This window comes from Spirosoma luteum DSM 19990, assembly GCF_000374065.1.
In the GTDB taxonomy this organism is placed as follows: Bacteria; Bacteroidota; Bacteroidia; order Cytophagales; family Spirosomataceae; genus Spirosoma; species Spirosoma luteum.
This window is the reverse complement of the sequence record NZ_KB893258.1, coordinates 57,672-107,179: the sequence shown is the minus strand read 5'-3', so window position 1 is coordinate 107,179 and position 49,508 is coordinate 57,672. Positions and strand designations below refer to the sequence as shown.

Annotated in this window: 43 protein-coding genes (1 of these 43 only partly in view); 17 read left to right on the top strand and 26 right to left on the bottom strand. The window is 52.6% G+C overall.

Annotated elements, in window-relative coordinates:
* The 3 genes from B156_RS0114685 to B156_RS0114675 all read right to left on the bottom strand — a co-directional run.
* Positions 1 to 692 (bottom strand): IS982 family transposase (locus B156_RS0114685; RefSeq protein ID WP_018620501.1); only part of this gene is annotated, 692 nt, incomplete at its 3' end.
* 281 nt (positions 693 to 973) lie between these two features.
* Entirely contained in the window at positions 974 to 1,678 is a 705-nt protein-coding gene (locus tag B156_RS0114680; protein WP_018620500.1) for a hypothetical protein, read from the bottom strand.
* Positions 1,679 to 1,781: 103 nt separating this feature from the next.
* Positions 1,782 to 2,366, bottom strand: coding sequence for a Crp/Fnr family transcriptional regulator (locus tag B156_RS0114675; protein ID WP_018620499.1), 585 nt, complete (start codon positions 2,364 to 2,366; stop codon positions 1,782 to 1,784).
* An 84-nt stretch (positions 2,367 to 2,450) separates the two neighbouring features.
* Here B156_RS0114675 and B156_RS29225 point away from each other — a divergent pair, with 84 nt between their 5' ends.
* The 6 genes from B156_RS29225 to B156_RS0114645 all read left to right on the top strand — a co-directional run bounded on the left by B156_RS29225 (position 2,451) and on the right by B156_RS0114645 (position 10,603).
* Complete coding sequence (locus tag B156_RS29225) at positions 2,451 to 2,756, top strand: Uma2 family endonuclease (protein WP_018620498.1); 306 nt, start codon at positions 2,451 to 2,453, stop codon at positions 2,754 to 2,756.
* Between the two features lie 77 nt (positions 2,757 to 2,833).
* Complete coding sequence (locus tag B156_RS0114665; RefSeq protein ID WP_018620497.1) at positions 2,834 to 3,835, top strand: GSCFA domain-containing protein; 1,002 nt, start codon at positions 2,834 to 2,836, stop codon at positions 3,833 to 3,835.
* A gap of 62 nt (positions 3,836 to 3,897) precedes the next feature.
* Positions 3,898 to 5,001 (top strand): Mrp/NBP35 family ATP-binding protein, encoded by a 1,104-nt coding sequence (locus B156_RS0114660; RefSeq protein ID WP_018620496.1) that lies wholly within the window; start codon positions 3,898 to 3,900, stop codon positions 4,999 to 5,001.
* 40 nt (positions 5,002 to 5,041) lie between these two features.
* Positions 5,042 to 5,308: a NifU family protein gene (locus tag B156_RS0114655; RefSeq protein WP_018620495.1), complete on the top strand. Its 267-nt coding sequence runs from the start codon at positions 5,042 to 5,044 to the stop codon at positions 5,306 to 5,308.
* A gap of 178 nt (positions 5,309 to 5,486) precedes the next feature.
* Complete coding sequence (porU2, locus tag B156_RS0114650) at positions 5,487 to 9,539, top strand: putative type IX secretion system sortase PorU2 (RefSeq protein ID WP_018620494.1); 4,053 nt, start codon at positions 5,487 to 5,489, stop codon at positions 9,537 to 9,539.
* Positions 9,539 to 10,603 carry an acyltransferase family protein gene (locus B156_RS0114645; protein ID WP_018620493.1) on the top strand — a complete coding sequence of 355 codons (1,065 nt, stop codon included), beginning with the start codon at positions 9,539 to 9,541 and terminating at the stop codon, positions 10,601 to 10,603. The genes porU2 and B156_RS0114645 overlap by 1 nt, the downstream gene beginning before the upstream one ends.
* A 251-nt stretch (positions 10,604 to 10,854) precedes the next feature.
* On the opposite strand, the gene B156_RS0114640 is transcribed toward B156_RS0114645, so the two are convergent.
* Together B156_RS0114640 and B156_RS0114635 are read right to left on the bottom strand one after the other, a co-directional pair.
* Entirely contained in the window at positions 10,855 to 13,188 is a 2,334-nt protein-coding gene (locus B156_RS0114640; RefSeq protein ID WP_245563746.1) for a T9SS type A sorting domain-containing protein, read from the bottom strand.
* Between the two features lie 168 nt (positions 13,189 to 13,356).
* Positions 13,357 to 13,851 carry a hypothetical protein gene (locus B156_RS0114635; RefSeq protein ID WP_018620491.1) on the bottom strand — a complete coding sequence of 165 codons (495 nt, stop codon included), beginning with the start codon at positions 13,849 to 13,851 and terminating at the stop codon, positions 13,357 to 13,359.
* A gap of 436 nt (positions 13,852 to 14,287) precedes the next feature.
* Between B156_RS0114635 and B156_RS0114630 the strand changes: the two genes are divergently transcribed.
* The 4 genes from B156_RS0114630 (at position 14,288) to B156_RS0114615 (ending at position 18,193) form a co-directional block, all read left to right on the top strand.
* A complete protein-coding gene (locus tag B156_RS0114630; RefSeq protein WP_018620490.1) occupies positions 14,288 to 15,025 on the top strand; it encodes a proteasome-type protease in 738 nt (245 codons plus the stop codon).
* A 64-nt stretch (positions 15,026 to 15,089) separates the two neighbouring features.
* Positions 15,090 to 15,920, top strand: coding sequence for a transglutaminase family protein (locus B156_RS0114625; RefSeq protein WP_018620489.1), 831 nt, complete (start codon positions 15,090 to 15,092; stop codon positions 15,918 to 15,920).
* A gap of 246 nt (positions 15,921 to 16,166) precedes the next feature.
* Complete coding sequence (glmM, locus tag B156_RS0114620) at positions 16,167 to 17,579, top strand: phosphoglucosamine mutase (protein ID WP_018620488.1); 1,413 nt, start codon at positions 16,167 to 16,169, stop codon at positions 17,577 to 17,579.
* A 251-nt stretch (positions 17,580 to 17,830) separates the two neighbouring features.
* Positions 17,831 to 18,193 (top strand): YtxH domain-containing protein, encoded by a 363-nt coding sequence (locus B156_RS0114615; protein ID WP_018620487.1) that lies wholly within the window; start codon positions 17,831 to 17,833, stop codon positions 18,191 to 18,193.
* 237 nt (positions 18,194 to 18,430) lie between these two features.
* On the opposite strand, the gene B156_RS0114610 is transcribed toward B156_RS0114615, so the two are convergent.
* A complete protein-coding gene (locus tag B156_RS0114610) occupies positions 18,431 to 18,949 on the bottom strand; it encodes a heme-degrading domain-containing protein (RefSeq protein WP_018620486.1) in 519 nt (172 codons plus the stop codon).
* Positions 18,950 to 19,018: 69 nt separating this feature from the next.
* The gene (locus B156_RS0114605; protein ID WP_018620485.1) at positions 19,019 to 20,029 is read right to left on the bottom strand and encodes a phytanoyl-CoA dioxygenase family protein; all 1,011 of its coding nucleotides are present in this window, start codon (positions 20,027 to 20,029) and stop codon (positions 19,019 to 19,021) included.
* A gap of 153 nt (positions 20,030 to 20,182) precedes the next feature.
* Between B156_RS0114605 and B156_RS0114600 the strand changes: the two genes are divergently transcribed.
* Together B156_RS0114600 and B156_RS0114595 are read left to right on the top strand one after the other, a co-directional pair.
* Positions 20,183 to 21,028 carry an AraC family transcriptional regulator gene (locus tag B156_RS0114600; protein WP_018620484.1) on the top strand — a complete coding sequence of 282 codons (846 nt, stop codon included), beginning with the start codon at positions 20,183 to 20,185 and terminating at the stop codon, positions 21,026 to 21,028.
* Between the two features lie 26 nt (positions 21,029 to 21,054).
* Positions 21,055 to 21,366 carry a hypothetical protein gene (locus B156_RS0114595; protein WP_018620483.1) on the top strand — a complete coding sequence of 104 codons (312 nt, stop codon included), beginning with the start codon at positions 21,055 to 21,057 and terminating at the stop codon, positions 21,364 to 21,366.
* A 58-nt stretch (positions 21,367 to 21,424) separates the two neighbouring features.
* On the opposite strand, the gene B156_RS0114590 is transcribed toward B156_RS0114595, so the two are convergent.
* The gene (locus tag B156_RS0114590) at positions 21,425 to 22,438 is read right to left on the bottom strand and encodes a zinc-binding alcohol dehydrogenase family protein (protein WP_018620482.1); all 1,014 of its coding nucleotides are present in this window, start codon (positions 22,436 to 22,438) and stop codon (positions 21,425 to 21,427) included.
* A gap of 249 nt (positions 22,439 to 22,687) precedes the next feature.
* Positions 22,688 to 24,049: a hypothetical protein gene (locus B156_RS0114580; RefSeq protein ID WP_018620480.1), complete on the bottom strand. Its 1,362-nt coding sequence runs from the start codon at positions 24,047 to 24,049 to the stop codon at positions 22,688 to 22,690.
* A gap of 277 nt (positions 24,050 to 24,326) precedes the next feature.
* Here B156_RS0114580 and B156_RS0114575 point away from each other — a divergent pair, with 277 nt between their 5' ends.
* Positions 24,327 to 24,557, top strand: a complete 231-nt coding sequence (locus B156_RS0114575; RefSeq protein WP_018620479.1) for a hypothetical protein — start codon at positions 24,327 to 24,329, stop codon at positions 24,555 to 24,557.
* Positions 24,558 to 24,670: 113 nt separating this feature from the next.
* Entirely contained in the window at positions 24,671 to 24,994 is a 324-nt protein-coding gene (locus B156_RS0114570) for a type II toxin-antitoxin system VapC family toxin (RefSeq protein WP_018620478.1), read from the top strand.
* Between the two features lie 43 nt (positions 24,995 to 25,037).
* Here the strand turns inward: B156_RS0114570 and B156_RS0114565 are convergent, their stop codons facing one another.
* Positions 25,038 to 26,936: an AAA domain-containing protein gene (locus tag B156_RS0114565; RefSeq protein WP_018620477.1), complete on the bottom strand. Its 1,899-nt coding sequence runs from the start codon at positions 26,934 to 26,936 to the stop codon at positions 25,038 to 25,040.
* 84 nt (positions 26,937 to 27,020) lie between these two features.
* Complete coding sequence (locus B156_RS0114560; RefSeq protein ID WP_018620476.1) at positions 27,021 to 27,482, bottom strand: VOC family protein; 462 nt, start codon at positions 27,480 to 27,482, stop codon at positions 27,021 to 27,023.
* Positions 27,483 to 27,767: 285 nt separating this feature from the next.
* Between B156_RS0114560 and B156_RS0114555 the strand changes: the two genes are divergently transcribed.
* Positions 27,768 to 29,513 (top strand): PQQ-dependent sugar dehydrogenase, encoded by a 1,746-nt coding sequence (locus B156_RS0114555; RefSeq protein ID WP_018620475.1) that lies wholly within the window; start codon positions 27,768 to 27,770, stop codon positions 29,511 to 29,513.
* A 180-nt stretch (positions 29,514 to 29,693) separates the two neighbouring features.
* On the opposite strand, the gene B156_RS0114550 is transcribed toward B156_RS0114555, so the two are convergent.
* From B156_RS0114550 to B156_RS0114490, 13 genes are all read right to left on the bottom strand, one after another.
* Entirely contained in the window at positions 29,694 to 31,133 is a 1,440-nt protein-coding gene (locus B156_RS0114550; protein ID WP_018620474.1) for a family 43 glycosylhydrolase, read from the bottom strand.
* A gap of 138 nt (positions 31,134 to 31,271) precedes the next feature.
* The gene (locus B156_RS0114545) at positions 31,272 to 32,036 is read right to left on the bottom strand and encodes a hypothetical protein (protein ID WP_018620473.1); all 765 of its coding nucleotides are present in this window, start codon (positions 32,034 to 32,036) and stop codon (positions 31,272 to 31,274) included.
* A 270-nt stretch (positions 32,037 to 32,306) separates the two neighbouring features.
* Entirely contained in the window at positions 32,307 to 33,191 is an 885-nt protein-coding gene (locus B156_RS0114540; protein ID WP_018620472.1) for a winged helix-turn-helix domain-containing protein, read from the bottom strand.
* Positions 33,192 to 33,212: 21 nt separating this feature from the next.
* Entirely contained in the window at positions 33,213 to 33,683 is a 471-nt protein-coding gene (locus B156_RS0114535) for a hypothetical protein (RefSeq protein WP_018620471.1), read from the bottom strand.
* A gap of 375 nt (positions 33,684 to 34,058) precedes the next feature.
* A complete protein-coding gene (locus tag B156_RS0114530) occupies positions 34,059 to 34,592 on the bottom strand; it encodes a VanZ family protein (RefSeq protein WP_018620470.1) in 534 nt (177 codons plus the stop codon).
* Between the two features lie 105 nt (positions 34,593 to 34,697).
* A complete protein-coding gene (locus B156_RS0114525; protein ID WP_018620469.1) occupies positions 34,698 to 35,477 on the bottom strand; it encodes a heme ABC transporter ATP-binding protein in 780 nt (259 codons plus the stop codon).
* Positions 35,470 to 36,537, bottom strand: a complete 1,068-nt coding sequence (locus B156_RS0114520) for a FecCD family ABC transporter permease (protein ID WP_018620468.1) — start codon at positions 36,535 to 36,537, stop codon at positions 35,470 to 35,472. The genes B156_RS0114525 and B156_RS0114520 overlap by 8 nt, the downstream gene beginning before the upstream one ends.
* A 36-nt stretch (positions 36,538 to 36,573) precedes the next feature.
* Positions 36,574 to 37,047, bottom strand: a complete 474-nt coding sequence (locus tag B156_RS0114515) for an RES family NAD+ phosphorylase (RefSeq protein ID WP_018620467.1) — start codon at positions 37,045 to 37,047, stop codon at positions 36,574 to 36,576.
* Positions 37,047 to 37,448, bottom strand: a complete 402-nt coding sequence (locus B156_RS0114510; RefSeq protein ID WP_018620466.1) for an antitoxin Xre/MbcA/ParS toxin-binding domain-containing protein — start codon at positions 37,446 to 37,448, stop codon at positions 37,047 to 37,049. Before B156_RS0114510 ends, B156_RS0114515 begins: the two co-directional genes overlap by 1 nt.
* 176 nt (positions 37,449 to 37,624) lie before the next feature.
* Positions 37,625 to 38,482 carry a heme/hemin ABC transporter substrate-binding protein gene (locus B156_RS0114505; RefSeq protein ID WP_018620465.1) on the bottom strand — a complete coding sequence of 286 codons (858 nt, stop codon included), beginning with the start codon at positions 38,480 to 38,482 and terminating at the stop codon, positions 37,625 to 37,627.
* Positions 38,483 to 38,642: 160 nt separating this feature from the next.
* Positions 38,643 to 40,979, bottom strand: a complete 2,337-nt coding sequence (locus tag B156_RS0114500; RefSeq protein ID WP_018620464.1) for a TonB-dependent receptor — start codon at positions 40,977 to 40,979, stop codon at positions 38,643 to 38,645.
* A gap of 133 nt (positions 40,980 to 41,112) precedes the next feature.
* Entirely contained in the window at positions 41,113 to 41,619 is a 507-nt protein-coding gene (locus tag B156_RS0114495) for a hypothetical protein (protein ID WP_018620463.1), read from the bottom strand.
* A gap of 200 nt (positions 41,620 to 41,819) precedes the next feature.
* Positions 41,820 to 45,062 (bottom strand): WD40/YVTN/BNR-like repeat-containing protein, encoded by a 3,243-nt coding sequence (locus B156_RS0114490; RefSeq protein WP_018620462.1) that lies wholly within the window; start codon positions 45,060 to 45,062, stop codon positions 41,820 to 41,822.
* A 95-nt stretch (positions 45,063 to 45,157) separates the two neighbouring features.
* On the opposite strand from B156_RS0114490, the gene B156_RS0114485 reads away from it, so the two are divergent.
* On the top strand, positions 45,158 to 45,361 hold the full coding sequence (locus B156_RS0114485; protein ID WP_157627045.1) for a hypothetical protein: 204 nt from the start codon (positions 45,158 to 45,160) through the stop codon (positions 45,359 to 45,361).
* Between the two features lie 54 nt (positions 45,362 to 45,415).
* On the top strand, positions 45,416 to 45,679 hold the full coding sequence (locus B156_RS0114480) for a hypothetical protein (RefSeq protein WP_018620460.1): 264 nt from the start codon (positions 45,416 to 45,418) through the stop codon (positions 45,677 to 45,679).
* Positions 45,680 to 45,737: 58 nt separating this feature from the next.
* On the opposite strand, the gene B156_RS0114475 is transcribed toward B156_RS0114480, so the two are convergent.
* Both B156_RS0114475 and B156_RS0114470 read right to left on the bottom strand, forming a co-directional pair.
* Positions 45,738 to 48,803, bottom strand: coding sequence for a VPS10 domain-containing protein (locus tag B156_RS0114475; protein ID WP_018620459.1), 3,066 nt, complete (start codon positions 48,801 to 48,803; stop codon positions 45,738 to 45,740).
* A 61-nt stretch (positions 48,804 to 48,864) separates the two neighbouring features.
* Positions 48,865 to 49,508: the 3' portion of a hypothetical protein gene (locus tag B156_RS0114470; protein ID WP_018620458.1), read on the bottom strand. 46 nt of this gene lie beyond the right edge of the window; 644 of the gene's 690 nt are visible here — the last part of the coding sequence; its start codon lies beyond the right edge, outside the window — the gene reads right to left on this strand; its stop codon occupies positions 48,865 to 48,867.

Below are 49,508 nucleotides of genomic sequence, written 5' to 3'. Positions count from 1 at the left end.
ATCACCGAATTCTTCATGTTTTTGCGGATTTTAGTAATGATATGAAGTCCCTGCTGATAAAACTGCTCGAAGAGTTTACTGATGTAGCCTTTGTCAGCATAGCATTTGCCGGTTAGGCTTCCCAAGAGCCGACCCAAGACTGTTTCGTTATTGTCGGAGACGCTGGCAGGCGTAAGGAGAAAATTCATAACCTGACCTAACTGATTGATAACCAAGTGTAATTTGAGACCGTAAAACCAGCCTGTTGATGATTTGCCCCGGCTAGCGATGTCTTTGAAGACCCGATGGAAATGAATACGGCGGTTGTCACAGACGGGCAGTTTCTTGCTATCGGCGAAATAGCAACCGGTCCGTTTGCTAAGCAGACATAGGTATTTGGTCAGCACATGGATGGTGGCTACCTGCCGGGGTAGCAAGTCGATAAATCGCTGATAAGTAACAAGCCGGGGGAAGTAGGTAGGCATTTGAGTTTGAACTAACCGCTGATAATAGTATTGAAAGTTTTTGTAGCCTGAGTGATGATAATAGACCAGGATAGTGATGATTTCGCTGTTGCTTAACTCAGGCTGTCGGGTTGGCTGGCGAGTGGGGGCTAAAGCCCGACTGGCCAGCCATTGATCAAATAGATTGACAAAATCATCGACTGCAATGAAGAGTTCAATGAGTTTTTCTTCGGAAATTTGCGACTGCATAGGGGCGAGGAGTTTGATTTGTTGGCTTAGACACCACAAATTTAGCTCTACTGCCCCTATTGCGCTTTCAGCGTCTTGAATCTAATCCAGTATTCACGTTAAGCTAAGGTGACTTCAAGTCTTTGGTTGTACTAATGTAATACGACGACAGAAACGCTGCTTCATACTGCCTGTTCAGGTTCTTAACCGTTCGTATTTTCGCTGGTAATTTAAGTGAGTTAGGGATTAAAAGAAGAACCTGACGGGCCACAACTAGACTCAACTTAATCCCCGGGCTGCGTTCATTTCAACAGTTGCCGAATCGACACCAGATGCCCTAACAGGACGACTGGCACGACAAACGTAGGTAACCAGCTAAAGGGCAAGTTTAAAATAGCTATGTTCGGTTGATCGAAAGCAAATTTTTGTAACGGCGAAGGGGCCGATAAAAAAGCATATACCACAACGTTTATCAGCAGGGCCAGACAAATCAGGTTCCAGCCCAAAACCAACTGTCGGCTCAGTTTATGTTTTGTGAGGCCGACGTACGCTACCAGTGGCGCTGTCAGGCCGGAGAATACATCAAAATTTCGCCCCTCAAACGTTATTAGTTCCGGCACAACTTTGTTGAGAAAAAGCCAATACAGTACCAGTTCAACTACTACCCGGACGGTATTCAGCCAGGTGATATTTGCCAGTGGTAAACTGTCGGCAAACCGTCGGCCTGCCGGTGTAACGAATACCGAAATAATGGTCAGCATAGCGGGTAGAATGCCAAACAGCAAAATCCTGGGTGGCCCCGAAACCGGGACTGATTTATAGACACCGTTGAGCGACAGAACGCCCTGAATAATCAGCCAGCCAATCAGACCAGACAAAATAAGGGTTTCCTTTTTTCGGGTTTCCTGTGTACTGGCCTGCGCGACGGCCCGGTAAAAAAGTAGCAGCGTGGCCAGCACGGTCAGGCCGAAGGTGACGGGGATGTAAGTGGGCAGGTTGGGAATCATGGTTTTTCGCGTTAGTTAACCATGCAAAGGAAGACCCGTTGACGATACTGGCACTTGCCAATTGACAAGAACGCATTTACCATTTGTCAAGAAATTACGAGGATCAGTGCTTTTTAGCAAATTCGCGCCGAATGCGGCTCAACGATGTGTCTGTTACACCCAGATAGGACGCGATGTGTTTGAGCTGGGCGTATTGAAACACTTCTTTGTTGGTATTGATCAAATTTTCGTAGCGTTCTTCAGCACTTTTGTTGATTAACTCCAGGGTTCGCTGTTTGAAAGCCGCAAAGGCTTTTACGAGCATCATGCGACCAAATTCCCGGAATTCAGGGGAGGAATGAAACAGCCTGTTCAGCTGCTCGAACGTAATCGAGTAGCCCCTACAATCAGTCAAGGCCTGTATGCTTTCGGTTGAGCTGGTTCGCATAAAAAGCGACGATACCTCAAATACGTACCTGCCTTTCGAGTAGAAATAAGTGGTTACTTCATCGCCATTGGTGTCATGTGTAAAGGCCCGCAGGCATCCTTCTTCCAGAAATAGATATTCGTCGCTTACTCGTCCAGCTTTGAGAAAATATTCATTCTTTGATAGAAACCGTTCCTGAAAATTATCGGCGATATCAACTACGGCCGCGCTTGAACCTGGTGTGTTGCTTTGAATAAAATTGATCAGCGTTTCCCTGGCCATTTCGTTTCTGGTACATGTAGGCAACTAAGTTACTAATAACTCAGCTATCGATGTAACGACCTTGTTTCTTACTTACCCGACCAGATGAAATTGCCGACCCACGATTTGGTGATCAAGGTATTATCAAAAGGCACTGCCAAACGTGACCCTGGGGTCAGATTTACCGATTATGCGGCCAATGGAATAGCCGGATACTGGATCATTCGTCCAGGCAAAAAGACAGTAGAGCAGTATGAATTAGATCCAGACTTAGAAGAGTATACGGCTTTGGGTACGTTTAGTCAGCAGGAAGAAATCGAGTCAAAACAGGTAGCCGGTTATCGAATTTCCGTTCTGGCTTTATTTGACGAAGAAGCTATTATGAAAGCGCACAGAAGTCTATTTCTTTAGCTCATAATCAATAGGTTACGCGAAGAAATCTTTTCACGGAAACGGACCCAAATGGTCCGTTTTTTTGTTTGTTTAGTATGCAGTTTCATACCGAATTTTCACCCGAAGCACTTCCCTCCCGAATCGGCCTGAAGAGCCGAATTGTGACCCTTGGCTCCTGCTTTGCCGAGGTGATGGGACAACGGCTAGTCGACCATAAACTGACCGTTTTGAATAACCCATTCGGCACCATTTTTAACCCGGTCTCTATCGCCAAACTATTAACGATGGCCCTACAGGGAACGATGCCGGATGAAAACCGATACCTTGAACGCGACGGAGTCTGGTTTCACTACGACTTTCATTCGTCGGTGTGGGCAAACAGTCAGGGCGAACTTCGTGATAAACTGAAAGCCACCCTGGCCACAACGGCCAGCACTATTCGGCAGGCAGACTTTTTACTGCTGACCCTCGGCTCGGCGGTGGTGTACCGGCACATTGAAACGGGCAAGGTGGTAGCCAATTGTCACAAAATGCCGGGCACCCTGTTTGAGAAATACCTGTACCATATCGACCATCTCCGCGATGATATGACCAGGCTGCTGAAAACCCTGCACAAAGCCAATCCCAGCCTGAAGGTACTGTTAACGGTTAGCCCCGTTCGGCATACGCGCGATACGCTTCCGCTCAACAGCGTGAGCAAATCAACGTTGCGCGTCATTGCGCACGAGCTTACCATCTGGAACAACTGGGTTCACTACTTCCCGGCTTACGAACTGATGATGGACGATTTGCGCGACTACCGGTTTTATGAAGCGGATATGATTCATCCCAATACCCAGGCGAACGACTATATTTTCAGTAAGTTTGCGGAAAGCGCGTTTGATACCGACCTTCGCAGTTTCATTACCGAATGGGCGCAAATCCGTAAGGCACTGGCACACCGCCCGCTGTACGGTGATGACAGTCCGGCGCACCGGTTATTTCTGTCCAGACTCCTTACGCAACTGGAAACACTAGCGAAACGGGTAAACGTTTCGGCGGAACTGGCAGCTGTTGGGGGGCGTTTAAATCAATATCTAATGAAGAGTGTAGAATGAAGAGCACAGCCGGTGCTCCAGCGAAAAAACACACCATTTTTCACTCCTCACGTTTAATTCCTATGTCTGATTATCAGTTATCAAAAGAAGCCGTACTTCGGGCGCTGAGCACCGTTGAAGAACCCGACCTGAAGCGTGACCTCGTTTCCCTCAATATGGTGAAGGATGTTACGCTGGGCATTAGTTCCGTACGCTTTACGGTGGTGCTAACCACACCAGCCTGTCCGCTCAAAGAGGTTATCCGTAAACGCTGCGAAGATGCCATTCACACTCATATCGGGGCCAATATCCAGGTTACGATTGATATGACGTCGGACGTGACCTCAACCCGGACCAACGCCCCCACGTTGCCGGGCGTGAAAAATATCATTGCCGTTTCATCGGGAAAGGGTGGGGTTGGTAAATCAACCGTCACGGCTAATCTGGCGATTGCTCTGCACAAATCGGGGGCTAAAGTAGGTATCATCGATGCAGATATTTACGGACCTTCTATGCCAACCATGTTTGGTGCGGAGAACATTCAGCCCCGCATTTTCCAGCAGGATGGGCAAACGCGTATGGAGCCGGTCATGCAGTTTGGCATAAAAATACTGTCGATGGGTTTTCTCGTAGCACCCGGTCAGGCTATCATCTGGCGGGGCACTATGGCGGGTCGGGCCTTGCAGCAGTTCTTCTCCGATGCCGACTGGGGTGAGCTTGATTACCTGCTCATTGACCTCCCTCCCGGCACGGGCGACATTCACCTGACGCTGGTGCAGACTGTTCCGGTTACGGGCGCTATTATCGTTACTACGCCCCAGAAAGTAGCACTGGCTGATGCAACCAAAGGGTTATCCATGTTCCGGCAACCACAAATCAACGTACCCGTGCTCGGTGTCATAGAGAACATGTCCTTCTTTACGCCTGCCGAACTTCCCGATCATAAGTACTACCTTTTTGGCAAGGGCGGTGGTCAACTGCTGGCCGACAAGTTTGAGGTGCCCCTGCTGGGCCAGATTCCACTCGTGCAGAGCATTCGCGAAGCGGGTGACGAAGGTCGTCCGGCTATCAGTGCTGGAGAACCCGTTGCCAGTGAAGCCTTCCGGGCCACGGCGGAAGCGCTGGCGCAGCAGGTTGCTATCCGCAATGCAACCGTTGAGCGTACTGAGCGGGTTGAGGTTGCATAAATCACATAAAACGTATAAATTTACCGTAAATCAATTTGTAATGGAAACGGTAGTTACCAACGATCAACTAATCACCAGGATTGAGAAAGCCCTCGACAGTATGCGGCCTTATTTGGCGGCCGATGGCGGGAACGTAAAAATCCTGGAAGTGACGGATGAAAAAGTAGTGCGGCTCGAACTGATGGGGTCGTGTGGTACGTGTCCTATGTCGGCAATGACGTTTAAAGGGGGGCTGGAAGAGGCTATTCTGAAAGCAGTCCCTGAAATAATGAAGGTAGAAGCGGTAAATATCACCCCCGCGTTTTGATACCTCTAAAATAAGCGCATCCCTTTTCCCCCAACCGGTTAATGGGTAGCTGTTTTTCAGGAAAACGCTGGTATCGCACTGCCAGCGGAATGAATGTAGCCTGGGTTGCCTAAACCGTAATTCAGGTTTGTGAGGTAGCTCTTTTGCTAAAGTTGTTTACACGCAAACATCCATTCCATTGGCAATCAGCAACCTCCCGCCCACGGCTATTACCGGAGCTGCTGTCTGTCTTACAGCCTTGCTGTTGATCGTGGCTGCTACCCGGACAGAAGCCCAACCCAGTCCAACTGACCCCGACCCTACGCGCTGGATAAACTACGCACAGTCCTACTACAAAATACCAGTAGCCGAAAACGGGATTTATCGCCTGACTGCAACCGAACTACAACGGGCAGGGGTACCGGTTCAGCAGATTAGGCCCAGTGCCATACAGCTTTTCCACCGGGGTGTGGAGCAGGCCATTTACGTGGATGGTGAGGCCGACGGCCGTTTTGATGCGGCTGACTTCCTGGAATTTTACGGACAGCGTAATGATGGGGTACCCGATTCGCTGCTGTACCAACCCTACACGGCCCAGCCTCATCCCTATTACAGCCTCTTCAGCGACACTACTGCTTATTTCCTGACGTGGTCCACCGGCGCGGGTCAACCCGGTAAACGTATGGCTGCGTACACCGATACCACCAGTAATCTGGTTCCGGAAACCTACCACTGGGCTGAGGACCTACGACTATTCACCGACAATTATCCCGGCTGGGCGGCTGGTCTGCCTCAAAAAATAGAATACAGTTTTTACGAAGCGGGCGAAGGCTACACAGGACCAATTCAGCAAAAAGACAAACCATTCACTATCCCTTTTCAACTGACCAACGCGGTTAAGAATGGCCCAACGCCACAGGTCGACCTGCTTCTAGTGGGCCGTGACGTTGGCAACCACCGGGTAAATTACCAGGTGGGGGCAACACCCGCGAGTCAGCGGTTGCTGGATAGTACCCGGTTTGTAGGGTATACTAATTCCCGTAGGCAAATCGCAGTGAACTGGTCAGATGTTGGCCCCGATGGGCGATTGATTGTCTCGACCGTTTCCGGCGGGGAGGCTACCCCCACCGACGATTATTCCGTTTCGTACAGCCGGGTCCGGTATCCGCAGCAGTTAACCACGAATGGACAAACCCAAACGGTATTTCAACTCGAACCCACTCTACGGGGACGTTCCCGTCTGGACATAACGGACCTAGTGCCAGGCACCCGTTTCTGGGATGTATCGAACCCTGACGCACCCGTTCGGGTGGGAACCACAACGACTGCAAATCCTGGCACAGTACGGGTTGTGGTACGAAATACCGCTACGGCCCGCACCCTGTTCAGCACCGCCGAGTTCCGTAAACCACCTGCCATTCGACCCGTATCGTTCGTAGATTGGCATAATCGCAAACCAACGTATCTGATTGTTACGCATGATCTTCTGCTTCGGCCCGGCGTAACCCTAGGCACAACCAACGCGATTCAGGCGTATGCCAATTATCGGGCATCGGTAGCCGGGGGTGGTTATGACACGCTCACGGCTACCATACAGCAACTGTTCGACCAGTATAGTTATGGAGAAAGACATCCGCTGGCTATCCGGCGGTTTGCCCGACAAATGCTTCAGCAACGGGGTGATGCCGTGCCCTATCTGCTTCTGATTGGGCGTGGTCGCAGTACACCCGGCATCCGGCGCGACCCGCAGCAGGCTCAGTTGGATATGGTGATGACGGCTGGTTTCCCCGGCTCAGATGGTACGTTTACCGCTGGTCTGTCCGGCCCAGAACCGGACATTCCGGCCCTGCCTACGGGGCGAATCAATGCGGGTACACCCCAGGAAGTACTCGACTACCTCAATAAAGTGAAGCAGTACGAAAGTCCGTCGGACAATGCGCTTTGGCGTAAGAACATCCTGCACCTGAGCGGAGGCCAGTCGGTAGTCGAACGGGATTTGTTTCGGGGCTTAGTGGACTCCTACCAGAAGCAGGCAGTAAGTCCATCGCTTGGGGCACGGGTAACGACTTTTGCAAAAGCAACGGACAACCTGGTTGAGCCGTTGACCCTAGCAAAACCCGTGAACGAAGGCGCTGGATTAATCACCTTTTTGGGGCATTCGGGTCTGGACGTGACCGACCTGGACATTGGTTTTTGTTCCAGCGATGCCCTTGGGTACCACAATACGGGCCAATACCCGCTCCTGCTCGTGAATGGCTGTGCCATCGGGAATTTCTTTTTTGGCCGCCCAACGCTGACGACGGATTGGGTCCTTACGCCCAACCGGGGTGCCATTGCGGCCATCGCCCAGAGCCATTTGGGTTACACGGAAGTGATGCACGACTATACCACGCAATTTTATACCCTCCTGACCGACAGCACGCAACTATACAAATCCATTGGACAACTCCAGCAGGAAACAATCCGGCGGGTACTGGCTCAAACACCGGGTGGCCGCGCTTTAGCCAACGCCCAGCAAATGGTATTGCAGGGCGACCCGGCTATTCACCTGTTCCCGGTTCGAACACCCGATTACGCCCTGACCAGCGGAGGGCTAACCGTTCAGGATACCCATGGCGGGCCATTGACAGCCGGGAGTGACTCAGTATACATTCGGGCCGTTGTTCAGAATGCCGGGCAGTACCGACCGGGGCAGCTTCCCGTTCGGGTACGCAGGTGGGTGAACGGGAAAGAATCGGGTGTGTTTACCCTAACCACACCAACATCTGTTGCCTACCGGGATACCCTGATGATACTATTTCCCAACGACTGGCTGGCAGAGGGACAGAATCTGTTTGAGGTAACAATCAATCCTGCCGGATTACCCAACTCCCAAACCGAAGCCAACCGGGATAATAACCAGGCTACGGTTGAAATCAGTATTGCTCCACAACAACCTGTGCTGATTTATCCACCCAATGGTGGCGTAGTAAAAACAACGGTCGTGCGATTGGTCGCGCAGTATTTTAGTGATGTAAACCATTCGTTCGACCTGGAACTGGATAGCACGGACCAGTTCAACACACCCTTCAAACAAACACAGCATCTGATGGCTGGCAACAGTATCAGCTACCTGACTACCGTACCCAATCGCCCCAATGCATCCTACTATTGGCGCGTTCGGCGGGCCGATAGCGCGGGAGATTTGCCCCCCTGGTCAATGGCATCGTTCACCTACGCCCCGTCCGGCCCCATCGGTTTACCTGAAGGGCAACTTCAACTGGTGGTGGCGAAAGTACTACCAGTCAGTGTAGAGCAGGGTGCTGTAGTACCCATCCCGATGGTGTTTATCAACCTGAGTTCCGATGCCTTTGGGGTTGACTCGCTGGTGGTCCGGCAAACGATTTACACAGCAGGGTTAGCGAACCCACAAACCAGCCAATGGCGGATACCATCACCCGCCCCTTTTGACACCGTTCGATTTACCACCCGTATTGCCACCGAAAAACTACCGGGCCTCAACCGGCTTGTGTTAACGGTGAATCCGCACCTCCAGCCCGAGTACGCCTACCTGAACAATACCCTCAGTATTCCTCTATTCGTACAGCCCGACACGTTTGGACCGTTGCTGGAAGTTGCGTTTGATGGTGCCCGAATTACGGATGGGGCCATGGTTTCGGCCAGCCCTCAGATTGATGTACTGGTAGCCGATGAAAACCGCTCGCTTATCCGGCATGATACAACGGGTATTGATTTGTACCTGCAACGCCCCGGTAAAAATGCGCCGTTTGAGCGGCTTAGCTGGCTAAAAGCGACTATACAGGCGATGGGGGCCGACAGTGTGTTCCACCTACGCTACCCATCCCCCCTACTACCGGAAGGAACTTACCATCTGCTGGCCACTGCCCGTGATGCCATTGGTAATGGCGCTGTTCCCTATCAGATTAGTTTTCAGGTCGTGGCCGAGTCGGCACTAACCAGTTTGCAGGTGTACCCGAACCCATTCCATTCTCAGACACTTTTTTCCTTCACCCTCACCGGCAGTCAGGTCCCCGACGGCTTAGCCATTGCCCTCACCGACCAGAACGGGCAGGTAGTGCGGCACCTTGACTCGCCCGTTCGCATTGGTCTGAATGAATGGCGATGGAACGGTCGGTCCGACGCGGGTGCGCTGCTTCCGGCGGGTGTCTATACCTTTAGGCTTACTATGACTAATCCGGCAGCCTGGCCCGTGGCGGCAGGTCTGACCGGTCGGCTTGTTCTGATCCACTAATGGCCATTTCCTCCAAACCAGACCGGTATTTCCCAGCCCTGACTGGCTTGCGGGCCATTGCTGCCTACCTGGTTTATCTTCACCACTACAATCCAGCGTCGACCGGCACAATTGCCCATCGGGTGTATGACCAGGGCTATATTGGCGTGACTATATTCTTCGTACTGAGCGGCTTTCTAATTTATCACCGGTACGCCGATGTTTATTTCAGACAGGAATACTGGTCGTGGCGACGGTATCTGCAAAACCGTTTTGCCCGTATTTATCCGCTGTATGTCCTGATGTTGCTCATAACGGTTGGCGTGACCACCTGGCGGGGGCATCCGATGTCTTTATTCGTATTCAGCCTAAACGTGACGTTGCTAAAGGGATTCTTTAATACCTATAAATTCAGTGGCATTGCCCAAAGCTGGAGTTTGACCGTAGAAGTCTGTTTCTACCTGATAGCCCCGTTCCTGTTTTTACGGTTGAAGTACTGGGGGCCATTCTGGCTGACAGCCGGTCTGGTGGGAACGGGGGTATTGTTGTGGGCTACGATTGGCCAACTGGCGAATCATGGGTTAGTTGGTACGCTCCCCTTCGTATTATTCTACACCATTTTTGGCCGGGGGTTCGAGTTTGTTGTGGGCCTGTGGCTGGCCCGGCGGTGGCATCAGAACCGGCTGCCTGCGGTTCCCTACCCGACGTTGGCAGGGCTGATTGTTCTGTCTGGCTGCGTCGGTTGGCAAGCCGGTCTGTCCCCGTTCACGATAGATCCGGTTCTGAGCATTGGGAGTGAAATTCTGGTGTACAATATTCTCCTTCCTATCGGTATCGGTCTGTTTTTACTGGGCCTACTTACCCAACCGTCTGTAGCAGGTCGGTTACTATCCCATCCCCTGATGCAGGTATTGGGCAAGAGTTCCTATGCTTTTTACCTTATTCATACAGGGGTTTTGGTCAATGCCTTACAGAAGATAGGCATCGCACATAACGGGCTTCGGTTCATTCTGCTGGTGATAGCAGCCTGTCTTATATACTACCTGATTGAAAAACCAGTGCAACGGCTGCTTCGGGCTGATTGAGAGCGGCCTTATACCCGCATAGTCGGTTTACGTTACGCTATCCCAGACCGGTATATACACGCCGTAGCGGCTACGGAGCTGAAAAATAAAGCAGTTTCACCCCACAAGGGGCGGGTGTAAGCATACCGGACCTGACTCAGATTATAGAGTTTGGTGGTCTGAAATAGGGGTATCCGTACCTGACCTACTCACGGTCTGACAACCAGTCTCAGGTATACCACACTGATGAAGTGTTTGCTTAGTTTCAGCCATTACTCCACCCCTACCCGCAACACCGACTGTCGGGACCCGGTCGCTATCTTCAGCAGATAAGTGCCTGTCGGAACGCCGTTGAGCGGCCATTCGGCCTGCTTTTTACCCGTGAAAGCCGGTAGCTGAAACTGCCGAACTACCCGACCCGACACATCCAGCATCTCAACCTGCACAGTCGACCGTTCGGGCTGTTCGATTTCAAGCCGCAGGCGGTCGGTAATCGGGTTGGGCACTACCCGCACCGATAGTGACTGAACGGGTTCGTTGAGAGCAGTCAGGACAAAATTCAGGGCCTCGGATGGGAGCGACGCGCACCCGTTGGCGGTGGTAACAACGTAGTATTGCCCACTGGCGAAGGGCACAAGCGCTGGACCTGTAGCATTGGGGACCGGTGTGCCGGGACTGGCACCCGTTTGAACGTACCACTGGATACCCGTCGTTTGGTTGACCGTTAAAGTACTGTTTCCCACTGCAGTTACAACCGGCCTGGGTGGCACCGGGTTCAGGGATTTTATCGTAACGAACACCGTTGGTGCCGTACAGCGGTTACTATCCCGCACACTTACCGTATAGGTTCCCTCGGGTATAGCCGTCTGTTTGGCCGCGTAATTTTTGAGGGTATCCTGCCGCTCCGTCTGCCAGTAGTAGGTAAATGGTTTTGTACCCCCTTTTACCAAAACAGTTGCCTCACCATCTAACCCTCCTGTACAGGAAATATTATTGACGGTACCAACCGAAAGACTCAGTGGATTCTGGTTTATCACAACGGCAGTGGTCGAGTCGCTGCAACCGCCATCATCCACCACCCGCAACCGGTACGTGTTGGGTGTCAGTTGACCGATTTGACTGTCCGCCTGCAGGGGTCGGCCAATTACCTGAAACTGGAGACCCGTTCCCGTTCCCCCGGTAGCGGTCAGGCTAACGACTCCGGTAGCACACGAACAACAGGCTGCCGGTAGGGAACTAGCCTGTACCTTTACCGGATTTACTTTACCAACCGTTGCCGACGCGAGACTCGTACACCCGTTGGCATCCGTCCCCACAATCGTATAGGTACCCACGGCAACACCACTGAATACCGCAGCCCCCTGGAGCGTCTGCCCCGAAATCTGATAGGTCAATGCCCCCGTACCGCCGGTAGAGCCAACTTTAATTGAGCCGGTAGTAGGTCCCAGACAGGTGACGGGTGTGGTCGAAGCCGTCAGCACCAGGGGAGTTGGCTGCCCAATTGTTGTACTCTGCTTTCCCTGGCATCCAATATTATCGAGAACGGTAAACTCGTAGGTACCGGCAGCCAGGCCGGTAAATTGTGCACCCGTCTGAAACGGCCCATTGCCCAGCTTGTATTGATACGCACCCGACCCGCCAGAAACAGAAATGGCCACGCTCCCGTCAGCCGAGCCAACACAGCGGGTTAGCTGAGGAGTTAATTTGATGGTAAAGGGAGTAGCTTGCCCAACGGTTATGGATTTATACAGCACACAGGTATGCTTATCAGAAACAATAAGTGTATACTCGGTTTCAGCTTTCAAATTCTGGAAAATCCCATCGGTCTGCTGTCCCGTAACATTATCAAGTGAATACCGATAGTTACCTGACCCTCCCGACGCTACGACGGAAATAGCTCCATCTGAGCCGCCAACGCATTTTGTATTAACAACCGTAACACTGGCTGATAAGGCTGGGGGCTGCGTTAGATTAACGCTCGTTTGAAGCAGGCAACCCGCCGTATCTTTAACCACGATGGGGTATGTACCCGCACGCAAAGCCCCAAATGTGTTTATTGTCTGAAAAGGCTGACCATTAAACTGATATTGCAAAACACCCGCTCCCCCACTGGCATTGATAACGACCATTCCGTCTTTAGTACCATTGCACATAGGAGGAATCGTATCCAGTTTCGCCACAATCGGTGGAATAACCCTTACTGTAGCCGTTGCGGTAGTTGCCGTAACAGTTGTTACAATGGCCGTTGTACTCGTAGCGGTCGAACTGGCAGCCGTTGTGCTAACGACCGTTGTACTGGTTACCTCGCAGATGGCCGTGTACGAAGTCGTTTGTTTTGGTGCTACGCTAATGACACTCCCGGTTTGAGTAGTTGACCAGCGCAGTGTACCGCCCGCAGGGCAACCGGAAGCGGTGAGTGTAGCACTTGTTCCGGCGCAAACAGTTGCCGTGCTGACTACAAGCGTTAGGGCCGCAGGGGCAGCGGCCGATTGCGGAATGGAAGCGTAGGCCCGCCCCCAGCTAATGAGCAACCCAATAAAAATAAAGGTAAAGCTTCTGTTACGCAGTACGGCCAACAGGTAAAAAGAGGGTAAAGTTTTTCTCATATCAGGCAGGTGACGGTCATAGCCCACAAACAAAGATAGTCTGTTCAGGTACGAAACAGACACCGCCGGCATAGTATTATAGCGATACGAACCATCAATTTATCGTGCGGAAGTGATGGCTGGCACCAGTGGACTTTTTTATCCGGAAGGAAGAGGTAGCTGAGCAGATTAGTAGAAGAGTCCCCAGTCGTCGGGGGCGTCGTTATCTTTATCAAAGCTATTGACCCACTCAACAAATAAGAGCCGGAATTGCTCTATCTCCTCACGGAGTACGTTCAGATAGGCCGTGGCCGTCAGTTTCTCCGCTTTACAATAGGACGTTTGGGCGAGTAGTTCGCGGGCGTGCATCTTTATGATGACGGCATTTTCCATCCGCAGGGTATATAAGTCACCCCCTTCTGCACCAACAATTTTCGGTGGCAGCATCATGGCATTGGCCAGCATCTGTTCGTGCATCATCAGCACATCCTCTTCTTTATTGATGGTTTCAACGATGGCCTGCGTTAGTTCCATCAATTCGTTCGCCTTCCGGAGGATTGGCAAATTTTTAATGCGCCGGTTTTCGGCCTCCATTTCGGCACGGGCTTCCTCAGGATCGTAATCCTCATCGAAGCCATCCCAGTCCAGGAAGTTGTCGTCGTCGTCCTCGTCGTCAAAGTTCATCGAAACACAATGTATAGGAAATGATCACCATCTACTTGCCAAAGTAACACAAAGGTTTCCCAAAAACAAACCTTTCGTTGCCAAAATACCTTTCTGACCGGTTGACTCAACACTCGTTCGAGACCCAACCAATGTACGGGTATGGCCCTGCCTGGCTACTTTTTACGGGCGCCTTTTCTGGGTCGGCCAACTGATGAGTGCCGGTACAAGTAGTCTTCTTTGTTGCGAGTGTATCAGATGCCCGATTTTGGGGCTTACCACCGGTCTTCTGTAGCTAACGCTTAACAGGAACTTAGCAATACGCAATATCATTTTTCGGAGAAACGAGTAGCAAATCAAACAAAAGCGGGGGCAATCTGTATATTTGTCTGGCATAGTATCTGGAGGCATTCTCTCCTGCACTAATGTGCTGCTCCTGCATTACCCTCTGTATCGAATGACATATTGTTTAGGCGTTAAAGTTGCTTCGGGCCTGGTTGCCATCGCCGATAGACGGTTAACTTCCGGCACAGAAGTTTCGTCGAACCGAAAGATTTCGGTTCACGAAGTTGAGAATCATTCGCTGTTTATTATGACCTCGGGTTTACGTTCCGTCCGGGACAAGGCCATCACCTACTTTAGTGAAGTGCTTACCGAACAGGACCGTTCATTCAATAAACTGTATAAAGCTGTCAACGCGTTTGGCGAGCAGGTAAAACGTGTTGCTCAGGAAGACAAATCGTCTATTATTGCTAACGGATTGAACTTCAACCTGCACGCCATTGTCGGTGGCCAGCTTGAGGATGATACGGAACATAAACTGTACATGCTTTACCCCGAAGGCAACTGGGTGGAGGTGGACCAGGGATCACCGTTCAAGATTATTGGCAACTCCGGCTACGGCAAACCACTCCTGTTCCGAAACCTGTCGTACGAATCCAGTTTACAGGAAGCACTCAAAATCGGCTTTCTCGCCTTCGATGCCACCCGGGTTAGTGCCAGCGATGTCGATTACCCGCTGGATGTTGTGATTTATCCGAAAGATAGCTTCCACATGACCGAATATCGGCTTGAGAAAGAAGACATGGACGAGGTGTCGCATCAATGGAGTGCACTGCTGAGCAACTCGGTACGAAAACTTCCCGCCACCTGGATGGACCCCATCTTTGAAAAAGTAAAAGCGGTGAAAGAATGATGACCGGCGACCTGGTCATCATTCTTTCATTTATAATCGCACCGGCGACCCGGTCATCAGTTACATGAACCTCCACGTTCGGCACGAATCTGAATACACGTATGATATGCCAGTGGCTCTGGGGCCGCAAACGCTTTACCTGTATCCGCGCATGTATCCTTACCAGCGGTTGCTGGATTACAAATTATCCATTGACCCGCAGCCTACCCAGATTGTACGGAACATTGACGTTGAGGGCAACGTACAGCAACTGGTGTATTTCAGTCAGCCGACACGCTACCTGAAAGTCTGCGTCGAGATTGAACTCTATTCGGAAGAGTTTAACTCGTTTGATTTTGTTTTATTTCCCTTTGAAACGCAAACCGTGCCGTTCCGGTATCCAAAGGAAGTTGAGTCCCTGCTTCGCCCCTACCTGGAGCGGGAGGATATATCGGAGCACATAGAAACCTGGGCACGGCGGCTGGCAGCCGGGTCGGGGTGGCAGACAACTTCTTTTTTAACGTCGCTCAACCAAACGATTCGGGAGTTTACTTACGAGATCCGGGAAGAGGGGGCGGCTTTTCCGCCCGAACAGACGCTGAGCCAGCGGAAAGGCTCCTGTCGCGACTATGCAACGCTGTTTATTGCCGCCTGCCGTAGCCTGGGTATCGCGTCCCGCTTTGTGAGTGGCTACCTGTTCGGCAATCCTCAGCAGGAGCATGAACTTCACGCCTGGGCAGAAGTATACCTGCCCGGTGCCGGCTGGCGGGGCTTCGATCCCACAGAAGGGTCGGTGGTGGTTAACCGGCACATTTTCCTGGCGTCAACGGGTAAGCCCGATCTGGTCGCGCCCATCAGCGGTATGTTTACGGGCCAGGCGAAGTCCGTTCTGCGCTCAGAACTAACGTTTCTATAACGTCTATAGCGTGTTGACTGATTAGGTTATACGCTGGTAAAAGACTCCCATCCAACCATCCCCCAGCAGGGAGGGCTATAAAAAATACAAGCATAAAGAGCTTTCCTGCTGGGCAGGATTGGGCTGGGCAGAACGCCATCAGTCAGTACATCTATAGCATTAGTGAACTAGCAAAGCTTTCTGCTGCTTACCGCCACTATTTCCTATCTTTGTAACCATATCTAACGTATTTATTGAACCCAGCACGTGGCATTAATTAAGTCTATTTCGGGGATTAGAGGAACGATTGGGGGGCGCAGCGGAAACGGGCTGACACCCCCGGATGTTGTTAAGTATACAGCCGCCTTTGGCCAATGGCTCAGGCAACAAAACCCTGATCGACAAACCGTTGTAATTGGGCGGGATGGCCGTTTGTCGGGCGAAATGGTATCCAAACTGGTAGCCGCCACGCTACAGAGCCTTGGGTTGAACGTTATCGATTTAGGCTTATCGACAACGCCAACGGTGGAGCTGGCCGTAACGGGCGAAGGAGCAGCCGGGGGAATTATTCTGACCGCCAGCCACAATCCTATCCAATGGAACGCCCTTAAACTACTCAACGAAACCGGCGAGTTTATCTCGGCGCAGGACGGTGCCGATGTACTGGCAATTGCCGAAGCTGAATCTTTCGACTTTGTGGAGGTACGTAAACTGGGGCAATACCGGACCGACGCCACCTGGCTACAGAAACATATCGACCTGATCCTGGATCTACCGCTGGTTGACCGCGACGCAATTGCCGGGCGAAACTTCCGGCTCGTGGTTGATGCCGTTAATTCAACCGGAGGCATTGCCGTGCCGCTTCTGCTGGAAGCACTGGGGGTAGAAAAAATCTCAAAACTCCACTGTGAACCGACGGGTGATTTTGCCCACAACCCCGAGCCACTACCCGAAAATCTGCGCGATATTATCAAGGAAATGCAGAAAGGCAACGCCGACCTGGGTATTGTGGTAGATCCGGATGTGGATCGGTTAGCCCTCATTTGTGAAGATGGTTCTCCCTTTGGTGAAGAATATACCCTGGTTGCGGTAGCTGATTATGTACTCAAACACCGGTCGGCCATTGGCGAGTTACCGGGCAACAGCGTTTCGAACATGTCGAGTACCGTTGCGCTGCGCGATGTGACCCAACGATACGGTGGGCAGCATTTTGCCTCCGCCGTGGGGGAGGTCAACGTGGTTGAGATGATGAAGGCAAACCAGGCGGTAATCGGTGGTGAAGGAAACGGTGGTATTATTTACCCCGATCTGCACCACGGCCGCGATGCACTAGTAGGAATTGCCCTGTTCCTCACCCACCTGGCCAAATCGGGACGCTCAGCGTCCATGCTCCGCCGGACCTATCCTAACTACTACATCTCCAAAAACAAAATTGAGCTGACCGCCGATATCGACGTAGATGCCGTTCTGGGACGGATTCAAACCAAATACGCCCGCAATCCAATCAACACCATTGACGGCGTTAAGATTGAGTTCGACAAAGAATGGGTACACCTTCGGAAATCGAACACGGAACCCATTATCCGGATATACTCCGAATCGGATACCCTCGCCACGGCTGATTATCTGGCCAGAAAAATAATTGACGATATCCGGGAAGTGATTTCAGAGAATCGTTAATCGGTTATTCTTTACCGAAGTTTCATCGAGCCGCTATGGGTACATAGCGGCCTTTTGTTTCGATTCACGCCTACGAATGGCCCCTAACTTGTAGAAAAAAGTACCCACCACGGGGGTTTATTTATTGGACATAAATGTCTGCATAAACTATAATTCACTGATAGTCAATTTGCTGATAATTCGTACAACATTATGGCATAGTTTTCCCTTGTTAGTAAGTAATCCCAGGACGAATTAAAAGATATACCATTATGAGCTTTTTAAAAGGAGTATTAACAGGTTTGGCTATCGGCTACCTGACAGCCCCCCGCAGCGGTAAAGACACACGTGATAAATTGACGAAAGGCGCCAATGATTTGCAGAACCAGTGGGAAGACGGTTTGAACCAGGTGAAAACCCAAATCGACCACTTTACGGGCAAAGCCGAAAATAAAGTGAACCAGTACGCTGATAAAGCGGAACAGACGTTTGATACGTATAAGGACGATTCACAGGACACATTTGATTACAACCGCGAACAAGCCAAAACGGACTACAACCAATCGGTTGATGAGACGGCTGCGGCTGCAAAGTCGGGAATAAATGACGCTGAGGACGCTCTAAAGTTCAACTAGAAATAGCAAAACCAAAGAACCAATTTTTTGACCCGCCACCATCGAATGCATTCGATGGTGGCGGGCTTTTTGTGTTACCAGTCCGTCAGACCGCGTGTTACTGACGGGTAAGCCGCAGAAGGTAAGATTAAAGGGTAGCGTTACAGTCGTTACGAAGTCACAATATTACCCTTTACACCAACTGGTGACTATTACCCGAACCTTAGTACCGGCTTATCCTTCTTTCATTTACTGTAATCAATCGTCCATGTTATCTGCTGGTCCAAGAGTCAGTTCACTCAACGAGCAGTTAAGCCAGTTGGCCAGCACCTCAACAATAACGTTATGGTCATCGCGCATGGGCAGACCGGATACCGCGATGGTGCCGATGCAACCCGTGCCGCGCAATAGAATCGGGAAACAACCGCCCGCCGTGGCGTGGTCCCGTAACGAAAGGCCCGACTGCTCGGTGAGTGTTACTCCTTTTTTTCGTAACTCCATCCGCATGGCATAGGAACTTCGGTGGAACCGTTGCACCACGTTGCGCTTCCGCCGAATCCAGTCGCCATTGTCCGGCGTTGTGCCCGGCATGGCGTAGAAGAACAAAGGAAAATCCGTTAGTTGAATCTCAATGGCGGCCGCTTTGCCGCGGGTTTCAACCGCTTCTTTCAGGCGCATGCCCAGTTGCCAGGCCGTATCGGCCGAAAAAGAATCGAACTGTAGCTGTTCTTCCTGAAGCGCCAGCCGCGCCATATCGTCCTCAAGTGTTGCGTTCATGGAGCAAAGCTATGAAAGGGGCTTAAACATCCTTCTGTGCACAAACCGTTTTTTCTACCAACTCATCCCCTACTCCTCCCACGAGTCGAGACCGAGGAGTTTACGGCCCAGTTCGTTCAGCTCAGCGGTTTGGTGGCGGTCCCGTTCCCAGTTACGCGGGTCGCCGGGGAAAGCATACCCTTCTGGGGCTACCCGGTCGCGCCAGGAGGTAATGCGCCACTGCCGCAGGGCTTCGTTATCTTCTTCGGCGGGCATCATGGAAATATATTGCGCTATCCGCACCTTATTGCCGGAACGGTTGGGCCGGATGCCGTGGGGCTGAGTGCTGTTAAAAATCAACAGGTCGCCCGCATCCATTTTTACCTTTACCAGCTTGTCTTCCAAGCCTGTAACGTCGGGTTTGAAGTGATTACGGTCTTCGGGCTGGGAAAGTTTCCAGGTATCGTAAGTGCGGTAAAGTTCAGGAATGCACTGAAAGCCGCCCATGTTTTCGTCGTTCTGATCGGCCAGGGCCAGTACGCCCTGCACGTTTTGCGGCCGGGTTTCGGGGTCGTAATCCCAGTGAATAAAACCCTTAAAGGTGTCTTCAGGGCGCAACGGCAGGTTCAGATTGGCCCGGTCGATGGTGACCCAGAGCTTTTCGGTACCCCATACATCGACAAACGCATCGTAGACCCGCTGCGTCTGCCGGTTATCCCACTCGTACTGGTGATTGTACAGTTCGACCATACCGGTACCGGCCAGTTCTTTCATTTTCATCTCGGCACGGGGTGGTGCGTACCAGGTGGTGTTGTCATTGGGATCTTTTTCCTCAAATTCCCATAGGAAATTAGCCAGCCGCTCAGCCTGTTGGCGGGGAACGGCCTGTTTGATGACGATATACCCGTTTTCTTTCCAGAATTTCCAGTCGGCTTCCGACAGCACCCGCAAGGGCTGGTCGGCGTCGTTTCCACTACGGTCGCTGAGGCTTAGTTTACTGCTGGTCGCCGTTGATGGGTTGCCCGGAATGTCTTTATGCGCATTAGTAGGGGCCATGCTTTGAGCCATTGTAGGTGTTATTGTGGCTGGCGTTGCTTCCATGTCAATAGTGTTTAGACGTGATTTTGTTGTAACAAAGGTAGTTTACCGGCAGGGTAGCTGTTACGACAAAACTGGCCATTTTTTGCACTATATTGCTCTTGTTATCCTGTTTCGACACTTACCAGGCCATTTTATGGCAAAATCGTCTGCTGTATGAAGAGTGCGCTGGAACAAATAAGCCCGGATGCCGATAGTTCGTTTCACCTGCTGGTTACACCCCGGCTGAGTGATGTTTTCCTGTGGCACTACCATCCCGAATACGAAATTGTGTTCATCGAGGGCGCCAGCGGCACCCGCCACGTGGGTAACCATATTTCGCGCTATGAGGGCAGCGACCTGGTTTTTATTGGTCCCAACGTGCCCCACCTCAACTTCGATTACGGCGTAACCACCGACCACCGGGAGGTGGTGGTGCAGCTGAAAGAAACCTTTCTGGGCGAAACATTCTGGCAGGCGCCCGAATTCACAGCCATCTGCGCCCTGTTTGACCGGGCGCGGTCAGGGGTATCGTTTCACGGAGAGACTAAACAGCGGGTGGGCGAAAAACTCAGTCAGTTAGCCGACCTGCCCGCCTTCGAGCGACTACTCCTGCTGTTGAACATTTTCCAGCAACTCGCGGTCAGTACCGAGTACACCTCCCTTCATGGGCAGGCCGTAGCCAGCGCGTACAACCTGAAAGAGCAGCAGCGGTTAAAGCGGGTCAATCAGTTTATCGCGGAGCAGTACGCCCGCAAGATTGACATTACCGAAGTAGCTGCCTTAGCCAGCCTGACAGAAGCTGCTTTCTGCCGCTACTTCAAACGAATGACTCACCTGACGTTTACCCAGTTTTTGAACCAGTACCGCATCAATCAGGCGCAAAAACTGCTACTGCTGGATCACACCGTATCCGAAGCCTGTTTCGCCTGCGGGTTCGAAAGTATGTCGTATTTCAACAAAATATTCCGGCGCGTTACCGGTGAAAATCCGCTACAGTTTAAGAAACGGCACCTAACGTAATTTTTAACGGCTGAAACCGCCAGTCTATGACAATAGAATCTAGTCAACCGGAGGTCGACGTAATCAGACGCTATATTGACAGGGTTAAATCCGGAGAAACCCAAAAGCAGTTGCCGGGTCTCGATCAGGAGTTCCCGGACTGGAACACGGTTTTTCTGCTGCTTAGGAAGTTGCTGGCATACGGTGTCCATCATGTTGGGCAAAATAACTCCGACATAAGTTACCCGGATTTGCAGAAAAGAAGTCAGAAGCCCAACGATATGCGGGCGACTGTTCACGCATACCTTAGCCAATTCGAGCATCTGGTAGCGATTTATGTAGCCCATCATCAGGACTGAAGTAACGTCCAAAAACACCCTCAGCGGTCGGCGGGATAACCCATACAGAATGCCTCCGTCAAAACACAATAACCAGTTTACCGATAGTTGTCCCGGACTCCAGTTGCGTGTGCGCACTCTTGACCGTGTCGGCCGACAGGCCATTCAACACCTTATTCACTATCGGAATCAGTGTACCCGAATCGTACAACGCAGCGACGCGGTTCAGGATGCGGTGCTGTTCAATCATGTCATCGGTCTGGTACGAGGACCGGGTAAACATCAGCTCCCAGGAAAACGTTACGCTTTTGCTTTTCAACTTGTTCAGTACAACCGGCTCGGCACTGCCCGTAATGGAGGCAATGTGCCCCTGCGGTTTGATCAGTTCGGTCATAGCATCCCAGTACCCGTTGGTATCCACAAAGTCCACAATGTAGTCGACGTGCTGCACACCCTGCTGCCGGATTTCATTCACTAAATCTTTATGGTTCACCACCCTATCGGCACCCATTTTAAGACACCAGTCCGTTGTTTCGGGGCGCGATGCTGTTGTAATGACCCGGAGGCCCAGCAATTTTTTAGCGAGCTGAATCGCTATCGAGCCAACCCCACCAGCACCACCAATGATGAGGATCGTCTTACCCGCATCCCGTTCGGGACTCAGCCGCATCCGGTCGAAGAATATCTCCCAGGCCGTCAGGGCAACCAGCGGAATACCGGCTGACTCTTCGAGCGATAGGTTAGCCGGTTTCTTACCGACCAGCCGTTCGTCGATAACCTGGTATTCGGCGTAGCTGCCCGATTTTGTTATGTCGCCAGCGTAATAGACGGCATCCCCAACCTTGAACAGGGTTACATTTTCGCCCACCTGCTCTACCATACCAACCGCATCCCAGCCAATGATTTTGGGGGCATCGAGCACGGTATCCTTAGCCGAATTCTGCCGGACTTTGTAATCGACCGGATTGACAGAAATCGCCTGTATCTTCACCAGCAGGTCGTATCCGGCGGGCACTGGTTTTTCAATGTCGACGTCAATAAAACTATGCTGATCGGTAATGGGTAAGGAGGTGTTGAATCCAACGGCTTTCATACAAACTGAGACATTTACGTAAATAGACCGTAAAGGTATGAACTGTGTTTTAGTTACCTCACAAACAATAGTTCATCTTCCAGCACTTGCTGATACCTGATGGTATCGAACCAGCATTGGCCAGTAAGCGCCATGCCGTTTGTCTGGGTGACGTTCGGCAAGCCTGTCGTTGTTGCGGGGTACGGAGATGTAGACGATGTATCGCTTCTGAAAACCAGGAAAAAGGATTTATAGTCACGGGTGGGTAGGCTACGGCTCGGGTACGTACCAGAACGGAATAGTCACCAGTTCGTCGGGTTCTTTTTTTCGGGGGTCCTGCACAGACACACGGAGTAGGTTACTGCCCGTTTTCAGGTTACCGGGAACCAGTACCGTCTGCCAGCCTCGTTGCTCCTGTGTTCCGGCTTTGGTAAAGAAAAGGTCGGGCTGGGTGTAGACCGAATCGTTGACGGTGATACGAATCAGGTCACGGATCTGCTGTCGGCTCCAGGTGGCAAACAGTCGGCGACGCTCCTTTCTGGGCAGTGTATCGCTCCAGATGGGTTTGGCAGCTACTTGTGTGAGCAGTGTGTCGAGGGCTTTGGGATACGAAATGAACAGCCGCAGGTAGGGCTCCCTAATTATATCTGACTGGATGGAAGCCACATCGATGAAAGCATCTTCCTGCCTTTGGCTATCGTAGGATGCAGGACTAATATATAGACTATCGACACGAGCCTCGTAGAGATGACGACTGTTAAATAGCGATGCCCGACCATTGCTTTTGGCTATATCGGCGGTGTATTCGAGCACAAACGTGACAAAAAACACCACCATAAATAGTGCAAATGTCTGAAACAGCTTACCGGGCCGGATGTTGCTGTAAAACGTGTTGGTGACGTAGGACGTGTGTCTGTACGTACCCAGCATCATCAATTGCATCAGCTTAGTTAACCGGTAATTGAGTTGAATGCCCCTGGGGGTTTCTTTTATCTTCTTCTGACTCAGCACGATAATGGCTATGTAGAACACAGCCACCAGCGTACCCAGGGCAATTTTGACCCCAAACCAAACGTCGGCGGGTACATTGGGTTGAACAGTTAAGTAGATTAGTAGCCCCAGCATATAGAGTACAGCTACCACGATCAGAAAAAATACAAACTGAAAGGCGAGGGCAAACACGATGTTGCACCGTTTGTCGAGCCAGAGAATATAACGGTCCAGCGGACCAAGTTCGTCGGCCATGCGTTGTTGCGCGTAGGGCGTTGAAAACGGAATACGGTCGTAGCGGATGCCGGACGGAAAAACGGCCAGTAACCCCACCAGCCCGACCCAAAACGCCCGCATCACAAAATTGGCCAGAAAAGCCGCAAACAGGACGTGACAAGTGGCCCGGATCAGGCTGTAGGCCAGCGACGGCAACATGGCCGCTACGCCATCGGTATGGGTCATGTAGTTATACCGGAGGTAGCCAAACGCAGACTCCAACAGATCGGGCAATTGCAGAATGGCGAACATGGCGACGCCCGAAATGGCTAGTTCGAGGTTCCAGCTCTGGGCGGTTAACTCCCGAAGCTTGTCCTGCTCGTCTGGTGTAAGGGAGGATTCCGGTAGTGGATTACTTTCAGACATAGGGGGTTTTGGGTGCTGGTTTTTCAGGTTCAGGCAGCTCGTACCGTTGCTTTGGCAATATCGGCACATTTACCGTAAGCGACTGCTCCTAACGCCTGAAATATCGCCAGGCTCTGATTACGCTCATTCCCGGTCGCTCTGGTATGCGTTCAGTCCTTCGGCGTAAGTGATAAAATTGGTGCGTTAGTCAACCTGATAACCGATAGAATTGCATAGCCTCAATCGAGCATTTCTTGTATCTTTGATAAAATCAGTGAGAACCTGAATCAATAAAATTATGGTTGCCGTTGTAGGAACTTACCAGAATGGGTACGTAAAACTTGATAAGGATTATCCAACGGATAATCCCGTCAAAGTTATCGTCACGTTTTTGGAAGATGTAGAAGTGGCCTCTGAGACAGGATTTTCGATTACCGACTTCTCTTTTTCAAAGAGTCAACAGAACCTGGAAAATGTCAAAGGTTCTTTCAGTGAAGCCGTTGTTGAAGAAAGACGAGCAACGGTATGAGGTTATTTCTGGATACGTCCTCACTGATTAAGCTATACCACAAAGAATCTGATACCTAAGTCCTTGAATCTCTTTTCTCAACCGTAAAAATCACGACTATTTTCCTTTCGGAATTGACTAAAGTAGAATTTGCGTCAACATTCTGGAAGAAGGTCCGGACTAAAGAAGTTACTGAGTTGGAAGCGCAGACAACGCTGGCCCTGTTTGAGTCTGATTTTGCAAAATACACGTTTATATCCCTCGATAGTATCATCGTTGAACAGGCAAGAATCCTCTTGTTGACACACGGAAAGAAGAGCCTTAGAACGTTGGGCGCTATTCAACTGTCAACGGCTTTGTCTCTGGTTCAAAAGGGAAATCTTTTCCTCACTGCCGACAAATTATTGCAATCACTTTTTGACATCGAAGGTTTGCCTACCCAACTACCATCTCGTTAGCTTGAGCGTGCTAAACGCGTTGGTATGAGTGAGGGGATCGACCTTACGCCCATTCCCAGGCACTCTGGTAGGCGTTCAGACTTTCGGCGTAGGTGATAAAATCGGTGTAAAACGGCAGGCTGGACAGTGTAGCACTATCACCAATCACGATCAGTTTTTTGCGCGCCCGGGTCATGGCGACATTCATCCGACGAATCTCCGACAAAAAGCCAATTTCCTGTCTGTCATTGCTGCGGGTCATGGAAATATACACGATGTCGCGTTCCTGCCCCTGAAAACTGTCGATGGTGTTCAACGACATACTGGCCCGATAGGGTTGTATCTCGGGGGTGTGATTGAGTTGCTCGTTCAGCACGGCCAGTTGCTGTTTATACGGCGAAATGATGGCGATACTCGGGAAGTTGGCGGGGGTGTAGCGTGCACCTAATTCCGTTACCATCTGCGTCAGGTGTTTGACCAGCAGGGCCGCTTCTTCGGGATTAGTGGAACTGGTTCCTTCCAGTTTCTCGTCGAACCCACACCCGGCCGTGTCGATAAACAACAGGGCACTGTCGCCGGGAAACAGCGCGTGGGTCGCGACGGATGCGTGCGCCCGCAACAGATTACCGTAGAACACCCGCGACGAATACCCCATAATCTGTTCGTGCATCCGGTACTGCTCGTCCAGCAGATTCACCGCTTCGGGGTGGAGCGCAATGCATTTTTCGAGCAGCGTAACGCTCAACCCCTGCTGGGCCGCTTCCATTGATTTTATGGTGGGCGACAACTGAAACGGGTCACCCGCCAGCACCAGTTTCTGCGCTTTCAGGATGGGTATCCAGCAGGCAGGTTCCAGTGCCTGCCCGGCTTCGTCAATGACAACGGTATGAAACGTCAGGTTGCGCACCATGTACTGATTCGACCCCACCAGCGTCGCCGTGATGACCTGTGCTTTGCTAATCAGATCGTCGATGATGTACTGTTCCGTATTACCAACGTCCTTCATGATCCGGTGGGCTTCATCGAATAGAGCCTTCCGCTGGTCGCGCTCGGCCTTACCGAAACTTCGCTTGTACTTATGGGCCATGTTTTTGAACTCGGCCGCCTGCTTTTTCAGCTTTTTGGCCTCGCGCATCTGGGGGTGCTCACTCATTTTATGGTCCAGTGTCAGAGCGGTCAGTCGCTCCGACACGCGGCTGGGGTTCCCTATCCGCAATACGTTCAGTCCTTCTTCGTGCAGCTTTTCACTCAGCAAATCAACGGCGGTGTTACTGGGGGCCACCACCAGAACCTGCTTGTGGTCCTGCTTTATCAGGGCTTTAATCGCCTGCACCAGCGTAGTGGTTTTGCCAGTTCCCGGCGGGCCGTGAACAATCGCCAGTTCATTGGCCGTCAGTATTTTATGGACCGCCCGGTTCTGGCTGTCATTCAGTCGGGGAATGGTTGGGGTAACTAATTCGGTGTGAAACGTGGGTGGTGCCTGCCCGGTCAGGATGTTGACCAGCCGATTCTTGCCGGTTTCGGCGATGGTATTGGCAAGTTTCAATGCATCCTGCATCTCGTCGTAACTTTTGTCGTCGAACAGCATTTCGATACCTAGCTTGCCATCCCGCGACCAGTCGGGCAGTTCATCCGTCAGCAGGGAAAGTTTGAGCCGGTTGCCATTCTGAAAAGAAATCGTCCCTTCGACCCGGTCGGTTTTGGGGTCGTGGTTGCTGAACAGCACGGCGGGCATACCGGACCGTAGCTGGTGAGATATATCGGGATGGGTAGTCCGCTCCACTTCGACGGTGAGGTAATCACCACGGCCCAGTTCGGAACCCCGGATAGCGATGGGATACCAGGCTAGCCCATTGACCCGGCGTTCGGCAATACTGGTCGACTGGGTAAGCTTCTGGTACTGGATGCGGTCTTCTTCGCGTTCCCCTTTAAGCAGGTCGAGCAGCTTTTTAAAGTAATCCATGCCCCAAAGGTAGCGTAATGGCGGCCTCATTTCGACCAGCCAGGCTATTCTAAGCGACTGATCGAAATGAGGCACTGCCATCCGCTAGGCTTCTTCCAGCGTGCGGATATCCAGTTTGGACATTTTCAGCATGGCCTGCATTACCCGTTTTGCTTTCTCCGGGTCTTTATCTCCCAACAGTCTGCCCAATGCCGAGGGGACAATTTGCCAGGAAACGCCGAATTTATCTTTTAGCCACCCACACGGACCGGGCTGACCTCCATCGGTCAGTTTCTCCCAATACTCATCGACTTCGGCCTGGGTTTCGCAGGTCACAAAGAGCGAGATACCATTGGCAAAGCTGAAGTGAGGACCACCGTTCAGGGCCATAAATTCCTGCCCATCGATTTGAAAAGTGACCGATATGGCGCTTCCGGGCGGGACCGGGGCACCCTCCCCGTAGCGGCTTATCCGGGTAATTTCTGCGTTTTTAAAGACGGAGGTGTAGAGTTTTGCGGCTTCTTCGGCCTGATCGTTGAAGGTCAGGAATGTCGTGATTTTCTGCATGTTGTTTACTGGTTTGCGGTCAACAAATATAGGGCCGATTACCAAAGCTAAAAGGGGTCAAAAACAACAGGATACAGGGGTCTTTGTACCAACCTGGCCACCCTTACGTTGATTACTCATTATATATCAGCCTGTAAAGCGATGCTCAGCCGTCTGCAAAAGGGACTGTGAACAGGAGTTGACGATAAAATAAGTACAGATTCGCTAAAGAAAACGGAGTGAACGGGCTTTACTCCGTAATCAGCCCCTCCGGGCTTTTTTCTGGCGAAGGCCCTAAAAAATTCTATGATCCCATCCGTTACCCGCTGTTTTTATCTAATAGGGCTGCTCCTGTGCTATGCCAACCTGCTCATGGCCCAAACACCCAGCCCGAGTCAGACCGCTACAACGAACAAATCGAACCAGCCGCCCCTGCTGGCACAGGGAAAGCAGTTGTTCCAGACCAACTGTTCGACCTGTCATAACTTTTCGCAAACGGGCATTGGCCCCAATCTGGCCGACATACCCGCGGATTTTTCACCAGCCTGGGTGAAACGGTTCATCCGCAACGCCCCTCTGCTCATTGAAGACGGTGACAAGCGGGCCAACCAATTGTATCGGCAATACAAGCTGATGATGCCTACCTTCAGTCAATTGAGCGACACCGAGCTGGAGGCTCTGACTCAGTACATTGGTGCAAATCGAAAGCAACTCACAACAGCGGCCGGGGACAAAACGCTGGGACCAGCCGTCAACGACCCGGTTCCGCAAAAGATTGGTCCGTCGGGCCTGCGCCTGATACTGGAAGAAATCACGACCGCCCCCATTACCAATACCCCTCCGGCCGTGGCCCGCATCAATACTATGCGGGTGTTGCGGCAGGGTGCCCAACAGCAACTATTCATCGCCGACCTACAGGGGATTTTGTACCGAATGCAGGACAAAACGCTGCAAACTGTCCTGGATTTGCGGGAGCAGTTTCCGGAGTTTATCAGTAAACCGGGTTTGGGTACGGGGTTTGGCAGCTTCGCGTTTCATCCGTTGTTCGCCCAAAACGGTCTGCTTTACACGACTCACACCGAAAAGGCCAGAACGGCCCCGGCCGATTTTACCTATGCCGATTCCATTCCGGTAGCCATGCAATGGGTAGTAACGGAATGGAAACTGGAAGACCCCTCAGCCACTGTTTTCAGGGGCAAGCCAAGGGAATTGATGCGGGTAGACGTGGTGTCGCCCATCCACGGTATGCAGGAGATTGCCTTTAACCCGTTGGCTACCCAGGGAAACTCCGATTTCGGCTGCCTGTATATCGGCATCGGCGACGGAGGGGCCACCGAAAACGGCTACTATTTCCTGTGTGACAATACGCGTAAAATCTGGAGCAAATTACTGAGAATCAACCCACTGGGCCGAAACAGCAAGAATGGCCGGTACGGTATTCCGGCCGATAATCCCTACGCGAAGGATTCCTCATCGTTGGGTGAAATCTATTGCCGGGGTTTCCGAAACCCCAACCGCTTCTCATGGCTGCCCGATGGCAAGCTACTGGTAACTGATATTGGGCAAACCAACGCCGAAGAGTTGAATCTGGCCGTTAGAGGTGCTGATTATGGCTGGCCCGAGCGCGAAGGTACGTACCGGATCAACCACCGGGCCAAAATGGATAAAGTGTATCCCCTGCCCGCGACCGAAAAGCCCGGTACGTACCGCTACCCGGTTGCTTTTTATGACCACGACGAGGGAAATGCTATTTCGGGCGGTTACGTGTATACGGGTAAGACAATACCCCTGCTCAGGAATAAATACGTGTTTGGCGATGTAGCTAATGGCCGGGTGTTCCTGGTAGATAATACGCAGTTGAAGCAGGGACAGCAGGCAACCATTACGGAACTGGCTATCCAGATCGATGGCCAGCCAGCTTCCTTCAAAGCCATCAATCAGGGTAAAAAACCGGACCTCCGAATCGGAGAAGGCCCCAACGGAGCACTCTATTTTTTCACCAAAACGAACGGTAAACTGTACAAAGTGACGGCCTGTACGGCTACTCCCTGACATCGTCCGTTTGTTCGTTAAGCCGCTTTATTTACAGACAGTTAATCATCCGACCCGTTTTTGAGTCCTTGTTGAACAGCCGGGCGGGCATACCAGCCCTGGCTGATGCCCAATTGGCCCAATGCTACGGGTAGCGGCTGTTTTCGATCAACGAATCTTTCGCCCTAATGAAGACGATACTCAGTAGGCCCTGAAATTCCATTTGGCATTATCGCTGCTGAAATCAAATTCGGCCAGTGTCGGTGTGCTGTCCCCGGACGATACCAGCGCCAGCTTCTTTCCTGAATTGGGCACTACTTTGGGCATTATCCGATAGGTGCCGTCGGTCAATTGGTCGATCCGCCAAAGCTGTTCGGGGGTGCCGGTAAATGCCGGTACGGTTATCACTTCGGCATCGGCAGTGGCCGCTAAGGCCCGATCTGTTCCCGCCAGTACAATTCTATAATAGGGACCGCCCAAATACCCGGTGGTGTCAGGCGCATCGGTAATTGTCCACTGTTGATGGGGACGGGACATGTAGTCGCCTATTCTCAACTTAATCGTACCCGTTGGCCAGTTTTTCAGTACATCGGCTAATTGCTGGGCCGGAACGGGTTTTATGGGTTCATTGTCGGGCTGGCTAAATCGCCGGGGGGCAACGGGCATTCGAGTAAAATCAACGGCCAACTCCAGGCCATATCCCCTTCTGACTGACTCAATTTCATACGTGCCTTCTTTAAACTTTTCTCCGGCAACGGGCCATCCAGCCTTCCAGACCACCGGCAGTATGCCCAATACGCTGCGACCACCCTGCGCTAAATCAGCTTCGTAATGGATGGACATTTTTTCAACCCCTTTCTCCAGCATAATATGGCCGAAATGCCCGGGGCCGATCAACCCACCCCGGGTAGCCACCACCAGTTTACCGCCCCCTTCCAGCATGCTTCTTCCTACATTATCGAGGTAAGGGCCGGTTATTTGTTTTGACCGGCCGACCACCACATTATAGGTCGAGTTGGCCCCATCACAGCAACTGCCATGCGTAGCCAGCAGGTAGTACCACCCGTCCCGATACACTAACGTGCTGGCTTCGCATACGATGGCGACATCGACGGGTTTATTACCGGCCTTGAGTTTTCCCGTTTTGGGGTCTAATTCAATCAGGCGGGTGAAGCCAAAATAGGTGCCGTAGCTTAACCAAAGGCGTCCGGTAGTGGGGTCCAGCATAACGCCAGGGTCGATGGCATCATTCTCCTCATAGCCATCCGACGTAGCCACCACAACCGGTTCGGAGTACTTGAAATCAGGGGATTTTGGGTCCAGTGTCTTGTTCCACATGGTCAGAATAGCGCCTTTATGGTTGGGTGAACCACCGGTTGCTCCGTAGATTACCAGGTAACGATCCCCCAGTTTGATGACATCCGGAGCCGCTCCACCACCCGGCCTCACCCCGCCACCGTACCAAGTCCAGCCATCGTTGGAAATCAAGCCGCCACCACCGGTGCCGAACGTGTAATACTTGCCGTCACATTCAGCTACGGTTGAGGGGTCATGGATGAAGGGTCTTCCGACCTGGGCCACGACCGTTTGGGTTATCAATAGGAATACTGTTGTCAGGCAGGTTACGGTCATTCGTTTCATGTAGTGCTACTTTGTTTTAACGTCCACAGGGTACTCGCCCTCAACAATCAGCTTGCTGTAGAAGAGATTTTTTCTCATGGCTCGTTTCATCGACCTTCGATTTCAGGCTACTTCTTCCTTTGAACAGACTACTAATTTTCACTCATAGGTAATACCAAAGTTCTTTACGGGTGCCCCTTTTTCATCGATAAAACGAACACAGAAATTGGCCATTCCGGGTCCGTTTATTACCGCCCCGCGGATGATGTTCTTCCCCTTTTTGAGCGTTAACCGGGCTGAGGTACCGTTATCCGCAATCATATCCCGGTCACCGGAAAGCAGTAACGCTTCCTGGCCATTCAGCCACCACATGCTGCCGGAGTTACAGCCGGCAGCCAGCCTGACATTGTTGATTTCTTCGGGGCAGTTGACAACCGTGACCAGCCACACTAGTATGCCGAATTTTGGCTGGTTAAGTGCGTACGCAAAGTGGTATAAATTGACGTTGAATGCCTTGCTGTCCAACGCATACCACTTCAGGCTCTGGTTTCCTACGTTTACCGTTTCGCCATTTTTGGGAACGGTGGTGTAATCGGGGGAAAAATTATCGGTTGAAAAAGCGGTTCTGAGGTAGTTATCGGTGAATATATTATTTCGGGCAATGTCCTTCTTCACGGGTTCCAGCACGAGCCAGCGCTGAATAAACCCTTTTGCATCGGGTGCTTTTTTAGCGGCTGAGGCTGGCGTAAAGTGGTTGGATAAGGTATGGGTCGTATCGCCCTTCAAGGGTATGGGCGGCAGGGGTGGTCGTTGTCCCAAGCCCGGACCTGGCCCCTGTGCCGAAGCGGAAAGGCCACCGAGTTGTAATCCGGCAAACAGGACAAACGTCAGAGCGGGCAACAGGAATTCGTGTTTTCTATTCATAAGAGGGTTCTTTTGTAATCGGTATGGCTTACCTAATAATAAGCTTACTCAATACAAACCTACTCAATGAATCGAAAATGATGGGGTTGGTTTCATAAGCCTCAAAAGCGTGATGATGCCCTTGAAATGTAGCCAGTGTTGATAAGCAACCCGTATCATAAAGTCAAAGTGGGAAGCAACGTAATTTGGGGTGTTGCTCTAACTGAACTGCCCCGACGCGCTAGAGTCAATAGCGTATAAATCCACTGAAAACGCAGGATTTGAACGGTATTACCCACGAACCTCCAGCCGGTAACCCACGCCATGGACGGCGACAATATGCAGGCTGGGGTCGGGTTTCAGGTGTTTGCGGAGCCGGGATATAAATACGTCGACGCTGCGGCCTACGATAATACCTTCGTCCTCCCAGACTGATTTAAGGATAAAGTCGCGGGTCAACAGTTGATTCGGATGGCGAAGAAACAGGTGCAGTAGTTTAGCTTCCCGATAGGTGAGCGTATAGGATTGGTCAGCAACCTCAACTGTTTGGTTAAGCGCGTCGAACGTCAGGTTGCCTACCTGAATTGACGGGACGGATTCCGCCCGTGTCGGGTCTATTGATAGCGGAGGGCGGGTGGTTCGATTGCTTCTCTGCCAGAGTACATAAGCACCACCGACTACGACAAAACCCGCTATCCATAGGCCCCAGGGTATGGTTGGCTGGTTTTGAGACGCCCGCCCGGTAAACGAAACCCGGATGGTGTAGCACCCTGTTTGCTGGTCGCGACCTACGCAGGGTACGTCGTTTTGTTGAGTCAGGTCGGTCACGGTGTAGCCCAGCTGTACCGTGCCTGCTGCGCAGTCGAGAACCGCGACGTCGTAGGGATCGTCGAGGGAATACAGAGCCAGTGACTGCTGTAATAGGGCGGGGAGCTTTTTATAGGTGAGCGCGTGATCCAGCCGAAACAGGAATGTAGCGGCACCGACCTGCTGCACCGCCGGAATCCGGGAAGTCGTGTCACCGGCGTCGCGCAGGAGGTGATGCGCGGTGCGCCGAAGGGCCAGATTCGCCCGCTGCGTAAAGTCAGTCCGGCCCGTAGCGGCTGGTAGCCGGGCAAACTGCGTAAACAGCAGACCGGCAACCAACAGCGACAGAACGAGGACTATCTTTTTCATGCGTACGGGGGTACCGGTCTGTTAACACCCCTTCTTTGGAGTTCTCAAAAATGAGAATAAATCAGCATTAAATACGGGTCTGACCTTGATTATCCGTTTGGCGGAGGCATGGCCTGCCTGGGTAGGCTCAATCACCAGGTCATCGCCCATTTTAGCGAGGGCCAGCACAGAAGCCACCTCAATGCTCATCACCGACCGGGTGGTGTCAGAGACACCCTGCTGAATAACCTCACCGTTCCGGCGCAGATAAACACAGAACGGAATTGGCCCGGCGCATCCCGTTTTTGATTTACCTGGTACAATGGTCACTATGCCCCGACTAACAACCGAGAACGTGGCCTCATTGATCGGTTGGTTGTCCTTCAGCGGATCATGGCAGGAGGTGGGCTGCTTCCGACCTGTTTGCATCGATACGCCTAACGGAGCGCGTTGGGCAATTGTGGCCGCTACGCTCAGTAGCAGCACGACGGGGATAAATGATTTAGCGTTCATGGTTTCTGTTTTTTTAAGGAACGACCAAAACTAGAGCCACTGCTGTCAGGAATCGAAAATGCCCGGTAAAACATTGTAAAGGAATTGTAAAACCTTTGTGATGAGCTGAAAACCGCCTTTTCTGCAATTAGTACTGTCTCTGACAGTAAGCCTACTTTAAGCAAACCTACTCAACGAAGCGAATAAGATGAGGGTCGGTTTTGTGCGCCTTAAAAGTCTGTTACTATTTATCCGGACACACTATTCATAAGTGCCTTTCCTACCAGAGATATAAATTGTTGATGAGATAGTCTTGAAAAAAGGACGTCGGTAATGGCTTTAGCGGGCGTAAGTGAGTCGCTGCTCTAACGTCTTTACTATGTATTACCTGTCCCTCTATTGATATCGAATAGGAAGCTTATTTAATTTCAGCAAGATAAGAAATGAAAACAACAGGATTGTACCTATTAATGCCGCTACATTTATGAACCGTTGCGCTGCCAGATCGCTCTTAAATGCTCTTCGAATCAAATTAACCAGCCATAAACCAAGTATGCCTCCGCACGTGTTCGTCACTAAATCGGTACTATCGAACGCACCAATCCGGCCGATAAACTGAAGGGCTTCAATCAAAAAGCTGATGGCAAAAAGTAGCAGAAGCTGCTTCCACACGTACAATCGTTTACCCAGCATAGCCACGTATACGCCGAGCGGCACAAAAATCAGTACATTCGCAAGAGCCTGCACCCGATCAAGGCGACCGGCTAAGGCAAACGCTTCGCGGAAAGGAATCAGGTTCACGCTTCTGTTTTCCATGTAGGAAAATCGCACACCCAGTTTAAAAATCAGAATCCAGAATAAAGCAATCAGGTAAAAGACACATACTACCCAGGTCAATTTATTGGCATGAAGGCTCGGGCGGTTTGTCATGGCAAAAACAGGGTCTATACAGGCAATATAATAAACGACGATCTGTTTTTCTATATCCGCAGGTGATATTCGGCCTGCTTGCAGACTTGGGTATGCACAACCTCCTCACACAATCATCACCCGCCGGCCGGTTTCGGGATGGGTCATGAAGTAGGGTTTGAGCTGGAAAACGGATTCGATGGCAGATTCAGTCAGTACGGCGTTTGGGTGGCCCATGCCTACAAGGCGGCCCTGATCCATCAGGATGACGGTTTTGGCGTATTGCAGGGCCAGGTTGATGTCGTGGACAATCACGAAGATGACCATGTTGTGCGTCGCCAGTTCGCTTACAAGTCCCAGGATCTGGTGCTGGTAGTGAATGTCCAGGGCCGAAATGGGTTCGTCGAGAAAGAGATATTTCGTGGCTTCGTCGCCCGGCTGGCGGTGGAGTTGAGCTAAAACCCGCGCCAGATGCACCTTCTGCTTTTCACCCCCGGACAGGGACGCAAACGCCCGGTTTTTGAACCCTAGCATCCCCACCGAATCCAGACAGTCGTCGGCAATCTGTTTGTCCAGCGGGGTTGGGTTCAGGTCGAAATACGGGTAGCGGCCCATCATCACCACGTCGGTCACGTTCAGGTCGAAGGGGAGCGACAGGAGTTGCGAGAGAACCGCCTTCTGGCGGGCCAGCGTCGGCAGGGGAATGGCGTTGAGGGGCTGGTCACCGTACCAGATCTGTCCCGTCTGGGGTGTTTCGGTACCAGTCAGGAGTTTGAGCAGGGTGCTTTTCCCGGCTCCGTTCGGTCCCAGCACCATCGTAAATTCGCCGGGTAGCAACGTTAGCGATACATCATCGATCAGCGTCTGCTGGCCGATGCGAAACGACAGGTGTTCGGCCCTAAGCATAAAAACCTCCCCGTTGAAACGATCGGGCGTTGCGCACCAGCAGCCAGATGAAAACCGGCGCGCCCACAAAGGCCGTGATAACGCCAATCGGAAACTCGGCGGGTGCCACCAGTCGACGGGCCACCGTATCGGCCAGCGTGAGCAGCGAACCACCCAACAAGGCGGATGCAATGACCAGAAAGCGGTTGTCGGAGGTTTTCGACAGGCGCAGCAGGTGCGGCACCACCAGCCCCACGAAGGATATTACACCCACCATCGCCGTACCCACGGCCACCAGCAACGTGTTCAGCAGTAACACCTGAATTTTGAGTCGGTCGATGTTGTAGCCCAGATGCCGCACTTCATCCTCGCCCAGAATCAGCACGTTCAGGGCTTTGGTGAACCGAAGGGCCAGTAAAATACCGCCAATGGTGACGGGTAGTACCAGCCAGAACTGCATCCAGTCGGCCCCGGAAAACGTCCCCAGGTTCCAGAAAGTGATGGACCGGGCCTGCGGGTCGCGGGCGATGTACGACAGAAAACCCGTGCCGCCCGTGGCCAGCGCATTGATGGCAATACCCGCCAGAATCATGGTCGCCACGTTGACTTTGCCGCTCATGGCCGCAATCCGGTACACCAGCAACGTGGCCCCGAACGCGAAGACGAAGGCCACGCAGGGCAGCAAGAACAGCCCCAGCGCATCGGTAAACGCCCAGTTAATATTCTTGCCCAGCACAAAGACGATTGCCGCCCCGAACGCGGCTCCGGCACTCGTCCCCACCAGTCCTGGCTCCACAATCGGGTTCCGGAACAACGCCTGCATCAACACCCCCGACACCGATAGCCCCGCTCCCACCGTGGCGCACAGCAGCACACGGGGCAACCGAATCTGCAAAAACAACCCCTGCGAAATGGGGTCAACCGGCACATTCGACAGGCCAACTCCATTCAACAGAATCTGGTTGATATCGGCAAACGTCAGGTCGACCGCCCCGATGCGCAGGGCCGCAACAATACAAATCAGAAGCAGCAAGGCCAAAAGCCCGTACCAGTTTCCCGGTGTCAGCGACGATAGTTTCATCAGGTAACTTGTCGAAAAGAAGTAGAGTCGCCCCCGTTAACTCCGACGGGATGGGTCATACAGCCGCTCATCAATGTCAAACGGTTCGGAATGGATAATGCGGCAGTCGGCAAAAAGGGCATGGCGGGGGTTAATCAGGTAATTGGTCATTATCGGAATAATTGAACTGGGCACCTCTACTATCAGACAATTGGGTTTTCGTAACCAGTCCAGCAGAAAGGTTTGGGAAGGCAACGGCTGCGCACTGCCCGTCGCCCGCCAACCGGCAGGTAAGTCATCAGCCCGATACGAGTGAATCGAATCGAGCACCTCAATCGTTACCAGATAATAGTCAGGAATACGTTTAGGATTGATATGGACCAACACCTCCAGTAAGCTCAACGCGGGCGAGCCGGTTGCATACAGCAACGCAATTCCTTTTGGATTCCAGCGTCCGCCATACAGTGCGGCTCCCTGCCCCGACAACGGCTCCTGCCGAAACGCAGCCTGAATAAGTCGATAAATCAGCATTAGAAAAAGATACCGTGCTCGATACGGCCCAGTACATCATCCACCTGCGTGAAACCAGCAATGGTCGTCAGCGTTTGTAACGGCGTTCGCCCTTCCAGTTCAGCCAGCGGATAGCGTAACCAGTCGCGCATGGCCAACGCATCCCCGCCGTATACGCGCAGGCCATGCTGAAAAATACCATTCAGCAGTTCCACCCGTTCGGCAGTAGGTCCGGAAAGCGTCGTTTGCCGCCGTAACCGGTGCAGCGTACTTTCGGAAAGTTGAAGCAACGGGGCTAGTTCTTTCAACGTAACGCCAAACTGTTGTGCTAGTTGGTTGAGTTGCGCATCGAGGCCGCCGGGCTTAATCTGAACCGTTCGTCTGGCTGTTGGCTTGCTGGGGGAAGAGGGCTCTGCTTTCATGAGAGAATGAGTCAGTCAAACCTATAAGGTCTTGGAGACCTTATAGGTTTACAATAAATTATCAGTTGACAAGTGTATAACATTCATCTGACAATTACAAGTTTCACGGCAACCGGTAGGGACGGGGGATTTGTACGCCCGAAAGCATATATCCCCCACCCTAAAGCTATCTTCATTTACTGATGAATCAGTTTCATGAGCATCTGCACATTCTCGCCGGTACGGGGGCCGAGGTAGATCAGGTCGTGCTCTTCAATGCGGTAAATCTTCTTGTTCTTGCCCGCCGGGGTCAGGGCAATGCCAGGCAACGCGGCCAGTTTGTCGGCGTTACCGAGCCGGTCGTAGCCGAAGTCCGTCACCAGAATAATGTCGGGCTGGGCTTTGCTGATGATTTCCGGGCTGAGGGGCTTCATACCCTTGAGCGTATCCATCACGTTTTTACCCCCCGCCAAATCCAGCATGTATGACGCTGTCCCCGCTTGACCAATCACCAGATAATTGTTAATCACCCGACCGAAGTGGATGATGGCGACTTTGGGCGTGGTTTTGTACTGCTTAACGTCGGCAGCAGCTTTGGCCAGGTCAGCATCCAGTTTCGTTTTCAGGCTGTCGGCCTGTTTCTGCGCACCGAACTGCGCGGCCAGCGAATCGAACAGCGCTTTCACTTCGGGAATGGTGTGCGCATCAGGGAGTACCTTCATCGGCACGCCCACCTTTTTTAACTGTTCCATCACCGCTTCCGGGGCCACGTTGCCGTCGTGAAACACTACCGTGGGTTTCAGGGCGATGATACCCTCCGCGTTCAGCATCCGGTGATACCCAACTTTGGTAATGTCCTTTGTGGCCGGTGGGTACGTACTCGACAGGTCGACACCCACCAGTTGGTCGCCCGCACCAAGGGCAAAAATGAGTTCGGTGAGTTGCTTAGCCACGCAGACAATGCGTTGTTTGCCTGCCGTCTGCGCCTGGTCTTTCTGGCTGGAAGTGCAGGCGGAGAGGGTAATCAGGAGAAGAATTATGGGTATTTTTTTCATGGAATGAGGGTTGATTTACGACAACAACTGGGTTGAATGACTTGAACGAAATGACGAACGACTTACCACCCCAACCCCTCCTGTTTTAGGAGGGGCTAAAAAAAAGAGCTTTGCTGGGTAGCCCCCTCCTGTTTTAGGAGGGGGTTGGGGGTGGTAAAACCTAAAACGTGTATTTCAGCACCGCGCCCGAATAGAATGTAATCTTGGGTGCCGGGTTAAAAAACAGGGGGCGATTGTTGGGCGGATTAGGCAGATTCAGGAATACCAGCGACGAGTACGTACTGCTCAGCATGTTGTCCGAACCCACGTACACATCGAGGTTGAAGTGACTGCCCAATGCGGAGCGGTAGCCCAGTTTGCCATTCACCAGCGTATACGCCTGCGCGAAATGGTCGTTGGCCAGCGTAATGGGCATTTTATCGACGTACATCAGCGTGCCGTTCAGGTAGAAACCGGGCCGGACTTCCACATCGATACCCGCGTTGAGCAGGTTAGGCGCAATACCCGACTCTTTTTTACCGGTGTAGTTGATGGTTTTGGCATCGCCATTATTGTCGCTCCGGTACTCCTTGTAGTAAAAATCGCTGTAGGTATACGACACAAACGGGCGAATCAGCGATACCGCGCCCGTCGCCGGGCGATGGGCGTACTGCACGGCCAGTTCCAGCCCGTTGTGCTGCACCTTACCGGCGTTGGTCGTTAGCGTGTATGCCGGTTGGCTGGCCGTTGCCGGGAAGTTCTGCGGAATCAGTTTGTCGGTGACGGCCATGGTGAAATACGCGATTTCGTAGCTCAGGGCTTTGTTCAGCAGACTGCCTTTACTGCCAATTTCGTAGCTGGTTCCCAGTTCGGGGCGGAGGTTATAGTTCACCAGACCCGTTTGGGCAATGACCACCTGGTTCGTAGCCGGGGCCGAATACCCCTGACTCACACTGGCATACACCGACACATCGTTCGTCACCTGATAGGCCAACGCGCCCCGGGGCGACAAAATCGGTTTGAAGAGGTCGTACCCCGACACGTTGACATACGCAGGTGTGGCGGCCCGCATATCGACAATGCCGTACTCCACGTAGTTCAGACCCGCCCCCGCCGACAGGGTTAGTTTGGGCGCAATCTGCAAAGCGGCCTGGGCGAAGATACTGTACTGCATCGCCTGAATTTCCAGGTCGGAGCGCAGCGCGCCCAATACGTTGTTGCTCAGCCCGTAGCTTTTGGCGTAGTTGAAATTCTTCAGAAACTCAGCCCCCACGCTCACCGTTGGCCGTAGCGGACTGGACTCGTTAGCATACGCAAACACCGAGCGACCGCCAAACTTGACCTTGTTCGTTTTATTGACCCCGGCAGCAAACGGCTGGTCGATGATCTGACCACCGACAAAGAGCGTCGTTTTATTTGAGAAGCGGTCGGTAAACTGATAGTTGTGGCTCATGCCCATGCGGGCGCTCTCCGTTTTGATGTTGGCGTTGTTACCCAGATAAGCCACTTCTGCCGTGTCGGGGTGTACCCGCAGGTTCACACTATCCACCTGCCCCGACAGCAAATCGTAGGAATTGGTGTAGCCAACGAAGAGCGACATCGACCGTTTGGCACTCAGGTAAGTATCGCTGGTGATGCTCACGAAATCCTTTTTGGAGGTGCCGTGCAGCCGAAAACCGTCGTATTGCTGGTGCCCGTAATTGATGTTCAGACTGGTATTATCGGAGCCGGTTTTGATGGAGGTATTCGTCCGGAACAACCCGTACGAACCCGCCAGTACCTGCTGACTGATACTCGTTTTTCCGATGGGTGCGCGTTCGGTGTAGAAATTAACGACGCCCCCAATGGCGTTGCCATACGCACTGGACCCCGGTCCTTTCAGCACTTCCACCCGACCCAGCGTCGTAAAATCGACATCGTCCAGAAACGTCGTGCCATCGCCGTCGGTCAGGGGAATGTCGTTCAGGTAGGCCTTGTAGCCCACGCCGTTGAAGTTGGTCTGGTTGCCGTAGCCCCGAATCACGATGCGATTGCCGGCGGCTACCGTTCGCATCTCGACCTTCACGCCCGGAATGAGGTTCACGAAGTTTTGCAGGTGAATGCCATTCGTCCGCTGAATATCGCGGCTCGTCACCAGCCCCACCGCACCGGGAATGCGCTGAATGGTCTGCGGAGCCGAGTACCCCGACACGATGACCTCGTTCAGTTCCGTGTTGGACGATTCCAGTTCCACCGTCAGGGTGCGGGTATTGGCCGAAATACCGACCGTCTGAGTCTGGTAACCCACCGCCGAAATCTGTACCTGTTCGCCCTGGCTGACGTTTAGCTGAAACTGCCCTTTATCGTTGGCCGTGGCGCCCCGCGTTGTGCCACTCACCTGGAGAGTTGCTCCCACAATAGGCTGGCTATTCGTCTGGTCAACTACCCGACCGGTCACGGTCATTTGAGCGAACAGACTGGTACTCAAACCCGTGCAGATGAACAGGCCGATAATAAATTTGCTATAAATTGATTTCATGAATACAGGTTGATGATTGATAAAAAATAGGGTGCGCGCACCCGTAGAGACGCAAGGTATTGCGTCTCATTTGCCGGATGGTTTTGCTGTCGTGAAGGAGACGCAAGGTATTACCGCGCCGGCGGACCGGTCTCTACGAAAGATCAGGTGGGGGAACCGTTACATCCAGCAGGGGGCGCTGGAAATGGAGGGAGGAATAGGAAAAGAAGGGAGAAAATTCAGACAGGGTGGCATCCCATAACGGCGTCACAGTCACCTGATACGGCAGCACAAAGGGACTGAACCACTTTACCCGTTTGACGCGGGTGTCGGGCAGCGGCTCCGGCTGATTCTGGTCCCCGTAGAGCCAGGCGGCTTCCCGCCGGAGTTCGGTTTCGACGGCATCGCGGAAGCCGTAGATATAGAGCGTATCGGAACGGATTTCGCGGTGCAGCACGTCAATCATCTCACCCTGCCACGTAAATTCTTCCTGATGAACCAAAAAGTCATTGTCTGGAGAAAGGTTAGTTTGAGGTACGGCAATCAAAATCAGCTCATCGACCCCAAACTCCGTCTGGTGCGCAAATGCCCATTTAGCCGCCCACTCCAGACTATAGTAATAGCCATACAGGCCCCCGATAGCCAGCAAAGCGACCATCATAAGGATTCGGGCTATATTATTGGTACGGCTATGGCACATTCATGTCTTGTTACCCCGATTAATACACTGCTCAATTACTTTATTGTAACACTACCATCCCAGGGATAAAACAGCGAAGCGTCGGTAACCGCACTCATCTAAAATGTCTACCGACGCTTCGCTGTTATGCACCTAACGGGGCGGCCGGGTATCTCACTTCCTCACCCCGTTGGGTGAAGCTTGCGCTGAATGGCCGGTTTCAGATTCTCCAGTTTTTTTAACTGTTCGGCCAGACTTTTGGCCAGTGCCTTGTACTGCTCACCCTGCTGCTGCGTCGGTTTGGAATCGTCGGACTCGACGAACCCGCTTAAGGCCGTAAATTTAGTGTTTAACCGAACGGGATGATTGGTTAAATCCTGCGTGGCTTTTGCCCGGTGCTGATACAGTTCATCCTCAATGCGTAGTAATTGGTCTTTCAAGTCCTTCACCGTTTCGTCCTCCTGCGATTTATACGTACTGTCCAGCTGCTGACGCATTTGCCGAATAGTCAGGACACCGTTGCGCAGTTCATTGAGTCGCTCCCGGATGTTGATGAGCATATCGAATTCCTGTTTGAACTCCGCTGCCGTCGTTTCAATACGGGGGTCCTTTATTATTTCAAATTCCTGTGTGTAAATCTTGCCATCTACCGTGAGCTGCGCCTTGTATTTTCCCGGCATCGCCAGCGGGCCTCTTGCCCGGCCGTGCGTCACGGAATTGGGTAGCGCAATCGGGTCCGGGTAGCGCATATCGGCCCAGACGAACGCATTGCCACCAGCCTGCGCGGGCAGCATCGTTTCCCGGCGGGCGGGTGCTATAGGCTGACGCATTTCGGCCAAGCCGGTCGAATCTTTCCGCACCGTAGCCGACGTTGATTTAGGAGCATCGGGCGGGGCCGTACTACTTTTAAACGACTTTATAACCTGACCACTGGCATCCAGAAAAGCCAGCGAAATGAGATTTTTGGGTGTCGAAGGCAGGTAATAAACTACCCGGACGCCGTTTGGCGGATTTTTACCCAGATCATCGCCATCGGCAGGAACGGGCTTAATGGCCGGGTCAAGGCTCGCCCGAAAGCGTATGGTGGGGCGGGGCTTGAACAGGTGGACCGCCGATTTCTGTACCTCGTCGGTTAGTTGGTGCAGGATGGTCAGGTCGTCCAGAATCCAGAACGAACGGCCGTGCGTGGCCGCCACCAGATCATTATCCTGAATGGCCAGATCGTGAATCGGCACAACCGGCAGATTTAACTGAAGCGACTGCCAGTTGGCGCCGTCGTTGAAGGAAACATACATTCCTTTTTCCCCCCCGGCGTAGAGCAAACCCCGCCGTTTGGGGTCCTCCCGGATCACCCGCATGTAATCGTCGGCGGGAATACCGGTCGTGATTTTTTTCCAGGTTTTCCCGTAGTCACTCGTCTTGTAGAGGTACGGGTGGAAATCGTCCTGTTTGTACTTCAGGGCGGCCACGTAGGCCACTGCCGGGTCGTGGGCCGACGCGTCGATGATGCTGATACGGGCGAAGTCGGGCATTTCCTTCGGCGTCACGTTCTTCCAGGTTTTGCCATTATCCATCGACAACTGGATATACCCATCGTCCGAACCCGTCCATAGAATACCCGGTTTCTTCGGCGATTCGGCCATGGCGAAGATGGTTCCGTACCACTCTACCCCGGTGTTGTCCCGCTTCACCGGTCCCCAGTCTTTGCCAATCGACTGGTCGTTCATTGTTGGGGTCCGTTCGAGTGTGGCCGGGTCGGAACGCGACAGGTTGGGGCTGATCACCTGCCAGCTTGCGCCCTGGTCGGTCGAGCGGTGCACATACTGCGAGGTGGCATACAGTACTTTAGGGTTGTGCGGAGATACCATAACGGGGTACGTCCACTGGAAACGGTACGCCAGATCGGCGGAGCCGTAGCCGTACATATCATCGGGAATGACAGATACGTCCTTGAGTTGGTTCGTCTTCCGGTTCAGGCGGGTGAGCCAGTGGTGGTTGGCCGCAAAAATCAGCGACGGATCGTTTTTATCGAAGGCAATATAGCCCGATTCACCCCCGCCCACATCGTAGTTTTCGTCGGGGTAAATAGCCCCGTAATCCGAGCGACTGGGCACCGAAATAGTCGAGTTATCCTGCTGGGCACCGTAAGCCCGGTACGGAAATTTGTTGTCCGTAATAACGTGGTACATCTGGGCCGTCGGCTGGTTGTAGATCGTCGACCACGATTTACCGCCATCGAAACTAACCGTTCCGCCCCCATCGTTGGCCTGTACCATGCGGTTGGTGTCGTTCGGGTCAATCCAGAGCTGATGGTTATCGCCGTGGGGTGGCGACACTTTTTTGTAGTTCTTACCGCCGTCAGTCGATTTCCACATGTCGATGTTCAGCACCCAGAGCGTTTCCGCGTCTTTGGGGTCGGCCGTGAGGTGGTGATAATACCAGGGTCGCTGAAACAGGTCGGCAAACTGGCTGACCACCTGCCAGGTAGCACCCCCATCGTCGCTGCGGTACACACCATTCTGTTCGTTTTCTGCTTCGATGATCGCCCAGACACGGTTGGGTTTCGACGGGGACAGTGCCAGCCCGATGCGCCCCCGGTTGGTACCCGTCGGCAGGCCCGGACGCAGCGTAATGTCGGTCCAGGTATCGCCCCCATCGGTGGTTTTGAAGATGCCCGCCCCCGGCCCCGAACTGCGAACACCCCACGGAAACCGGCGAAACTCGAACGTCGACGCGTAGATGATTTTGGGATTCGACGGGTCGATGGTCAGGTCGATAGCCCCCACATTGGGGTTTTTATAGAGAATCTTTTTCCAGCTTTTACCGCCATCCGTCGTGCGGAACACCCCCCGTTCTTCGTTCGGGCCAAACGCGTGACCGAGGGCGGCTACGTACACGATGTCGGGGTTGGTCGGGTCGATGATGACCTGACCAATGTGCTGCGTATCGGTCAGGCCGACGTGTTTCCAGGTCTTGCCGGCATCGGTCGATTTATAGACTCCATCACCCGGCGAGAGGTTGCCCCGCAGGGTGTGTTCGCCCATGCCCACATAAATAATGTCGGGATTGGATTTGGCGACCGAAACCGCTCCGACGGAACCCATCTTAAAAAAGCCGTCGGAGATATTCTGCCAGGTGATGCCCCCATTCTCCGTTTTCCAGACGCCCCCGCCGGTGGTGCCCATGTAAAACACCAGCCGCTCCGTCGGGTGCCCCGCCACCGCCACCGAACGGCCACCCCGAAACGGGCCGATCAGTCGCCATTGCATGGCTTTCATCACCGCATTGGTCGTGGTGGTATCCGGTGCTGCTTTACCGGTTTTCGATTGGGCCCATGCTGGCCGATTGGCGAGCAGCAGACTTAACCAGACAAGAGTAAATAGCAGGTAAAATGGTTTTCGTACTGTTCGTTTACACTGATGCATAGTAGTTGATGGTTGATTGATGAGTATCAGTCAGATTAATTATCGTTTCGTTATGAAACAGTTTGTACTTTTACCGACTTGTTAATCAAAATAAATTGACCCGAAAAGAACTTGATACGCTGCTCGCTAATGCTATACTCCAACGGGATCGGGCACAAAAGATGATTCTGGAACACTTCAATGAGCTGGAAGCCCGCAACCAGGAAACTTTTTGGGTACGGCTCTACCTCCTGAAGAAGGCGGAAGTAATCTGGCTAGAAAAACAAAAAGCCGACTCTGGTAGTGAACCGGACGAATAAATGCGGAGGTTTTGACTTATTATAAAGTTCATGTGCCTAAACGTTATCAATGCTATGATACAGGAAAAAATTAACTTCAACCGGGAGTTGACCGAAGCACAAAACGAATCGGCTCAATCGCTCAAACTCTTGCAGGAAAACGGCTTTGTTGTCGATACCACTGAATGGCTAACCATAAAACGGTACGCCGAACGCTACGGCCTGACGACACAGGTAGTGACCAACTGGATGGCGCGGGGTGTTATCCCATCCGACTGCACACTGACGTTACCCGAACTCAACGACCTTAGACTGGTTAAAAATCAGCCTTACCGTTAACCGTTATCACTGCCCGCGCCGACTTTATAGTAGCTGGCACGAGCAGTGGTGATCTCCCTTACATCCCAATACTTTTAACCGTTTTGGTCTTGAGCAGCGTATCGAGTTCGGTGAGTTCGCGGGTCAGTTCCTGCGAGAGTTCCTCGTACACTTTGTACGAGCCGTCGGTGGGTTTGGCATCGCCCGTTTCGACGCTGCGCCACAGGGCCGCCAGCCGGTTGTTAAGTTTGATGGGGAAGTTCAGCGGGTCCTGCCCACTCTGGTTCCGAATCTGGTACAGGTTTTCTTCGATGACGCCCAGTTGCTCTTTCAGCTTTTTATTGGCCGGACTGTCGGGCTGTTTGGACAGTTTTTCTTTCAGCGCCCGAATCTGAATCACGGCGTCATTGGCTTTACTGGTCTGGTCGCGGAGTTTCATAGCCAGTTTGAACTGCTCGTCGATATCGGCGGTGGTAACCCCTTTCAGGCGCGGGTCGAGTTTAACCTCGAACGGGTGCGTAATCGTTTTACCGCCCACCGTAAGCCGAACCTGATACTGACCGGGTACTGCCAGGGGACCGTTAACGGGCCGGGCACCCCACATAATCATCCCTTTGAAATCGGTGGAGCCAGGGTAGCGCAAATCCCACTCGTATTTGTTGAGGCCGGCAGCCGTCGTCGGCATTTTAGGTTTTGGGGGACCCTCTTCGTCGTCCTCGTCGTCTTTTTTCGGGTATTTGGGTTTATCGCCCGTGAATGACCGAATCAAGGTTCCGGCAGCATCCAGAATGTCAATTTTCACACTGTCGGCCTGTTTGGCCAGATAGTACTGAAAAACAGCCGGTTGCACCCGACGAACGGCGTAGTAGGGCTTAAAGAAGTGAACGGGTTCCTTTTCCAGACCGGTCGCGTATTCCCGAACCGGAGCGGCATCATCCAGCACGTAAATGGATCGCCCGTGGGTGCCAATCACAATGTCTTTCTCGGTCACCTGCAAATCGGCAATCTGCGTGTCGGGCAAATTAAGGCGAAGTGGCTCCCAGCTATCGCCATCGGTAAAGGATACGTAAATACCGTGTTCCGTACCGGCGTACAGCAGGCCGGGGCGCGTGACATCTTCCCGAATGGAATGCACAAACGCATCAGTCCGAATGCCACTTATTATCTTTTTCCAGGTCTTGCCATAATCGTCAGTTTTCCAGATGTAGGGGGCGCGGTCGTCCATCTGGTACCGTTTGGCGGCTACGTAGGCCGTGCCGGGTTTGGCGCGGGATGCCTCGATGATGCTGATACGGGTGTGTTTTGGCATATCGGGTGGCGTAATGCCCTGCCAGCTTTTGCCGTGATCACGGGTGATGTGCAGCAGCCCATCGTCAGAACCGGCCCAGATTGTGTTGACATCGTGGTACGATGGAGCCAGGGCGAATACGGTTCCGTAAATTTCGGGGCCGTTCATGTCCATCGTAATCACCCCACCCGTTTTTCCCAGCGTAGCGGTATCGGCCAGCGTCAGGTCGGGGCTTATTTTTTCCCAGGTCTGCCCTTCATTCGTCGTCATCCAGACGTGCTGCGAACAGACGTACAGCCGGTTTGGGTCTTTGGGCGAAAACACGATGGGAAACGTCCACTGCCAGCGCTCGGGCAGCGCACTGGCCGGTTCGCCCGAAAAGAAACGGGGGTATACCTGCACGTCGCGGGTCTGGCCCGTCATCCGGTTATAGCGCGTGAGTAACGCTCCCTGGCTACCGGCGTAAAAAATATCGGGGTTCTTCGGGTCTTGAGCAATGTAGCCGCTTTCGCCACCGCCCACGTCATACGACCACTCTTTTTTGTCGATGCTGTTGCCCCGGGCCTGAAAATTAGTCCAGCCCTCACTCGGTACGGCAATAGTCGAGTTGTCCTGCTGGGCACCGGCCACCTGATATGGGAAATCGCTGGTGGTGGTGATGTGATAGAGCTGGGCGGTCGGATAATTCTCGTCGGTCCAGGTTTTGCCCCCGTTCACCGACACGCAGCCTCCCCCATCGTTGGAGGCAATCATACGGGTGGAATCCGTCGGGTCAATCCAGAGGTCGTGGTTGTCGCCGTGGGGAACGGTGATGGCTTTGCTGAATTTCACTCCCCCATCGGTCGATTTGTAAAAGTTTACGTTCAGACCATACACCGTGTTTTTATCGAGCGGGTCGGCGTAGATGCGGGAATAATAAAAGGCCCGCTGGCGCAGCTTGCGCTCGTCGTTGGTGCGTTTCCAGGTCATCCCGGCATCATCGGAGCGGTACACGCCCCCGTCTTCAGCCTCCACAATGGCCCACACCCGGTTCGGGTCGACGGGCGAAACGGTTACGCCAATTTTACCGACGGTCCCTTTAGGCATCCCCGGCTTGCGGGTTAGTTCGGTCCAGGTATCGCCCCCGTCGGTGGATTTGAACAGGCCACAGGCCCCACCCCCGCCCCACATTTTCCAGGGGGTGCGGTACACCTGCCAGATGGATGCGTATAGTACATTTGGGTTTTTGCGGTCGATGATGAGGTCGGCGGCTCCGGCCTGATCGCCTTTGTACAGCACTTTTTTCCAGGTTTTACCCCCATCGGTCGTACGGAAAACACCCCGCTCCTCATTCGGGCCGTAGGGATGGCCGAGTGCGGCTACGTATACAATGTCGGGGTTGGTGGGGTGCACCCGGACGCGGGCGATAGCCTGCGTGTTTTTCAGGCCGATATTGGTCCAGGTTTTCCCGGCATTGGTCGACTTATAGACACCATCGCCCTGCATGATGTTACCCCGGAGCTGGGTTTCGCCGGTACCGATGTACACCACGTCGGGGTTGGTCTCGGCCACGGCTACGGCCCCTACCGAGGAGCTGCTTATTTTCCCATCGGTTACGGGGTTCCAGGTTTTACCCCCGTCGGTGGTTTTCCAGAGGCCACCGCCCACCGCCCCGAAATAGTACTCCAGTTTGCGGGACGGTGACCCCGCCGAGCCCAGCGACCGGCCGCCCCGTGTGGGACCGATGTTGCGCCAGGTCATGCCGGTAAAAACGACGTTGGTGCTGGTATCGGCGGGTGTTAGCGGAGACTGTTGCGCCAGCAGGGCATCCGTACAGCCAAAAGTGATAAGTAGTAGAACCGGAAAAAAGTACCTCATAAAAAAGTGACTGTTTGTGATGAAGCGTGCGATGGGAATGGGTAAAACGGGATTGCATTAGTTAAAAATCAGGTTCGTGCCGGATTTTGTATTCGTCAAGCAGCGTGGTTGAAAGCTGGGTCATGGTATCCCACGAAAACGGCAGCCAGTGGCCACTCAGGCTATCGAAAACTTCGGTAGCGGCCAGGCAGGGGAATAGTTTATAGTCAAATTTAGGATACTCATATACCACATACCCCGGGTAGTAGAACGTCTTTTTCTGCAACAGCGCGTAGTTCATTTTCTGTAGCATCAGGAACTTACCCAGGCTTTGCTTTCGGTAGTCGAAATGATAAAAGTTCATGACCCCCATAATGCTCTGGGGGGCATTGTCGAAGATACCGGCGGCAATAAGCCGGTCACCATCCCGAACCTCAACCACCTGCGTATCGAATACATTCCGGTGCGTTCCTTCCAGCAAACAGGCTTCGATGGATGATGGCGCGTCGAAGTCGATAGCCGCCCGGTATTGAGCATACAGGTCTTTTAGTTCGGCCGTCAGTACGAGCGGTTTTACCACTACCGAAAAGCGGGCGTTTATCCGCAGTAGCCGACGCTGCGAAGGGCCGTAGCTGACCTTTTCCAGCCTGATACGCAACCATTGTACGGCGTAAACAGTGTCATTGAACTGGACAAACTGGCACGTAAAAACATCCTGCTGCATCC

Coding starts and splice junctions, on each gene's coding strand:
- B156_RS0114680 (WP_018620500.1), bottom strand. CDS start 1,678: ATGATTCCCAACCTGCCCACTTACATCCCCGTCACCTTCGGCCTGACC.
- B156_RS0114675 (WP_018620499.1), bottom strand. CDS start 2,366: ATGGCCAGGGAAACGCTGATCAATTTTATTCAAAGCAACACACCAGGT.
- B156_RS29225 (WP_018620498.1), top strand. CDS start 2,451: ATGAAATTGCCGACCCACGATTTGGTGATCAAGGTATTATCAAAAGGC.
- B156_RS0114665 (WP_018620497.1), top strand. CDS start 2,834: ATGCAGTTTCATACCGAATTTTCACCCGAAGCACTTCCCTCCCGAATC.
- B156_RS0114660 (WP_018620496.1), top strand. CDS start 3,898: ATGTCTGATTATCAGTTATCAAAAGAAGCCGTACTTCGGGCGCTGAGC.
- B156_RS0114655 (WP_018620495.1), top strand. CDS start 5,042: ATGGAAACGGTAGTTACCAACGATCAACTAATCACCAGGATTGAGAAA.
- B156_RS0114645 (WP_018620493.1), top strand. CDS start 9,539: ATGGCCATTTCCTCCAAACCAGACCGGTATTTCCCAGCCCTGACTGGC.
- B156_RS0114640 (WP_245563746.1), bottom strand. CDS start 13,188: ATGAGAAAAACTTTACCCTCTTTTTACCTGTTGGCCGTACTGCGTAAC.
- B156_RS0114635 (WP_018620491.1), bottom strand. CDS start 13,851: ATGAACTTTGACGACGAGGACGACGACGACAACTTCCTGGACTGGGAT.
- B156_RS0114630 (WP_018620490.1), top strand. CDS start 14,288: ATGACATATTGTTTAGGCGTTAAAGTTGCTTCGGGCCTGGTTGCCATC.
- B156_RS0114625 (WP_018620489.1), top strand. CDS start 15,090: ATGAACCTCCACGTTCGGCACGAATCTGAATACACGTATGATATGCCA.
- B156_RS0114615 (WP_018620487.1), top strand. CDS start 17,831: ATGAGCTTTTTAAAAGGAGTATTAACAGGTTTGGCTATCGGCTACCTG.
- B156_RS0114610 (WP_018620486.1), bottom strand. CDS start 18,949: ATGAACGCAACACTTGAGGACGATATGGCGCGGCTGGCGCTTCAGGAA.
- B156_RS0114605 (WP_018620485.1), bottom strand. CDS start 20,029: ATGGAAGCAACGCCAGCCACAATAACACCTACAATGGCTCAAAGCATG.
- B156_RS0114600 (WP_018620484.1), top strand. CDS start 20,183: ATGAAGAGTGCGCTGGAACAAATAAGCCCGGATGCCGATAGTTCGTTT.
- B156_RS0114595 (WP_018620483.1), top strand. CDS start 21,055: ATGACAATAGAATCTAGTCAACCGGAGGTCGACGTAATCAGACGCTAT.
- B156_RS0114590 (WP_018620482.1), bottom strand. CDS start 22,438: ATGAAAGCCGTTGGATTCAACACCTCCTTACCCATTACCGATCAGCAT.
- B156_RS0114580 (WP_018620480.1), bottom strand. CDS start 24,049: ATGTCTGAAAGTAATCCACTACCGGAATCCTCCCTTACACCAGACGAG.
- B156_RS0114575 (WP_018620479.1), top strand. CDS start 24,327: ATGGTTGCCGTTGTAGGAACTTACCAGAATGGGTACGTAAAACTTGAT.
- B156_RS0114565 (WP_018620477.1), bottom strand. CDS start 26,936: ATGGATTACTTTAAAAAGCTGCTCGACCTGCTTAAAGGGGAACGCGAA.
- B156_RS0114560 (WP_018620476.1), bottom strand. CDS start 27,482: ATGCAGAAAATCACGACATTCCTGACCTTCAACGATCAGGCCGAAGAA.
- B156_RS0114555 (WP_018620475.1), top strand. CDS start 27,768: ATGATCCCATCCGTTACCCGCTGTTTTTATCTAATAGGGCTGCTCCTG.
- B156_RS0114550 (WP_018620474.1), bottom strand. CDS start 31,133: ATGAAACGAATGACCGTAACCTGCCTGACAACAGTATTCCTATTGATA.
- B156_RS0114545 (WP_018620473.1), bottom strand. CDS start 32,036: ATGAATAGAAAACACGAATTCCTGTTGCCCGCTCTGACGTTTGTCCTG.
- B156_RS0114540 (WP_018620472.1), bottom strand. CDS start 33,191: ATGAAAAAGATAGTCCTCGTTCTGTCGCTGTTGGTTGCCGGTCTGCTG.
- B156_RS0114535 (WP_018620471.1), bottom strand. CDS start 33,683: ATGAACGCTAAATCATTTATCCCCGTCGTGCTGCTACTGAGCGTAGCG.
- B156_RS0114530 (WP_018620470.1), bottom strand. CDS start 34,592: ATGACAAACCGCCCGAGCCTTCATGCCAATAAATTGACCTGGGTAGTA.
- B156_RS0114525 (WP_018620469.1), bottom strand. CDS start 35,477: ATGCTTAGGGCCGAACACCTGTCGTTTCGCATCGGCCAGCAGACGCTG.
- B156_RS0114520 (WP_018620468.1), bottom strand. CDS start 36,537: ATGAAACTATCGTCGCTGACACCGGGAAACTGGTACGGGCTTTTGGCC.
- B156_RS0114515 (WP_018620467.1), bottom strand. CDS start 37,047: ATGCTGATTTATCGACTTATTCAGGCTGCGTTTCGGCAGGAGCCGTTG.
- B156_RS0114510 (WP_018620466.1), bottom strand. CDS start 37,448: ATGAAAGCAGAGCCCTCTTCCCCCAGCAAGCCAACAGCCAGACGAACG.
- B156_RS0114505 (WP_018620465.1), bottom strand. CDS start 38,482: ATGAAAAAAATACCCATAATTCTTCTCCTGATTACCCTCTCCGCCTGC.
- B156_RS0114500 (WP_018620464.1), bottom strand. CDS start 40,979: ATGAAATCAATTTATAGCAAATTTATTATCGGCCTGTTCATCTGCACG.
- B156_RS0114495 (WP_018620463.1), bottom strand. CDS start 41,619: ATGATGGTCGCTTTGCTGGCTATCGGGGGCCTGTATGGCTATTACTAT.
- B156_RS0114490 (WP_018620462.1), bottom strand. CDS start 45,062: ATGCATCAGTGTAAACGAACAGTACGAAAACCATTTTACCTGCTATTT.
- B156_RS0114480 (WP_018620460.1), top strand. CDS start 45,416: ATGATACAGGAAAAAATTAACTTCAACCGGGAGTTGACCGAAGCACAA.
- B156_RS0114475 (WP_018620459.1), bottom strand. CDS start 48,803: ATGAGGTACTTTTTTCCGGTTCTACTACTTATCACTTTTGGCTGTACG.